This window comes from Deferribacter abyssi, assembly GCF_049472655.1.
GTDB classification, from domain to species: domain Bacteria; phylum Chrysiogenota; class Deferribacteres; order Deferribacterales; family Deferribacteraceae; genus Deferribacter; species Deferribacter abyssi.
The window spans coordinates 115343-173013 of the sequence record NZ_JAQNCS010000003.1 but is presented as its reverse complement, the minus strand read 5'-3'; the positions used below and the strand labels follow the sequence as shown (position 1 = coordinate 173013).

Below are 57671 nucleotides of genomic sequence, written 5' to 3'. Positions count from 1 at the left end.
TATTACTGTATTTTTTGGCAAAAAAGAGAGGCTGTGAGCAAGAATTTTAATGTATTGGTTTTCTGTTAACAGGTTTATTTCTCCTTTCTGATATTCTATGTACATTTTAGTGTTTTTTATAATATGTAGGTGGTGAAATTTTATAAAATCTATTTTTTCTTTTGCTAAGTATTTAACGGTTTCATACATCATATTTTCGTTTTCTCCTGGTAAGCCTAATATTATGTGTGCGCAAACAGGTATTTCATATTTTCTTGTTAGTTTTAAAGCATTATCAAACTCTTCAAATGTGCTTGCACGGTTTATTTTCTGCAGTGTAGAATTATGGATAGTTTGAAGTCCATACTCTATTACAATATCAATTTTTTTGTTTATGTTTTTTAAATATTCAAGTTTTTCTTCATCAATGCAGTCTGGTCTTGTACCCACATATAATGCCACAATTCTACTGTCAATAAGAGCTGATTCTAGTTTTTTTTTGATTATATTAATTGGTGCATGAGTATTGGAATATGACTGGAAGTAAACTATAAATTTACTGATTTTTCGTCTTTCTAGTTTTATCATTTTATCTAAAATTTGCTTTTTTATTTCATTTGTACTGATTTTTGAAAACGAACTGACATTACAGTATGTACATCCTCCAAAACCTTTTGTACCATCTCTATTTGGACAAGTAAAACCTGCATCTACAGGTATTTTCCAAACTTTTCCCCCATATTTTTTTTTTAGAAACTCATTGAATGTGTAATATCTCATATTTATCCTAATGCATTATCCAAAATTAACATAACAACAAAGCCTAAAATTATTCCAAAGGTGGCAAGTCGTTCATGCCCTCCTCTGTGAGTTTCAGGTATAATTTCATCACTGATTATGAAAAACATAGCACCTGCAGCAAATGATAAAAAGAAAGGATAGAGTGGTAGCATAATAGATACAATGCTAGCTCCTAATAATCCTCCTATGGGTTCAACAATACCAGATAAAAAAGTAATGCCGGTAGCATACCAAATACTTTTCCCTTCAGAAATTAATGCAGCAGCTACAGCCAACCCTTCTGGGATATTTTGTAAACCAATAGCTATTGCAAGAGATACACCATTTTGAACTTGGTCTCCACCAAAAGAAACTCCCACAGCTAACCCTTCAGGAAAGTTATGTAATGTAATAGCGAACACAAAAAGCCAAACTTTTCTAAGTCTAGAAGGTGGACCTTCATAACCTTTTTCCACATGGTAATGTGGGATAAATTTTTCCATATAATTTAAAAAGATAGCTCCAGCAAGAAATCCAATAACTGTGATAGTTATTCCTCCTACATCCATAGCAGGTATAAGTAAGCTGAAGATAGTGGCTGCAAGCATAATTCCTGCTGATGTACCAAGCATAAAATCCAAAACTGCTCTCGTGGGATTTCTTATAATAAAAAGAGGGATAGCCCCAAGTGTTGTTGCTAATCCTGCTAAAGAACTGGCTAAAACTCCGTAAAAAATTGTATTCATCAACAGACCCCTATTAATTTTACTACTTGTATTTTGGACAAATATAAATTAGATATATAAAGTTTGCAAACAAAAATATAGGGGTGTGCTATGGGAATTAATAAAGAGCTTCTTGATATACTTGCTTGTCCTAAATGTAAAGGAGATATTAGGTTGTCTAAAGATGAGAAGTGGATAGTTTGTGATAATTGTAAACTGCTTTATGAAATAAAAGAAGATATACCTGTTATGCTTATAGATGAAGCAAAAGAGGTAGTAAATACTGATGAGTACTGATTTGAAGTATTTTAACTCTTTAATTGACAGATTTAAAAAACTTAAAATACTTGTTATTGGCGATTTAATGCTTGATATTTTTATTTATGGGACGGTAGAAAGAATTTCTCCTGAAGCACCTGTTCCAGTTGTGGATGTAAAAGAAGAGGTGTTGATGCCTGGTGGAGCTGCCAACGTGGCTGTAAACTTAAAAGCTCTTGGTGTAGATGTTTTTTTATGCGGTATCGTAGGAAAGGATAATAATGGTAACATATTAGAACAGCTTTTGGTTGAAAGAGGGGTTAATAACCACTTTTTGATAGATGATGGTAGAATGACATCCACTAAAACTCGTATTGTAGCACATAGTCAGCAGATGGTAAGGTTTGATAAGGAAGAAAAACATAAGCTACGAAAGAAAGATACTAAGAGAATTATAGATTATTTGAAAGATGTAAAAGATGATCTCGATGCCATTATAGTATCAGATTATGGTAAGGGTGTTATAACTAAATACTTAATTGAGCAACTTGTAGAGAATTTTTCTGATAAAATAATTACAGTTGATCCTAAAATTGAAAATTTTTACTACTATAGAAAAGTTACTTCACTTACGCCTAATAATAAAGAAGCATCACAAGCTACAAATATTAAAATAGAGGATGAGGACTCTCTAATCAAATGTGGACAATATATTTTAAGCAAACTTGAAGCGGAATCGCTTCTGATTACGCGCGGGGCAGAAGGGATGACTGTGTTTCTGAATGATGAGTTTAGACACATACCAGCTGTCGCAAAAGAAGTTTATGATGTTACGGGAGCAGGTGATACTGTGATTTCTGTATTTACATCAGCTCTTGCTGCTGGTGGTAACTTTGTTGATGCTGCTATCCTCTCAAATGCTGCTGCTGGTATTGTAGTTGGAAAAGTGGGAACCGCTACAACAACAACCGATGAGTTAAAAGAAAATCTGCCTATGTTGTTAAAAAAGATGGTGGGGGTATAGATGGAAGTGCTTAGCTCTGCTCAAATGATGGAAGCTGACAGATATACAATTGAGGAGATAGGAGTTCCATCTATTGTTTTAATGGAAAATGCAGCAAGAGGAATTTTTGAAGAGTTTTTAAAGTTAGATGTAAAAAAGGATAAAATTGCTGTTGTGGTGGGAAAAGGGAACAATGGAGGAGATGGGCTTGCTGTTGCAAGATATCTTATCAATAATGGTTTTTCTGTCGATGTTATTTTGATTTATCCATCTGAAAATTTTAAAGGGGATGCTAAAATCAATTATGATATTTTAAAAAAATATCCTGTTAGGTTCATACAATATAATGAAAATGTTGAGTTTGATTGCTATGATGTGATCTTTGATGCCATTTTTGGCACAGGACTTAGCAGAGCAGTAAAAGGGGTTGCTGAGCAGGTTATAGAAAAAATTAATTTTTCAAAAGGATATAAAATCGCGATAGATATACCAAGCGGCTTATCAGGTAGCAGTTATGAAGTTTTTGGTAAATGTATAAAAGCTGATTTGACCGTAACTCTTGCAAGGCCTAAAATAGTTCATGTTTTTTATCCTTCCAAGAAAATGTGTGGAAAGGTTGTTGTTAAAGACATCTCTATACCTGATTTTGCAATTTCAAAGTTAAATTCAGAATTATTTTTATTAGATAATGATAATTTACCTTTTATTTATAGAAGAGAACCTGATTCTCATAAAGGTAGTTTTGGGCATAATGTGATTATTGGTGGTTCAAAAGGGAAAATGGGGGCTCCGGTGATGGCAGCATATGCATCTTTGATGGTAGGGGCTGGTCTTACAACCTGTGTGATTTTTGAAGATTATTACTATTATTTATCAAGATATCCTGAAATTATGGCATATATTGTGTCTGGGAAAGATTTTTATACACGGGAAGAAGTTAATTCAGTTTTAGATTTTGTACGGGATAAAGATGTTTTGACAATTGGTTGTGGAATGGGTAGAAATCATCAGATTAAAGGATTTTTGTTTGAATTAATTGAAAAAACTAAACATTCAGTTGTTGTTGATGCTGACGGACTTTTTCATTTAGATGAAATATTACTAGAAAAACTTAGATATAGAGCTGTACTAACACCTCATATAGGTGAGTTTGCAAGACTTATTGGAACTTCAAAAGATGAAGTTTTAAAGAATAGAATAAGTCTCGCAAAAGAGTTTGCAGTGAAATACGGAGTAGTATTAGTTTTAAAGAGTGCTGATACGATTATTGCTACGCCAGATGGGTTACTCTTTGTGGTTTCTAATGGGGTTCCAGCTCTTGCAAAAGGTGGTAGTGGGGATTGCCTTGCAGGTATTATTGGTGGGCTTATAGCTCAGAAATACTCATTGATAGATGCGGCTAAAATTGGTTGTTTTGTAATGAATGTGACTGCTTCACTTTTGATGAAAGGAAAGAATGAAAAATGTGTAAAAACAACTGAGATAATTGAAAATCTTTACAGAGGGTTTAATAAAATTGAAGCAAATCAGTAATAGTATATTAGATACTGAGAAAATAGCAGAACAATTTGGAGCAAATTTAAAAGGTAATGAGATAATACTGCTAGAGGGAGAGCTTGGAGCAGGAAAAACGTTTTTTGTAAAATCTGTTGCAAAATATGTAGGGTGTTTAGATCAAATTACAAGTCCTACTTTTACTCTGATGCAGACGTATCCAGGTGGAAAGTTTACTATATATCATTTTGATTTATACCGAATTAAAAGTTTTATTGAGCTTGAAAATTTTGGATTTTTTGAATACTTAGAAGAGGATGGTATAAAGTTTGTTGAATGGGCCGAAAAAGTTGATTTAGAAAAAATGCTTGATAATTACATTAAGATAAAGATTAAAAAAATGGCAGAGTTTAGTAGAGTTTTTGAATTTTTTTATAAAAAAGGAGAATAGATGGAGCCGGTATTTTGTCCATATTGTGGAGCACAAGAGCTTGAAGAATTAAATCCTACAGAAATAATGGTAGATAATGATTTGTGGATAATTTTTCATTATGAGTGTCAATCTTGCGGTGAAGTGTTTGACAAGATATATTTAAAAGATGAAGAAATTATGGAGATAACGGAAGGTGAAGAGGGTGGATATGAAAAAGGTGGATGGAATTGATATTTTGAAAGAGTTAAAAGCTAAAGATTTGAATGCTGTAAATATTGCGAAGGATGGTTTGGAGGATTTGACTCTGTTTTTATCTGAAATGGAAAAAATCTACAAAAGACTTACTAGTGATGAGATAGATGAAGAGGAAAAGAAATTTTTACAGTATAAGCTAAAAATTATTGAGTCATATATTGATAAATTAAACAAGCTTATTAGTAGCTTTATTTCTATAGAAAAGAAAGGTGTAACATTAAATTAGTTTTTGCTTAAAAATGATATTAAAAGGAGCGAAAATGAAAGAAACAAGCTTACCTACTCGAATTGATCCTAAACAGTTTGAAGAAAGGCTTTATAATGAGTGGCTTGAAAAAAAGTATTTTCATGCTGATGAAAATTCAAATAAACCACCTTATTCAATTGTTATTCCGCCTCCCAATGTAACAGGATCTTTACATATGGGGCACGCTTTGAATAATACATTACAAGATATTTTAATAAGATTTCATAGGATGAAAGGGTATGAAGTTCTTTGGTTGCCAGGGACTGATCATGCAGGGATTGCTACTCAAAATGTTGTGGAAAAAATGCTTGCTAAAGAGGGGATTTCAAGACACGATTTAGGAAGGGAAAAGTTTATTGAAAGAGTTTGGAAATGGAAGGAGGAATCAGGCGGACAGATAATTAATCAGTTAAAAAGACTTGGTGCAAGCTGCGATTGGGATAGAGAACGATTTACAATGGATGATGGTTTATCAAATGCTGTTCGTACTGTTTTCGTGACATTATATAAGGAAGGGCTTATATATAGAGCAAACTATATAATTAATTGGTGTCCAAGGTGTCATACTGCTCTCAGTGATCTTGAAGTGGAATATGAGGATAAGGAAGGGGCGCTTTATTATATTTACTATCCGGTGGAGCATAGTGATGAGAAACTTCTTATAGCTACAACAAGACCTGAGACTATGTTGGGAGATACTGCTGTAGCTGTTAATCCTAATGATGATAGATATAAGCATCTAATTGGCAAATATGTGATACTTCCCATTGTGGGGAGAAGATTGCCCATAATTGCGGATGAATATGTTGATATGGAATTTGGGACAGGGGCACTTAAAGTTACTCCTGCTCACGATCCAAATGACTTTGAATTAGGGAAAAAATACGGGCTTGAAGAGATAAACGTAATGGATGATTCAGGTATCATCAATGAAAACGGGGGTAAGTTTAAGGGGCTTGATAGGTTTGAGGCGAGAAAGAGAATAGTTGAAGAGTTGAAAGAACTTAATCTTATTGAGAAAATAGAAAAACATGAGCATTCTGTTGGACATTGTTATAGATGTAAAACAGTGATTGAGCCTAGAATTTCAATGCAGTGGTTTGTGAAAATTAAACCACTTGCAGAAAAGGCTATCGAAGCTGTAGAAAAAGGGGAAATTAAAATTTTCCCAGAAATGTGGACAAAAACATATTTTGAATGGATGTATAATATTAGAGATTGGTGTATTTCAAGACAAATCTGGTGGGGGCACAGAATTCCTGCATGGTATTGTGATGAATGTGGGCATATAAATGTGGATTATAAAGATCCAGTATCTTGTGAAAAGTGTGGCTGTAAGCAGTTACACCAAGAAACAGATGTTCTTGATACATGGTTTTCTTCTGCACTCTGGCCATTTTCAACTATGGGGTGGCCTGAAAAAACGAAAACCCTCGAAAAATTTTACCCCACAAGTTGTCTTGTAACTGGATTTGATATCCTATTTTTCTGGGTTGCCAGAATGATTATGATGGGACTCAAATTTATGAATGATGTTCCTTTTAGACATGTTTATATTCATGCTCTGGTCAGAGATCAATATGGACAGAAAATGAGCAAGTCAAAGGGGAATGTAATTGATCCTCTTATAATGATTGAAAAGTATGGTGCTGATGCTTTTAGATTTACCTTAGCTGCTTTTGCTGCTCAGGGTAGGGATATCAAATTATCAGAGAACAGAATCGAAGGGTATAAAAACTTTGTGAATAAAATTTGGAATGCTTCAAGATTTATAATGATGAATTTAGATGGTAGTTTGGATAGTATAGACTTTGATGCTCTTGAAATGGAAGATAAATGGATTTTAGAAAACCTAGCTGAGACTGGTAATAAAGTAGAAAAGCACATAAAATCATACGATTTTAATGAAGCGGCAAATGAAATATATCAGTTTTTTTGGCATAGGCTATGCGACTGGTATATAGAGTTTATTAAGCACAGAATCTACAATAATGTGAATAAAAAGAATGCCCTTGCTGTGGCAAGGTTTGTTTTAGAAGAGTCTTTGAAGATTTTACATCCATTTATGCCTTTTGTTACTGAATATATTTATAAGAATTTAACTAACAATGAAACAATAACTTTTGGCCCTTATCCTAAGCATGAATTTAATTTTAAAGATGATTTTGAAAGTATAGAGAAAGTTATTGCATTTATAACCAATGTAAGGACAGTTAGAGGCGAATATAATATTGCTCCCGCAAAAATGATAGATATTTTTGTTAAATGTGGAGATGATTTTAAAAATCTAATTAATGAGAAATCTGAAATCATAAAGAAGTTGGCTAAAATTGGAAATATTTCATTTACCGGTAATGAGATAGAGAAATCAGCTGTTCAGGTGGAAAAAGATTTTACAATTTATATACCATTAGAAGGTATTGTGGATCTTGAAGAAGAAATTAAGCGATTAGAAAAAGAGAAAAAGTCATTTGAAAAGGATATTAAAGTTTATGGTAAAAAGCTTCAAAATGATGAGTATCTTAAAAAAGCTCCAGCTCATATAATAGATAAAGATAAAAAGAAGTATGAAGAAGCTAAGATAAAGCTTGAGGAAATTGAAAAGAGTATAGAAAGGTTAAAGAAGCTATGTTGAAATCAGTTTTAGTTGATAAAATCATAGAACTTGCTTTACTAGAAGATATTGGCAGTGGAGATTTGACCACAAAGTTTATTGCACCTTTTTTGAAAAAAAGTAAATATTATTTGTTAGCGAAGGAAGATTTTATTGTTTGTGGTTTACCTTTGTTAGAAAAGATATTTTATAAAGTTGATAGAAATATAATTGTGAACTATTTAAAGAGTGATGGTGACATTGTTAATTCTGGAGATGTTTTAGCTGAGATTACTGGTGAAGCATCAACAATTTTAAAACTGGAAAGGACTGTTTTAAATTTTCTACAGAGATTATCTGGGATAGCTACTAATACTTATAAATATGTTAAAGCGTTAGAAAAAACCGATATTAAAATTTTAGATACTAGGAAAACAACACCTGGAATGCGTATCCTTGAAAAGTATGCTGTGAAGACTGGTGGTGGTACAAATCATAGAATAGGTCTTTTTGATGGGGTTATGCTGAAGGATACCCATATAGATGCAGTTGGGTCTATTAGAAAGGCTGTGGAAATATTAAGAGAAGGTATACCAATTACGGTGAGAATTGAAGTTGAGACAAGAAACTTAGATGAGGTTTCAGAGGCTGTAGAGGCTGGTGCTGATATAGTTATGCTTGACAACTTTCCTTTAGATAAAGTGAAAGAGGCTTGCATGATTGTGAATGGTCGTGCTAAAATTGAAGTGTCGGGAGGTGTTACGCTAGAGAAACTGGATCTTTATAAAAAATATCCTATTGATTACATTTCAGTGGGTGCTTTGACAAACAGGTTTAGAGTGGTAGATATAAGTATGAAATTTGGGGAGCTTATATGATTACTGATTTGGAAAAAGCTAAGAGGTTAGCAAGAACAATAATTAGTGATATTGTTTTATATAATAAAGAGAAGGTAGTGGAAGGTATTAAAAATGATAATGTTTTTGAAGTTTTAGAGGAAGAAATTGAGTTGGGGAGAAAACTATTTAATGAGAAAGTAGATACTACCGTTATTAGTTCAAAAATTTTTGATAAGACATTAATAGACATATTAATTGCAAAATATGGAAAAGATGTGGATTCCAAAATTTGGTAATGAGGAGTGCGAGATATTTTTCAGGAAAAAACATATTAGTTTTTATACTTGTTGCCTACGCATTTTATTATCTTTATAAATATAGGCAAAATGATCCTCCTCCTTTATATACAGTAATTCCTAATTTTGAAGTTAAAGCACTTGATGGTTATTCTTTTCATATTAGTGACATAAAACTGAAAAAAATTATAATATTTTTCAATAAAAAGAATATTTTTTCTACTTTTTATAAAAAAAACTTGGCAGAAATTGTGTATTTAGCAGAGAAAAATAATCTGTATTTGATAGTTTTTGTCAAGACGAAGCAGGATAAAAATTCACTCTTGAAATATGTTTCTGACAAAAGTTATAAACTTATTGAAAAACATTTGTATTTGACTAATATAAAAAATGTTGAAAAGGTTTTTGGGATAAATAGTTGGCCTTTTATGGTGATTTTGGATGAGAACAATAGAATTATTTATGCTGCGAAAGTGCCTGTGATAAAAGAAATAAAAAGAGTATTGAGAGGAGAGTAATGGAGGATTTTTTTAATTTTGATGATTTGAAAGAATTGTACGATGTAGTAATAATTGGTGGTGGACCAGCTGGATTAACTGCAGGGATTTATGCTGCGAGGGATAATTTAAATACTTTAATATTAGAAAGAAACTTCCCTGGTGGGCAGGTTGCTATAACCGAAGTTATTGAGAACTATCCTGGCTTTGTTGAAGGGATTTCAGGTGGTGATTTAACAGAAAAGCTTTATCAGCATGCAAAGCATTTCGGAGTTGAAATAAAGAATGGAATATGTAGCGGTATTGAATTTTGTGATGGTTATAAGTATGTATGTTTACAATACAAAGACATTAAAATTAAAACTAAAACTATAATCATCGCTTCTGGAGCAAAACCAAAACATCTTGAAGTGCCAGGTGAAAATAAATTTCTTGGTAGAGGGATTTCTTTCTGTGCTACTTGTGATGGAGCGTTTTATAAAGATAAAGTGGTGGCAGTGATTGGAGGAGGAGATTCTGCAGTTGAAGAAGGGCATTATTTGACTAAGTTTGCAAAAAAGGTTTATATTGTGCATAGGAGAGATAAGCTTAGAGCAGCGAAAATATTACAAGATAGGGCTTTTGCAAATCCTAAGATAGAATTTGTGTGGAATAGTGTTGTTAAAAAGGTTAATGGTGAGGATAAAATCGAATCTATAACCCTCTATGATAAAAAGCTAGGTAAGACAAGTGAATTAAAAGTTGATGGTGTTTTTGTCTTTATAGGATGGAATGCAGATACAGATGCTTTTAAGGGATTGATAGAGATGGATGAATCAGGTTTCATTATTGCTGATGAGACCACAAGAACTAATGTGCCCGGTATATTTGCTGCTGGCGATGTGAGAAAAAAAGAACTTAGGCAGATTGTGACTGCTGTGTCAGATGGTGCTGTTGCTGCAAAAATGGCTGAAAGATATATTGAAGAAAATTATCCTCAGGAGGATTAAGTGAGACGTCTAATATTAGTGATTTTAACTGTTATTTTGATGACTACTTTTGCCTATGCAGATATTAAGGTGAGTAGAAAGGCCATAGCGAAAGGGATTCAAAATCGTGAGCCTGTAGAAGTTTCTGATAGTTTTGATTCCCATGTAGGGAAACTTTACTGTTTTACAGAGATAAAAACAGATAAATATCCTACAAAGGTGATTCATATATGGATTTACAAGGATAATATTATGGCAGAAGTCCCTTTGGCAGTTAACTCTAGTAGATGGCGTACATATAGTTCTAAAAAGATATTACCCAAGTGGAAAGGAGAGTGGAAAGTAGAGATTTATTCAGAAGATGGTAAAATGTTAGATTCTGTTAGCTTTACTATTAAATGAAAGAAACACTTTTTTATGTTGTTCCTACTCCTATAGGGAATTTAGGTGACATAACATTAAGAAGTATTGAGGTGTTAAATCTTGTTGACGAAATCTTAGCTGAAGATACAAGGAAGGCTTTAAATTTATTGACTCATTATGGAATTAAAAAAAAAATAGTGTCTCTTCATAAGGAGAACGAAAAAAAGAATGTTTCTAATATTATTTCTAAACTTCAAAATGGATTAAAACTTGCTTTGATAAGTGAAGCTGGTACTCCATGTATTTCAGATCCAGGTCATTTTATAATAAAGGAATTGATAAAAAATAATTTAAAGTTTGAAGTGTTGCCAGGGGCTACTGCATTCGTTCCTGCCCTTATTATGTCTGGATTTCCAAGTGACCATTTTTTCTTTTATGGGTTTTTAAAACATAAAAAAAGTGAAAAGATAAAAGAGATTGAGCGATTAACTACCATAAAATCTACTTTGATATTTTACGAAGCACCTCACAGAGTTAAAGATACTTTGAAGATTCTTTTTGATTATTTTACTCCTCCTTTTGCTGTTATAAGAGAGATTTCAAAAATTTATGAGGAAACAGTTTTTATAGATAATATTAATGAAGTTGAAGATATTACTGTTAAAGGGGAATTTGTTATAATTGTAGATAACAGCAAAGAAACTTGTTCTAAAGTTGAGTATCCTGACTATAAAAAAATTATTAAAGAACTTTATAAGGAAGGGTTTGACAAAAAGGATATTGTAAAGATTTTAAAAACGCTTGGTTTAAAAAGGAATGATGCTTACAGTTTAGTGGAATCTATTTTGAATAGATAGTGCAATTTCTTCTAAGACTTTTTTATCACCTTTTATTTTGACATTGATTTGATTGGTTGTAAATTTTTTATCAATTATTTTTACATCATTTACTTTTATAAGATATTCAAGAAAGTTTAGTTTATTGTAATCTAATAAAAAATCCATTATATAACATTTTTCTACATCTAATAATTTAGCTTTTGCTACTACTTTTGCAGCAGATTTTGTATATGCTTTTACAAGACCACCTGTTCCAAGCTTGATTCCGCCAAAATACCTGACTGTAAAGATGACCACATTGATTAGGTTTTTTCCTTTTAGTACATTTTGTATGGGTTTACCTGCTGTGTTTTTGGGTTCTCCATCGTCTGTTTGATTTTCTATTATCTGGTTGTAATTATTTAAAAATCTGTAAGCCCACACAATATGGTTTGCTTTTTTATGTTCTTTTTTTAAATAATTGTGGTAATCTTCAAATTTGTTATATGGTATAATATATGATATGAATGTTGACTTTTTAATTTCTAACTTTTCTGTAAATATGTTATCTACAGTGAACATTTTGCTCCACAATATATTCGAAATATTTACGTTAATTGACTGAAAGGCATATTAATTTTTTTTAGTTATTAGTCAATAACTTCTTGAAAACATAAGTAGTATATGATATAAAACATATATGTAAACACTTGTTTACCAATAGGAGGTTTTTTATATGTTGGTTATGTTAAATGAGAAAATAAAAGTTGGTGCTATATTTTTTAAGGGATTTCCTAAGCCTGTGTGGTTTATGTATTATGGCACTAAGGTTTTTATAAAAAGAGTTATTTATCAATGGAAAGAGAGGGAAGGGCAAGATGTGATTTATAAATATACTGTGACAGAAGGTGAAAACATTTATGAGCTTTCGTTTAGCAAAGAAAATCTCGAATGGTATCTTGTTGCCATTGATGAGGGAAAATATTGAAAAGATAGTTAAATAAAACGCGCCCTGGAGGAGTCGAACCCCCAACCTTCTGATCCGTAGTCAGATGCTCTATCCAGTTGAGCTAAGGGCGCATATTATATGTTGAAAAAATCTAATTATTCGCAAGTGTTTATAGTAGTTTTATTGTAGCTTGTCAAGTGCAAAAAAATGGAATTATTCAATAGTGAGTTATGATAAAATAATGTATTTTATGACACAAAAAATGTTATTTAAACAAAGATTTGATATTAAACATAATTGATAACAAATAAGCTGTTTAATCGTAGTGGTTCTTTATAGGCGACAACGACAGATTTGTTACCAGCAAGTATTAGTGAACTAATTATTGTATACCATAATGCTGTATATATTTATTGCACCTAAGTGTGTATATGTAAATGTTTTAAATAAGAAAACTGTTCACTATATTAAAAAAGTAATAAAATAATATTTGTTTATAATTCTATAACAACTTGGTAATAAAATAATATTATTCTATAAGAAGATGGTTTTTGTTTAATGAAAATTGTTCATTATACTTGACAAATAGGCTTTTTTAATTAATATGAGAAAAGCGGTTTTATCAAACATAATTTTAATCTCAGGAGGTTGTTATGAAAAAGGTTTTTTTGTCGTTATTTTTGGTCTTAGCCCTTGTAGCAAGTTCTTTTGCTGGTGGCACTATTAAAATTGGTGTTCAGGCACCAATAACAGGTAAATTTGCCAGTGAAGGGCAGGGTATTGATAATGCTGTAAGACTTTGGGTTGAGCAAGTGAACGCAAAAGGCGGTTTGCTAGGTAAAAAAATTGAAGTTGTTACATGTGATGACGAAGGAACAGCTGTAAAGGCTGCTATTTGTGCCAGAGAACTTGTTAATAAAGGTGTTATTGCAGTAATCGGCTCTTATACATCTACTGCTACAGAAGCAGCTCAGGCTACTTATTTTAGAGCTGGTGTGCTTCAAACGAGCGATGGTACTAGTGATACATTAGTTAAGCATGGTTACTGGACATTCTTTAGAAATTCATCTCCAAATAGTGCAGAAGGTAAGTTTACTGCAGATTTTTTTGTGAACTTTAAAAAGTATAAAAGAATTGCTATTATCTCAGATTATTCTACTTTTGCAGTAGATCTTGCAAAAGCTGTTGTTGATAACACAATTAAACTTGGTGGTAATATTGTTTATCAAGGAAAAATTAAATCTGGTGATCAAAACTTTACACCTATTTTGACAAAAATTAAGTCCTACAATCCTGATGTTATCTACTTCAGTGGTTATTATACTGATGGTGGTTTAATAAGAGCTCAAATGGTTCAGTTGGGTATTAAGGCTGATTTTGTAGGTGGTGACTCTAATGACAATAAAGAATTTATTAAGCTTGCAGGCTCTGCAGCTGCTGGTGCATATATAATTAACGTACCTCTTCCAGAGTATTTACCATATGATATTGCTAAAAAATTCTTAGCAGATTACAGAGCAAAATATCATGAGGATCCACCAAGTATCTGGACATTATTCAATGTGGATGGTTTAAGAGCAATCCTTCATGCAATTGAAGTACTTAAGACTACAGATACTAAAAAAATTGCTGACTACCTGCATGATGAGTTGAAAGATTTTCCAGGTATTACTGGTCCTATTACCTGGGATAAGAAAGGTGAAAGAATTACAAGTGCATATATGGCTTATGAAATTCAACCAAATGGTGAATATAAAATAGTTTATCCAACAAAATAATTAAGGACGAAAGATGGAAATATTCTTTCAACAGTTGATAAATGGGCTAACAATCGGGAGCATTTATGCTCTCGTAGCCCTTGGATATACAATGGTTTACGGAGTAATGAAGCTGATAAATTTTGCTCATGGAGATCTTGTTGCTTTGTCTGCATACATTGGACTTGTGGTAATGATGCAGTTAACAGGCGCATCTGTTCCTAATTATATTGTGATCCCAGTAGTATTTATTATAACTGCTATTGTTATTGCTATTATTGGGGTGATTTTAGAAAGGGTCGCATATAGACCTTTGAGAAATGCTCCAAGACTTAGTGCTGTTGTATCTGCTTTGGGTGCAGGCATGGTAATTCAGAACGGGATTATGTTAATATGGGGACCAAGACCTAAGATTTATCCTGCTGATGTTGTGCCAAGTGTTTATTGGAATATTGGTGGTGTTTCTCTTGGACTTATGCAGTTGATTATTTTAGTTTTATCATTGTTCCTGATGGTTGTATTATATCTATTTGTTAATAAAACCAAAATTGGTACTGCTATAAGAGCTAGTGCTATTGATCAGCTTGCAGCTAAGTTGATGGGAATTAATGTAAATAAAATAATTGTGATGATTTTTATTATAGGCTCATCTCTTGGTTCAGTGGGTGGCTTATTTATCGGTATGTATTACAAAGGAATATATTTTAATATGGGTTGGATTTATGGTCTAAATGCTTTTGTGGCAGCAATTATTGGTGGTATAGGTAATATCCCTGGTGCTATGCTTGGTGGAATGCTACTTGGTTTGTTTAATGCCTTTATTGCTGGTTATGTATCAACTACCTGGGCAGATGCTTTTACATATATTTTGCTTATCGTAATATTAATTTTTAGGCCAACTGGTATTCTTGGAGAACGTGTTGCGGAGAAAGTGTAATGAATGATAAAAAAACATTAGTAGGATTTTTTGTTTTTACAGCTTTTTTGCTAATTTATCCTTTTGTGGCAGATTCAAGATGGCTTGCTGTGGGAACTACTTTTATAATTTATTCCATAGTAGCTCTAAGCCAAGATATAGTTCTTGGTAGAGCTGGAATGTTTAATATGGGGCATGCACTTTTTTTTGGATTAGGAGCATATTCTACGGCAATCTTAAATACCGTCTTTAATGTTCCTGTATTGTGGACAATTCCTGTAGCTATTGTTTTACCAATGGTTGTGGGAGTTTTGCTTGCTGCTCCAATAATTCATTTAAGAGGAGATTATCTTCTTGTCACTACAATTGGCTTTAATATAGTATTTGAACAGGTACTTAAAAATAATCTTTTTGGTATAACGGGTGGGCCTAACGGAATATTTGGGATAGGAGCACCTGAAATATTTGGCTTTCAATTTTTTTCTCAACAATCTATTTATTTCTTATCTTTTTTTGTTTTAATGCTTACTTTTTTTATTATTAGAAATCTTGAAACTTGTAAAATTGGTAGAGCTCTTCATTATTTAAATGAGGATTCGTTAGCGGCAGAATGTGTAGGTATAAACACACGTTTTTATAGATTGTATTCTTTTGGATTGGGTGCTGCTCTTGCTGGTCTAGCTGGTGTATTGTTTGCTGTGCAGTATGCTGCGGTTAGTCCAGAAGCGTTTAGCTTTATACAATCTGTTTTGTTTTTTACAATTGTGATAGTTGGTGGGCCTTCATCTATTCCTGGTATTTTACTTGGAACATTTGTGATGTTTGTTTTACCAGAGATTTTTAGACAGTTTGCGACTGCAAGGTACTTTGTTTTTGGTATTGCAATGATTCTTACAATGATTTTGAGGCCAAGAGGAATTTGGCCGGCTAAATTTGGTAGAATTCCAAAATATATGATAAAGGATTAGGTTATGGCATTGTTAGAGTTATCAAATGTAACTAAGAAGTTTGGTGGACTTGTTGCAGTTGATGATCTTACTTTTAAAGTGGAAAAGGGGCAGATTTTTGGACTTATTGGTCCAAATGGTGCTGGTAAAACAACTGTTTTTAATTGTATTACAGGAGTATATAAGCCAGAAAAGGGAACAATAAAGTTTAATGGAAAAAATATAACAGGTCTAAAACCATATACAATTGCAAATATGGGGATAGTGAGAACTTTTCAAACAATAAGGTTGTTTGGGGAAATGAGTGTAGCAGAGAATATTATTTCTGGTAGACATAATAAAAGCAAACAAAAATGGTATCATGGGATTTTTCATACACCTTTTTCTGCTAATGATGAACGAAAAAATTGGGAAAAAGTGTGGGAATACATGGATTTTTTTGGTTTGACTGAATTTGCTACAGTTTCTGCAACTAGCTTACCATATGGTTTGCAGAGAAAAGTAGAGATGGCAAGAGCTCTTGCAACTGAACCTGCCTTGTTAATTCTTGATGAACCGGCTGCAGGCTTAAACGATAAGGAAACATTAGAGCTTGTTGATACTATTTCTAAAATAAGAGATAAGGGTGTTACGATTTTATTAATAGAGCATGATATGGATTTAGTGATGAGTGTTACAGATCAGATAGTAGTTATAAATTTTGGAAAAAAGATATCAGAAGGTTCTCCAGAGCAGGTTCAAAATGACCCTAAAGTTATTGAAGCATATTTAGGAAGTGATGAGGATGAATATGAGTAGTAAAGAATTAATGCTTGAAATTAATGATTTGAAAGTATGTTATGGAAACATAGAAGCTGTTAAAGGGATTTCATTAAAAGTTTACAAAGGAGAAATTGTTACAATTATTGGTGCTAATGGAGCGGGTAAAACAACTACCCTTAGAACCATTAGTGGGTTGTTGAAAGCAAAGTCTGGTAGTATCAAATATAAAGGGGTAGAACTCACTAGTCTTGAAGCACATGAAATTGTTAAGTTAGGAATTTCTCAATCACCGGAAGGAAGAAGAGTATTTTCCACATTAACAGTAGAAGAAAATCTTATTCTTGGTGCTTATACAAAAGAAAGTGTAGACAAAGAAAAGTTGAAGTGGATATATGATTTGTTTCCAAGATTAGAAGAAAGAAAACAGCAGCTTGCAGGTACTCTTTCTGGCGGAGAACAGCAGATGCTCGCTATTGGTAGGGCATTGATGTCAAAACCAGAGCTGTTGCTTTTAGATGAACCGAGTCTTGGACTTGCGCCACTTTTAGTGAAATCAATATTTAAAACTATAAAAGAAGTAAGTGAAAGTGGAGTTACAGTTTTATTAGTGGAGCAAAATGCTAAGGCTGCATTAAAACTTGCAAATAGAGGTTATGTTTTAGAAGTTGGAAAAATTGTTTTTAGTGGCACATCCCAAGAGTTGTTGAGTTCAGAAAAAATACAAGAGGCTTATTTAGGTAAGAAGAAACACACAATTATATGATTAATAGAATCTTAGCTAATATCGTAGTTTTTTTATGATAGAGATTGCTTCGTATTTCTTAATATGCGATAATATTACTATGTTATCCAGTAGGTGCGGATAAGACGAAGCAATCTCTTGTTTATCATGAAGTTTTGTACTAAAAAGTTGTTTATTGCGCAACAACCTTATTCTGGAGTCACCCTATTTTTTGTTGCTAGTCTAAGTATATATATCAAATAGTTACATGTTATTATTTATGGGAAAGCATTTTCTTCATTCCCGCAAAACATCCGGTTTTGCTCTGAGGCAAGTTCCTCTAAAACCGCCATTCATGGCGGTTTTATGGGAACTTGAACCCAGAAAATGTTTTCCCATAAACAACTTCAAACAAGGTTTTACAAAAAATGGGGTGATTCCATAACCCCATTTTATTGACAATCAGTAATCCAAAGTTTATTGTACAAAAGTTTTAAATTTGAAGAATGGATTGATATAGATGGCATTTTTGTATAGAACAAATAGAGTAGATGAGTTATTAAAGAAAAATATATAACTTTGAGTAGTAATCCATGACAACTACTTTTTATATTCTTGAATCAGTTAATAACAAAAAATTTCCTTACCGTCTTACAATTAGACAGGGGGATAAGATATTATTAGCACTGAGAGTACAAGATAAATGGCCTGGACAAAAAGGTAATATTTTTTGTCTTCGTGAAGATAATGTAAAAATGGAACCACCAATTGAAGAAATAGAAAGGGTCCCTGTAATATCTCTAAAGAGAATAGGTAAGAGACTTGTTGTTGTTCTAGATAGAGCAAAAAACAAGCGATGTGATTTTTTATTTCTTAAAAAAAAATATAAAACTAAAGATGGAGAATACGAACAAATTTTTTGGAGAACGCAACGGGCATTGAAGGAGAAAAAACCAAGAGTTAAATTAACAACCTATCATTCAGAAAAACTGAATATTTTAATTGATGTTAATGAAAAGTATCCATGGAAATTTTCAGATAGCAGTACTGAAAGAGTAAAGCTACCAGTAGGTGATTATGCTTTATTGAAAAATAATGAGATTTTGGCTGTAGTAGAAAGAAAAACATTTGATAATATGATTTCCGAGTTTAGCAGATTGCCCGTGTTTCATCAGCAAGTTGCAGAACTTTCAGCATATGAGTATTCTGCTCTTGTTATTGAAGCGAACTACTCAGATTTTCTTAAAGCTGATAAACTAAAGTTCTATTCACCATCTTTTGCGGTAAAAGCTATTGCTGAGATATTTGCACTTCATCCACATCTTCCTATAATTTTTGCTGGTAATCGAAAACTTGCCAACGAATGGGCGTATAGGTTTTTTGAAGCTGTAGATTCTCATGAAAATGATATTCCTCATGAAAAAATAGCTGAAGTAATGCAAGAATATGGAAATGCGCCAGTAATCAAAGGAGGAGTTTATTATGAAATTAAAAAGAAAATTATGGATGATTTACCAGATGAGTTTACGTTAGATATGATAAAAGAACTATTTCCAGATATTTCAAATGAGCTTATAAAGAAAGCTGTTGATGGTTTAAAAAAAGAAAAACTAATTGTTAGAAAAAATGGAAGTAAAAAAGTTTGGAAAAAAGTGTAAATGTGTTTTATTTTCTATGTTTTTACTTTTGCATGGGTGTAATATTTTATTAGTCAATCAATTTTAATCTTACAGATTAAAATGATAGCTACCACTTAAAAAGTTATTATTAGTTGAGTTTTTATTTAGAGGTTATTGTTTTGGGTTATATAGAGTAAGCCTATCTGTTTGTATGTATATTTTTATAGTATAATAAAATTTTAAGTTATATTGAAAAAGAAATAACGTTTTGTTATATAATTAATATTAATGGTTGTTGATAAGGTTTTATTATGATTGATTATGTAAAAGTTAAATTTATTCTTGAGGCTACCTGTGATATTGTTTTACCAAGATATAAGGGTTCTACCTTTCGTGGAGCTTTCGGATGGCAATTTAAAAAAATCACTTGTGTTTTAAAGTCAAGAGAATCTTGTGATGGGTGTTTACTGAGATCATCCTGTTTTTATTTTAATATTTTCGAAACATACGTTTCCGATAAGCCACTTTTAAAAAGTGGTATTTCTATTCCACACCCATATATATTGGTTCCACCACTTGAAGAAAAGAGAGTATATGAGCCTGGTTCCCAGTTTGAATTTGAATTAATAGTTATTGGTAGATTTGTTGATGCCTTGCCATATTTTGTGTTTACGTTTGAAGAGTTGGGTAAGAAAGGGTTAGGTAAAGCAAAAGGTAAATTTATAATCAAAGACATTTTGCAAAATGGGGTTACCATTTATCAAGATAACAAATTGAATTTTAAAAAAGAGACATTCAATCTGGATTATTCAACTGAAAAAACACCAAAAAGTATTGAGATTAAAACATTGACGCCAGTTAGGTTATTTAAAAAAGGAAAACCAGTTTTTCAACCAACATTTAAGGATTTCTTTATGGCAGCTTTGAGAAGATGTGAATTGTTAATGTACTATTATGGTAGCACTAAACTGGATGAAATATTAGATGTAAAACAATTGATAGCTGAATGTGGCAATATTGAAATTTTAAAGCCAGAATTTAATTGGTACCACTGGGAACGCTATTCTAACAGACAGAAAAGAAAAATTAGTTTAAGCGGTATAATGGGAAGTTTTTTTATAACTAATTTACACAGTGATTTATATAAGATTTTGTGGTTTGGTGAGGTTTTTCATATTGGCAAAAACACTGCTTTTGGCTTGGGAAAGTATGAGATTTTGTAGAAATTTTCAAGTTTTGTTGAAAGCTATGAATAGTGTGTTAAAATTTTAATTGGGGATTTACACTTTCAGGAGGTTTTAATGTCGATTAAAAATATTATTTCACTTGCAGCATTATTTCATGATATCGGTAAATTTTATCAAAGATGTGGAATTAAAGAGATTAACGATTATAATTATGAATATTGTCCTAAATATAATAATCATCTTTCTCATTTACACGTTGCATTCACTGCACAGTTTTTTGATGATTTTGAAAATATTATTCAACAAAACATAAGGGTTCTTGATGATGATTTAAATGTTTTAAATATTGCAGCAAGACATCATGATCCTTCAAACGAGTATGAATGGATTATTGCTGCGGCTGATAGACTTGCTAGTGGCCTAGAACGTAACGAGTTTGATAAGTATAATTCATTAACAGAAGATGAGGTAAAGCAGCAATATAATTATAAAAAATCAAGATTATTAAGTATTTTTTCTAAAGTAAAATTAACTAATAAGAATATTCCTGAGCTATTTTATTCCCTTGAAAAGTTGAATCCAGGAATTATACCTCACAATTTGGAAAATAAAAGTATAAAAGAGGCAGAAAAAGAATATCAACTACTTTTTCAAGAATTTATCGATGATTTTAATAAACTTACCAAGGTTAAATATAACAACTTTAATAACTTTTATAATGCTATATCTACAATTTTAGAAAAATATTTGTGGTGTATACCTTCATCATCTTATCATATACAGGCAAATGTTTCTCTGTTTGACCATTTGAAAACGACTGCTGCAATAGCAACTGCTTTATATAGCTTTCATAAGACTTATGATAGATTAAATTCGAAAGATATAAGTGAATATGATTCAGATGAAGAAAAGTTTATTTTGATACAGGGAGATTTTTCTGGGATACAAGATTTTATTTTTAGTAAATTTGGTGAGTCAAATAAATTTGCGGCTAAGATACTAAGGGCAAAATCATTTTTTGTCTCCATATGTACAGAAATGGCGGCAAATTTAATTTTGCAAAAGTTTAATCTTAATTATGCTTCTATAATTATGAATGCTGGTGGAAAATTTACAATATTGGCTCCCAACTTGCAGGGAAGCCCTGCTTTAATAACCGATGTTAAAAAAGATATTAATGACTTTTTTATTGATCTAACTTTTGGTGAAACAAAGTTTAACATGGCTTTTACTAAATTAAGTGGTAACGACTTTCTTAAAGGAAATATTTCCTATAAGTTTCAAGAGTTAGCTAATAATCTTGCAATAGATAAATTATCCTATATTCCTCCAAAGATGATTTTTGCTGATTACATAGAAAAAGTTAACAAAACTGGAGGAGTTTGTCGAGTTGATGGGCGCACTCCAAGGAAGGAGGGTTCGGAGTACTCTGAGGCTTCAGAAATGTTTAAGAAAATGGGAACTTTTTTACCAAAAGTAGAATATCTTCTTGTTTCAACTAATCCGGAAAAAAGATTAGAATATTCATTGTTTAGCAATATTTCTTTTTCGTTAAGAGAAAAACCTGCTTCAGCTGATTTAGTTTTTAAAATTAATAAATTTGAGAATTTTTCTGGTTATGGAGAAAGAATGATCGCTTATTATGTTCCAATTATGGAAGAGGTTGATTTACATAGTGAAAAATATTTAAATATGCCAGAGTACCGATTTGATAAAACGCCTATGGAGGTAGGAGAGCCTAAAACTTTTACTCATATAGCTTATGACTCTTTAAGAGAAGTTGATATAGGTAAATTTGAGGGAAAGCCTTTCATAGGTGTGTTAAAAGCAGATATAGATAATCTTGGACAAATCTTTGCAGAAGGTTTTGGAAATAAAGTTTCATTTGCTGATATAGTTTCTTTATCAAGAATGCTTGATTACTTTTTTGTTGGATGGCTACCGAATATTATAAGAAAGAAATTCCCTTCCGTTTATACTGTTTTTGCAGGTGGTGATGATTTATTCCTTATAGGTCCATATAATCATATAGTGGCTTTAGCAAAAGAAATATCAGTGCATTTAAAGGATTATGTTGCAAAGAATCCTGATATTCACATATCGGCAGGAATAAATATTTGCAAACCTCAAATTCCCGTTTATCAAATGGCAGAAAAAGCAGAAGCTTTGCTCGAAAAGTCAAAAGAAAATATTGGTAAAAATAGTGTTACAATTTTTGATATTACGGTAAAATGGGATGAATTTTTACAATTATTAAAATTCAAGGAACAACTCGAAAAATATATAGAAATTGAGGATCGTTTTTCCACAGCATACATTTATAAGATTTTGAAATTTATAGAAATGGCTTCAAAGATCAAAAAAGCAAAAAAAATCACTTTAAGTGATGTTCACAACGCGCTTTGGATTTCTTTATTAAGTTACCATACCTATAGAACATTCGATAACAGTGATAACAAAGAAGAAATATTAAAAATTTTCTATGAAAATATAGTTAAGTATTATGAAAAGTTGGTAATACCAATAAGTTTGCTAATATATGAAAGAAGAAAATAGGAGGGAAAGATGGCTAAAAGTACTTTGTTTTTTGAAAATACTGAAAAGAAGCATTTAAAACCGGACTTACTTTCAGACTATGCAAAAAAGTGTTTAAATGAATTTGTTAAAACTAATCAAAAAAATCTTTCACAGACTCAACTGAGAAAGTTTTACAATGATATTTTATCAATTAAACATAAAATAGATGTTAAGGCAGATAAGGAAGAAGCATTTAAAAAAGAATTGCCTTATATCAAAATGTTGAAGGCAAAAGTGGCCTATGCAAAGCACAGAAAACATGCTACTGACGAATTTGAACACTTTATAAACACACACATAAATGAAATAAAAGACATAGATGATTTTTATGCTTTTTGTGATTTGTTTCAAGCAATAATTGCTTATTCCCCAAGTAAATTAAAGAAATAAAACTAAACATAAAGAGGTGATACTATGAAATTACGTGAGATTAAAGAATTAAAAGGAAAAATCATCATTAAAACCGGTTTGCATATTGGTGCAGGTAATGATGAAATAAATATAGGTGGTATTGATAACCCTGTGGTTAAAGACCCTATAACCGGTTATCCGTACATTCCCGGAAGTTCATTGAAAGGAAAAGTCAGAACATTACTTGAGTGGTATAAGGGCTATGTTAACCAAGATGGTAGCCCTTATTCAACTAAGGATTCCAATAATCCAATTGCTCGTATATTTGGTAATGGAAAAAATGAGTCAGAATATAAAGGTGGTCCTACACGAGTGTCTTTTTCAGACTGTAGATTACTAAATGCTAAAGAGTTAATAGAGAAAGATGCTTTAACAGAATCGAAAGTAGAGGTAAGTATAGATAGAACAAAGGGGACTGCTTCTAAAGCCGGACCAAGACATATGGAAAGAGTCCCTGCTGGGGCGGTATTTGAGTTTTACCTTACATATAAAGTGTTTGACGAACATGATGAAAAAAACTTTGAACTCTTATTACAGGGGCTAAAACTGCTTGAAATGGATGCATTAGGCGGAAGTGGCTCAAGAGGCTATGGAAAGATTAAATTTGAATTTGACGATGAGGAGATTGCTAAAAAGTTTCAGGAAATCAAATTTTGATATAAGGAATGATTTATGGAAACTATAAGGTTAACAATTAAACCGCAGTCAGCCTTTAAAACACCTTTACAAAGTGATACTATTTTTGGTCAATTTTGCTGGTATTATAAATATATTTATGGAGAAAAAAAACTATTAGAAATTTTAGACAATTTTCATAACCAGCCTACTATAATTTTTAGTGACGGTTTTTTAAGTGGCTATTTACCAAAACCTATTGTAAAGCCTATGCTGTCAAAAGTTTTTAACGAAATAGTTAAAGATTTTTCTAATAATTTAGAAATAAAATATAAATTAATGAAACAATTTAAGAAATTAGAATTTATTGATGAAGAAACTTTTTTATTGTTTTTAGAAGATAGGATTACTTCATCATCTATTTTAAAATATTACATTGAAATTTTAAATAATAAAGATGATAAGGATATAACAGACTATAATTTTTCAATAAAAAAACATACAGTATTAAAAAATAGTGTTAACAGAATTAGTAATACTACTACAGAGGGATTGTATCAGTCCACAGAGCTTTATTTTGGAGATGATATTAATTTTGATATTTATATTAAATATTTAGATGATAGAATAAAGCTGTTTGAGATTGAAGAAGTTTTTGAGGTAATAGGAAAAGTTGGTTTTGGGGCTGATAAAAGCATTGGAAAGGGGCGATTTAAAATAGATTCTGTAAGTACAGATTTTGAGTTAATGAAGTTTTTAAAACCATATGATGGAGCAAATGGCTTTATTAATATTTCATCAGGCTTGTATATGGATGAAAAAATCATATTAAACTACGGTGCCACTTTTACTAAATTTGGAAGGCATGGCGGAGATAAAGCTGTATGTGGGATGCCATTTAAAAGCCCACTAATTTTGTACAGACCGGGCTCTACTTTTTTTAAGAAAGAAGATTCTGACTTTTATGGTGCATCTACATCTGAAATTTTTTATGATAAAAATGATATTCATAACGGATTTATGATACCTATATTTTGTAAGTTGGAGCATAAAGATGAAAGTTAAAACAAATTGTTACAAAATTTATATAAAAGTTTTATCACCTATTCATATTGGTTCAGGAGATTCTTATATACCTTACGAATACGTTATTAAAGATGGCTATTTATTTTTTTTGGATAGAGAAAAACTGACGGAAATAATTATACAAAAAGGGAAATATGAAGATTTTCTAAATGTAATTGACTCGAATAATATTTTAAAAATCAGGAAATTTATTTATGACAATTTTGATAATAAAGCAGTTTTGTATAAGGTGAAGGTATCAACTTTAGTAGAAAATGAATACAAAGAGCGTCTTGGACAATTTGCAAATATAGAAAGAGGTGGAATGAGGAGGGTAATTAATGCACTTGAAATAAAAAGATTTGTTCGGGAAAAGTTTGCTAACCAGGTTATTATTCCAGGAAGTTCCGTAAAAGGAGCAATTAGAACTGCTGTTTTAAGCTATATAGCGTCAAGGTCCCAACAAGTTAATGCTAATAATAGTAGTGAGTTAGAACAAAAATTATTGAAGTTCTGGAAAATACCTGACGATCCCTTTAAAAACGTTAAAGTATCAGATTTTAAAATGGTGAATGGGGAAGTTTTTATCGATGTGGTTAGAAATACGAAAAGTTTTAATACTGATAGTAGAGGTGTTCCTGTTAAAATGGAGCTTGTTTTGCCAGGAGCAATTTTTGAAGGAGATATAAAATTTATTGAAGGCAAAGATAATCTTATATTGGAAAATATAACTGACATGAACTTTATTTTTGATTCGTTGGAGTATCACTATACAAAGGTATTGGATTTTGAGCAAAAGAAATTTGAATATGCTTTGCTTGGAGTAGATTTTTTAAATCATTCCGGTGTGGAGCTGATGAAAATGGGTAACCATTCTGGCGCAATGGCAGTTACGATAGATGGTTATAGAAAAATCTATAATAGGCAAACTAAAAAAATTATGAAAAGCCAAACAACTACATGGAGAGTAGAATCACTAAATATGCCAATGGGATGGGTAGTTATTAGTAACGATATTCAAAAACTTGAAACTATCTCAACACCAGAAATAAAAGAAATAAATCGCAAAGAGAAAAATAAAACTCGATTAGAGAAAACAAAAAAAGATTTAGAAGAAATAAAAAAACAACTTTTGAAGAAGTATAAAAAAAGTTATTAATTCAGCTTGTTGTTTGACAGTTGAATATGTTTTTTGTGTGATAAGGTGATTAAAAAATGTGCAAACAGGTCAGAGTTAATGGGTTTAGAAAGAGTTATTTTTATATCTATTTTTTGTTTATCAATAAGTTATCTCATTTTTTAAAGTTCTACCTTTGAAAGGGAGCTGATTTGAAAAATTGTTATTTATCAATATGTTAGCTGTGGTTTATTTATTGTGAACACGAAGTTTTTTATCGTTATTTATCAATAAGTTGCAATATGAGGGTATCCCCTTTTAAAAAGTAGTCAAAAATAAAACAGAGAACTTTAAAAATGGGTTGCTATCTGTTTAATAACATGTTATAAAAAAATTAGGCTGTCAGAATTTGTTACCCTGTTCGAAGGGATTGCGACTTACCTAGCGTTTTCTGGGTCTTCATATTTTTGACCCGTTAGTCAGAATTTGTTACCCTGTTCGAAGGGATTGCGACTTCTTTTAATTTCATTTACCAACTCATGGAACAGCAATTCGGTCAGAATTTGTTACCCTGTTCGAAGGGATTGCGACGAAACGGCCACACGACCGCTTCTTTTTAATAAATCTCCAAGTCAGAATTTGTTACCCTGTTCGAAGGGATTGCGACTAAATCTTCTGAGGTGGGCTTTAAAACCCACCCTATAGTCAGAATTTGTTACCCTGTTCGAAGGGATTGCGACTGACTGGCACTTCGTGCCAGCGAATCACGTATCACGGTTAACGTATCACGTGGAATACCTATTGAAACTCTTATACAAGTTTGATAACATAATGTTATGAGAATTGAAGAAATGGATGTTTTTAAACTTTCTCATAATTTAACTAAGAGAGTATATGAAATTACAAAAAAATTTCCTAAAGAGGAAATTCGTGGTTTAGTTTCACAACTGCGAAAAAGTAGCTCATCTATAGTCGCAAATTTAGTAGAAGGTAACTAGAGATTTAGCAAAAAAGAATTTAAACATTTTATAAGTATTTCCAGGGGTTCGTGTGCAGAGTTACGATATTTTATTTTTTTGAGTTACGAGTTGGATTATATAAATAAGGACGAATATCAAGCATTGTTAAAGACGTGTGATCGGGTAATTTCTATGTTAACCAAATTGTACAATTCTTTTTAACCCGTAACCCGTGAGACGTAAACCGCTGGCAAAGCCAGACGCCCTGTTCGAAGGGATTATGACGGCCTTGCATTGTCAGGTGTTTTTATTTGAAATCAATGTTTATTAATGCTAAAATTACTATAAGATTATTTCGGGGGAACGAAATATGGGTAAAACTTTTATTTCATTTCTTGGAACGGGAAATTATATCAATTGTAATTATTATTTCCAAACTTTGGATAATAAAGTTGATAATGTAAAGTTTGTTCAGGAAGCTTTGTTAAAAATTTTTTGTAGCGATTTCAATGAAAATGATAAAGTTGTTATTTTTATGACAAACGAAGCTGAGCAAAAATATTGGGATGAGTTAAAAAATAAAATTTGTTGGATAGATGCGGAAATAAAAAACGTTATTATCCCTTTTGGTAAATCTGAAAAAGAAATCTGGGATATTTTTGATAAGTTATATGACTCTGTTGATTATAAAGATGAAGTAATTCTTGATGTAACACATAGTTTCAGGTCTTTGCCTATGCTTGCTTTAGTGTTTTTAAATTACAGTAAATCAATGAAAAATATTAAAATAAAGGGAATATATTATGGAGCGTTTGATACTCTTGGCCCAAGAAATAAGGTAGAAAAGATGGATATTAAAGATAGAAATGCTCCTATATTTGACCTAACACCATTTCATAGTTTGCAGCAATGGAGTATTGCATCAGATAATTTCATAACTTTTGGTAATCCCCAAAAATTGATTGAACTTATGAAATATAGTATTTATAGCGACGAAAATTTTCTATCTAAGACTTCAAAAAACATTATTAGAAAACAATTTCTACCAGCTTTGAATAATATATGGGAATTTATTTCGACAGTAAGGGGTAAAAATATAATTTCTGGGGAAAAGTTTATAACTTTGAAAAAACACATTAATAACTTACGCAACAAACTAAAAGGAACAACCCCTGCTGAAAAACTTTTAATGAAAGTACAAGAGAAGTTTGATGGATTTGAGGAGGATTCTTTAAAAAATGGTATAATTGCTGTTGAATTTTGTTTAAAACATGGGATGGTGCAACAGGGTATTACTATAGCAAGAGAAATTTTTTTAAGTTATGTCATGAAAGAGCTTGAATTAGAGACTTTAGCAAATAAACCTTATGAGATTTTTAATACACATGTTAATTCAGAAAAAATTACTAAAAATAAAGCCTTAAAAAAATTAAGAGAGTTAATTTCTTCAATAGCAAGTTTGATGGCGGAAAATAGGCTATCTGAGTTAAAAACTAACATAAAAACTGAAATTGTAGAAAAAATCAAAGAAAGCAAACTTGTAAACTTATACTGTCGTGATTTTAAAAAGTTAACCGATATGAGAAATAGTATAAATCATGCTGGTATAACTGATGATATAAAATCAAGACAAATTGGCTCAACATTGCATGATTTCTACAAAAACGTTTTATGTAAATTAAAAGATGAGGTGAACTGATGGCTACGTATATTATTACCGTGGGTACATCTATTTTAACTAATATGGCTAAGATGAAAAATTTGGACTATCAATCAGTTAGTTTGGAAAATGTAAAAGATTATTTGAAATCTATGCCATGGGATAAGCTTAGTGCAGAATTGAATACCTTGAAAAGGTTAAATATACAAAAAAATGATAACTTTTTCATTTTGTATTCTGATGACGAAGAAGGTAAAAAGTCATCTAAATTTTTGAAATATGTGCTTGAAGCAAATGGATTTTACTTTGTTTTTGAAAAAAAGATTGAGTATTTGACGAAAGACTTTACACAGTTTTCGAAAAAAGGGGTAAAAAATCTCATAAATACGATTGTTTCGATTATTGAGGAAAACATAGATGTGAAAATTGTAGCTACTGGTGGCTATAAGGCAGAAACCGCGTATGCAACGCTCATAGGCATGCTTTTTAGAATTCCTGTTTTTTATATTCACGAAGATTTTAAGAGTATTATAGAAATGCCACCTATGCCTATCAATTTCGATATTGAAATCATCAAAAAAAATCTGACGAAAATTTATAAAGTGTTTAAAGTCGATAAAAAAACAGCAGTAAAACTGATTGGTGAGATGCCTGAAATGATGAATGTTTTATTTGAAAAGGATGGTAATCGTTATGTGTTTTCTCCAATAGGCAGTCTGATAATGAGGTTTTATGCAAATAAAAATATTTTTACTGAGGTAAGTTCTGATTTCCCTATTTCTGTTTACAAGGCACATAGCACACTTTTTGGTGATAATATTAGAAAGTTGAGTGATATAAAGGAAGCAGATGTTCGCAAAATTTTGAAAAAAGCATTAACGATTGCTGCAGGAAATGTTATTCGTATTATTTTCGATGAGTTTTCTCCACATTTCTATGATGAAACATGTTTACTTTTCAAAGAATTGGTTGGCGGTAATATGTTAAAATATGAATTGAGATGTAAATTAGGTAAACAAATCGTCAAGTTTGAGGTAGTAGAAGAAGCTATTGATTTTGTTAAAGAGATGCTTGGAGAAAAGCTTTATTTATAGAGGGTGGCTATGACTTCATCAAAAGATTTTGTTTTTGATGAATTTGAAAAACCTTATCAATTGTCATTTGAAAAGTTGTTGGAAATGGCAAAAACTTTTGAAGATAAAGGAGATGTTGCAAAAGCGATAACGTGCTACAATATAGCTCTTGGCAAAACAGATGATAAAAATACTAAAATCAATATTTATGAAAAACTGCTGGAATATTACTTGAATGATGTTAATCCCAAAAGAGCAATCAAAATTCTAACAAATCTTCTTTCATTAAATCCTAAAAATGGAAACTATTATAAGCAGTTAATTGGTATCTTGTTAGAGCATGATAAAGTTGATAGAGCAAAAAAATTAGCTGATATAGCCTATAATGTTACTCAAGATAAGTATTTTAGAGAAATTTTTGAAGATAAGGCTCAATTATACAAAGTAGAAGAAATGGAATATGATGATATTACAATAAATCTTTTATATAATTTGTTTAATGGTAGAGAAGGTGTTTATGCAAGACAATGGAAAAATCAGAAAGGTGATTGTGGCTATATCCCTGTTTATGAGCCTTTAAGTGAAAAGGTTATAAAAAATCATCTTCAGGGCAATATATCTGTGGGAATTTATCAGTTGAGGATAGATAGCACTGTTACATGGATGGTTTTTGATGTAGATGTTGCAAAGTATGCATTAAAAAATGTGTTAACTGATGAGAAAAAATGGGCGGAAATGCAATCGCTTTTGAACAAACAAGCAAGGTTAGTGCAAGAAGAGTGTAATAAGTTTAATATTTATACTTATTTAGAGGATAGTGGTTACAAAGGGCGCCATTGTTGGATATTTTTTGATAAGCCTGTGCCATCAAGAATTGCGAAAAAATTTGGTGATTTATTGGTAGAAAACATTGATAGAGTATCACCAGATATTGTTGTTGAAGTATTTCCGAAGCAAAATTTTGTAAGAAAAGATGGTCTCGGCAATTTAGTTAAAATGCCTCTTGGTATTCATTTAAAGAGCGGCAAAAGAAGTTTTTTTTATAATGAAAAAGGAAAGATTAAGGACCTTAATGAGTATTTGAAAAATGTTAAAAGGGTTTCTCAAAAAGACTTAATAAACTACCTTTCTTATTACAAAGTGAAAGAGAATTTTGATATTGTAGAAAAACATCAAATCAAGCCAGCTGAAAAAGTGGAATTACCTGTTTATGTTCAAAAATATATTCCTGAAAATGATGAAGAATTACAATACATTCTTTATAAATGTCCTGTGTTAAAAAGTATTTATAAAAAGGCATTGAATCAAAATGAGTTATCTGCCGATGAGATTGTTGTTTTAACCCATACGCTTGGTTATCTTGAAGAAGGTCCAAATGCAGTAAATTATATTTTTTCAAAATGTTATAATATATCTTCAGATAAGTTTTTAAAATCAAAGTTAAATGGTAATCCCATTTCATGTGCTAAAATAAGATCAAGATTACCTGAAACTACTTCAAAAGTTGATTGCAATTGTTTGTTTGATGAAAATCTTGGAGCGTATCCTTCTCCTGTTTTACATCTTAAGAAAAAGTTTTTAGATAAATCAAAATTTATTAAAGCAAATCTTGATATGGTTAATATTCAACACATAATTGAAGAGTATTTAAAGATTAAAAAAGAATTTTTTGAGATAAAAAGATTATTGACTCATTATGAAGAAATATTTGCAAAACTGTTTGAAGAAGCTGGAGTAAATGAAATTAATACCCCCTCAGGAACGTTAGTAAAAGTAGAAGAAAATGGAAAAACTACTTTTAGTATAAAACTATGATTGTTTACCTCACAGAGCAAGGCTCTCAAATAACGATTGCTGGTGAACGTCTCATTGTTGCCAAAGATGGCCAAAAACTTATGGATTTGCTTACAAAAGATTTGGATCAAATAGTGATAATGGGAAATATCTCTATTTCCACTCAAGCACTAAAGTTTATGCTTAAAAAAAGAATAGATACTGTATTTACCACTTTGGATGGAAGATACCTGGGACGTCTTGTGTCAGAATTTGGCAAGAATATCGAATTAAGAAAGGAGCAGTTTAAAGTTGCCTTTGATGAGACATTGAAATTTATGTTAGCCAAAAATATTGTTTATCAGAAAATTTATAATATGCGTCAAGTTATTAGAAAATTGAATTATTACCATAAACAGGATGAAGTAGTTAAAAGATTACATCTTTTAACTGTGCATCTGAAAAAAGTAGCTTTTGCTAAAAATAAAGATGAATTGCTTGGTATTGAAGGGATTGCCTCAAATATTTATTTTGAGTGTTTTGATTATTTGATTACAAACAAATCGCTAAAATTTGTAAAAAGAACAAGAAGGCCTCCTGAAAATGAGTTTAATGCGTTATTGAGTTTTGCTTATACACTTTTAATGAATGTGGTTAGAGGATTTATTAATATTGTGGGATTGGATCCTTATTTAGGAGTTTATCATTCTGATGATTATGGGAAACCGTCTCTTGTTTTAGACTTAATGGAGGAGTATAGGTCGGTTGCTGTTGATTATATGATTATAAGTGCTGTAAACAAAATGATTTTCAATATTGATGATTTTGTTAAAAATGAGGATGAGGAATTGCCTGTAAAATTGACAATTTTTGGTAAGAAAAAATTGATTTCCTTGTTTGAAAAACGCTTAAAAACAGAATTTTTTAATGAAAATACTGGCAGAAAAGAATCTTTAAGAAAGATAATGAGATATCAAACATATTTATTTTCAAAAGCTTTAATAGATAAAACTGAGTATAAAGGATTTAAATTACAGTGAAGAAATTTTATCTAATTTCTTATGATATATCAGATGACCTTAAAAGAAGTCGTGTAGAGAAATTTTTAAAAAATTATGGAATGAGAGTTCAAAAGAGTGTTTTTGAATGCATTATTACAGATGCTGATCTAATAAAAATTAAGAATTTTGTAGAAAAAACAATCGATTTTAACACCGATTCTGTAAGGTATTATTTTTTATGTAAAGGTTGTAGAGATTCAGTTGAAGTATCTGGACTTGGTACTATAAATGATGATACTGATTTGCTGATTTTTTAGTTTATGTTATAATTAAAAAAGGTGTTTGACAATCTAATATTTTTTTGTGATAAGGTGATTAAAAAATGTGCATCTAAGGCAGTTTTGATTTCTGAGAAGTGATTTGTTTTACTGTTTGTTATTATCTATCAATAAATTACCTTATTTTTTAAAGTTCTATTTTTGAAAGATAGTTATTTTGGAAAAATATTATTTATTAATATGTTAGTTATAGTTTATTTATTGTGAACACTAATTTTTTTGTCGTTATTTATCAATAAATTGCAAGGTATGGGTATCCCCTTTCAAAAAGTACTCAAAAATAAAACAGAGAACTTTAAAAATGGGTTGCTATCTCCTTAATAACCTGTTATAAAATAGTTGAACAGTTAGAATTTGTTACCCTGTTCGAAGGGATTGCGACATATATGGATTAAAATTGTCTTCTAATTTTTTAGTTTTTGTTAGAATTTGTTACCCTGTTCGAAGGGATTGCGACGGACTGGCACTTTCGTGCCAGCGTAAGTCGTGATTCGTGAATCGTGAAACGTAAATTGTTAATTGTTGTAAAGGTGGAATTCCAATTATATCCTTTTGCAATATCAGAAAAACGTAATACGAGAAATAAACAACTCTGGCAAAGCCAGTACACTTATACAAAGTGGTATGACATAAATAACTTATTCTTAGGAGTTGTTAAAATGAATTAAATAATTTTAGGTTATGGTAGCTTTTTAGGTACTAAATTTTTGTAATAGTTATGTATAGTTGCTAGTAGTACTCTCAACCTAAACCTTAGCCTAATTTTTATGCGCTGTTTTTCACATTTGAGATAAGCTGATAATTTCTGATTACTCTGTTATAATAGAACTTTGGAACCTTTTTCTTTTTTCTGAGTCTGTAATTTAGATTTGATGGCCCTAGGTTATAGGCTATAATTGCATATTTTATGTTACCATTATATTTTTTTAAAAGATAAGCAAAATAACTTACTCCAATTTTTATGTTAGTAATTGGGTCAAAAAGTTCTTTTTTATGAGAAATGTCAATGTCATCTTTGAATTTTGAGATATAGTAAGCAGTATTTGGTAAAATTTGCATTAGTCCTATAGCTCCTTTCCTCGAAATACTTCTATGATTAAAGGAGCTTTCTGTAAGAATAAGTGAAAGTACAAGGTAAGGATCGATTTTATTTTTTCTAGATTCATCCACTATAGTATAAGCAATATCCATTGTGGAATATCTTACGTTTCCATTAGTAAAATATATTAAAACGTTATTTATATCTATTATCTGGTTGTATTTACTAATTAAATACCTTGCTTTTTCTTTTTCTTCTATCAAAGCTGCCATTTTGCTTTCTGCTTTATTAATATTAAATTCTTGTTTATTAATTGTATCAAAGAGATATATTGTGAATGTATTAATATATAAACTAAATATTAATAATGTGAAGAAGATAACTTTTAAAAAGTCTTTCATAAAATATAAATTGTTCTTAATTACCATTGTTAACCTTGAAAAATCATTAAAAATTTTATATTACTGTCTTTCAAAATATACAATTATAGAAATTTGTAAATGATTTTTTAAGAGGTGAAAGATGGATGATTTACATTTGTTGATAACCCAGCTTGATTCTATAGTCTGGGGACCTTTTATGCTTGTTTTACTTATTGGTACTGGTGTGTTACTTACTGTAAGATTAAAATTTGTTCAGGTGTTAATGCTCCCAAAAGCTTTGAAACTGGTTTTTAAAACAGTAAATACTGAAAAAGCCAATGGAGATATTACACCTTTTCAAGCTTTAACCACAGCTCTTTCCGCTACTATTGGGACTGGTAATATTGCTGGTGTGGCTACAGCTATTGCTACTGGTGGTCCTGGTGCTATTTTTTGGATGTGGCTATCGGCTTTTTTTGGAATGGCTACTAAATATGCTGAGGCTGTTCTTGCTATAACTTTCAGACGAAAACTAGAAGATGGTTCAACCATTGGTGGTCCTATGTTTTATTTAAAAGAGGGATTGCAAGTAAAATGGCTTGGAGCATTACTAGGATTTTCTTTTGCAGTTTTTGGGATTGTTGCTTCCTTTGGTATAGGAAGTATGGTGCAGTCTCATTCTGTTGCTTTAGCAATTAATGATGCCTTTAGTTTACCAAAAGGTGTTACTGGTTTTGTTTTGATGATTTTGACTGCACTTGTAATAATCGGTGGTATTAAGAGAATTGGGAAGGTAACTGAGAAAATCGTACCATTTATGGCAGTTTTTTATTTTATTTTTGCTATAATTGTAATTTTTATGAAAATTGATCAGTTCTTTTATGTGTTGCGTCTTATTTTTGAATCAGCTTTTTCACCTGTGGCTGCAGTTGGAGGATTTGCTGGTGCAGCAGTTAGAGATGCAATTAGATATGGAGTCGCAAGAGGTGTTTTTTCAAACGAAGCAGGTCTTGGTAGTGCTCCTATAGCTCATGCTGCTGCTAAAACAGATAATGCTGTAAGGCAGGGGCTTGTAGCGATGACAGGTGTTTTCTTTGATACTATCATAATTTGTTCTTTGACTGCTTTTGTTATTCTTTTAACTGGTGTCTGGGATAGTGGTAAGACTAGCACTGAGCTGACTGCTGCAGCATTTGTTACTGTTTTTGGAGGAAGTGGTAAAACTTTTTTAGCTTTAGCTTTGGTTTTCTTTGCATACTCTACAATCCTAGGGTGGTCGTATTATGGTGAACAATGTGCTAAATTCTTATTTGGTTATAAATTTAGTTATTTTTATAAAGTGATATACTGTTTAAGTGTATTTTATGGTGCACTAAGGAAAACAGATTTTGTTTGGGATATGGCAGATCTATTTAATGGTATGATGGCGATCCCAAACCTTATAGGGTTGTTGATGCTTTCAGGTGTTCTTGTTAAAGTTACAAAAGATAAAATGAGTGATGTTTAAGTTTGACAATATTATAATTGGTAAGTTCTTAAGAAGATATAAACGGTTTATTATTGATTTTGAAAAAGATGGAATAGTTGAAACGGCTTTTAATCCAAACACAGGTTCAATGAAAGGGCTTTTAAACGAAGGTTGTTTGATAGCCCTTTCTATTTCTAACAATCAAAAAAGAAAATACAAATACACTGTTGAAGGTTTTCAATTAAATGATTACTGGGTTTACACCAATACAATAAATGTGAATAAAATAGTGGAGTATCATATAAAGAATGGGTGTATTAATGAGTTTTATCCTTATGATTTTTTAAAAAGAGAATATGTCATAGGGAATAGTAGAATTGATTTTTATTTAGAAAATTGTGGGAAAAAAATCTTGATTGAAGTTAAGAATGTTACTTTGTTAAATGATAATGGACATGCTGCATTTCCTGATGCAAAGACAGAAAGAGGAAGAAAACATTTACGTTTATTAGTAGAAATGTCAAGGCGAGGTTATGATTGTTATATTTTTTATGTAGTTGCTGTAAACTCAAATGTTTTTGAATGTGCTTGGCAAATAGATAGTATGTACTGTAAGGAGTATGAAAAGGCTCTAGATTATGGTGTGAGACCTATTTTTTATAGAAATTATTTTAATGTTGATAAAAAAGAAGTGACTTTACAGCATATGGAGAGTTAAATATCAATTAAAGAAGTAAGTTCGTATTCCATTTTTACTGTAGATGTTTTTAGTTTTTTATCTATTTGATAAAATTTTTCAATCAAATTAAATAGCTCTTTTTTTGACCATTTTTCTGATGCAGATTTGATTTGGGCTATTTTAAATGTTTGGCCCGTTACCAAATCTGGTGAAATGAGGTAATATAAAATTTCAAGTCCTCGTTTTGTAAGCATGTAAAAAGCCATTTGAAGATTTTCATGGTTTTCTATCATTAGATTCAATTTCGCAAGAGCTTTTTTCCAGTTTTTACTGTAAAATGATTCAATAAAAGCGAAGACATTATTTACATTTGAAGAACTGATAATGTTTAATATTTCTTCAAAAGATTTAGGTTTTTTATTGTAAAAATAAAGAGAAATTTTTTCGAGTTCTTGATTAAAAATTTCCATATTTCTTTGACATAATTCGTAAATTTCTTTTGCTTCATTAAACGAAATGGGTAAGTCTCTTTCTTTAAATTTAAAGATTATTTCTGAGATATTGTCTTTGTAATTGAGTTTTTTTTCTTTTATAATTTCAAAACTATTTTTAAAAGTTTTTAATAATTCATTGTTTTCTTCTGCTAAAAAAATTATATGTGCTTCACATGGTGATTTGAATAATTCTGAGTTACTTAGTATATCTTTTATCTTGTGAGCATTTTTAATAATCAAGTGTTTGTTTTCACCAAAAAGTGGATATGTGAAAAGATAATCAGATATTTCTTCAAGATTAAAATTTTCATCATTATATTTTCTTATATCTATATTATCATTTTTTATAATAAGTTCCTTTAGCTTATTTTCATTAAATTGGTGACTACCTATTATAAGTATTTTCTTTTTTAAAGTCATTTATAAAATCCAAAAGAATGTTGTTTAAACTTTTGATGAGAGCATCATGTTTTGAAGAATATGTTTGAGTAATATTTGTAAAAATTGTATAATTATTTGAGTCATTGTAAGTTTTTCTAAAAATTTCTTTTTCAGATTTTTTTACTTTTATTGTTACAGAAATATGTAGCTCTGATGAAGTGGCTCTGAAGTTTTGTTGTAAAATTTTACTCTCATAGAAAATTTTATTAATTTCAATATTTAATTTAAGATTGTTGTTTGGATTTTTGGTGAGAAGATTATGTTTATTAAAAAAATCGTAACAGGTAGAATTTATAATAGATGTATAGCTTGACTCAGATGTTAAGTTCTTGATGGAGTTTAAATAAAATTTCTCTTTCATATCAATTTGCTCAAATCCTGCTATCCTATATCCACAGGATAGCAGGATAAAAATTGCAAAAAAACTGCAGTATTTTATTAATGTTTTCACTTTACAACCAAACTCACAAGTTTGTTAGGGACATAAATTTCTTTTATAAGATTTTTCCCTTCGAGATACCTTTTCACTTTTTCATTTTCTTTTGCAAGTTTTAAAATATCTTCTTTTTCTATATTTCTTGGGACGCTGAGTTGTGCTCTTACTTTTCCATTAATTTGAACTACAATAACAATTTCATCTTTTACTGTATATCTATCATTATACTGAGGCCAATCTAATTTAGATACATATCCAGCAAATCCACAAAGATGCCATAACTCTTCTGCTGTATGAGGAATGAATGGAGTGATAAGTTTTATAAGAGTTATCAGTGCTTTTTTAAAAGCTGTTTTTTCTGAGTCATTTGATAGTTTTCCTTCTAATAGATAAAGATTGTTTGTAAATTCCATTATTGCGGCTACAGCAGTATTTAATTGAAATTTTTCAATATCGTTAGTTACTTTTTTGATGGTGGAGTGAGTGTAATATAGTATTTCTTTTTCAATGTTTCCATTTTCGTTAATATTAGAATTAATATTACTTTTTAATAACTCTAAATGTTTTATTACAAGACGCCAAACCCTATTTATAAATCTAAAAGCTCCTTCAACTCCTTGCTCGCTCCATTCAAGGTCTTTTTCAGGTGGTGCAGCAAAAAGGGAAAACAAACGAGCTGTATCGGCACCATATTCCTCGATGAGGGCTTCTGGATCCACTACGTTTTTTTTGGATTTACTCATTTTTTCTATTCTACCGACTTTTGCTTCTTTACCACATTTAGCACACTTTCCATTTTCCACTTCTTCAGGGAAAAGCCAACCATGTTCTTCGCATTTATATGTTTCTTTACAAACCATACCTTGGGTTAATAGCCTTTCAAAAGGTTCATCAAAGTTTATATATCCTAAATCCCTTAATACTTTAGTGAAGAATCTTGAATACAACAGATGTAAAATAGCATGTTCTATACCACCTATATACTGATCAACTGGCATCCAATATTCTACTTCTTCTTTATTGAAAGGTGCAGTGTTACATTTTGGAGAACAGTATCTTAAAAAATACCAACTTGACTCTACAAAAGTATCCATAGTGTCAGTTTCTCTTTTAGCATTTGCTCCACATTTTGGACATTTCACATTAATGAATTCTTTTATTTGTGATAAAGGATTGCCTGCACCTGTAAATTCTACATCGGTAGGTAATTTTACGGGTAGATCTTCTTCTGGTACTGGAACAATACCGCATTTCTCACAATATATTATAGGAATAGGTGCACCCCAATAGCGCTGTCTTGATATTCCCCAGTCTTTCAGTCTAAAATTTACAGTTTTTTTACCGACACCTAACTTTTCAAGGTATTTTACAATTTCATCTTTTCCTTTTTCATTATCAAGGCCGTCGAAATTACCAGAGTTTACCATTTTACCCGGCCCAGTGTAAGCTTCTGTCATTTTATCAGGATTTAATTCTTTACCTTCAGGTTGAATAACAACAATAATATCAAGACCATATTTTTTTGCAAATTCAAAATCTCTTTGATCATGAGCAGGCACAGCCATTACAGCGCCAGTACCGTAATCCATCAGAACGAAGTTGGCAATAAAAATAGGGAGTTTTCTGCCATTAACTGGATTGATAGCATATTTCCCAGTGAAAAAACCTTTTTTCTCTTTATCTTCAGCTGTTCTTGAGATTTTGTCTTCTTTAAGTATGTCATTGATAAATTTTAATCCTTCATTTTCTTGTTTAGTGCCTTTTAGTAGTTTTTTGGCTGCAGGGTGTTCAGGAGCGATAGACATAAAAGTGGCACCATATAGAGTGTCTGGCCTTGTGGTGAAAACTGTGATAATTTCGTTCATATCTTCTATTTTGAAATCTATCTCAGCTCCTGTTGACTTCCCAATCCAGTTTCTTTGCATTGTAAGTACGCGCTCAGGCCATCCTTTGAGTTTATATGTATACTCTAGCAACTCTTCGGCGTAATCAGTAATTTTAAAAAACCACCCTTCAAGTTCTTTTATTTCTACTTCACTAGAGCATCTCCAGCAACAACCGTCTTCCACTTGCTCATTTGCTAATACGGTGTGACATTCAGGACACCAATTGACTAAAGAAGTTTTTTTGTAAGCGAGCCCTTTTTTGTACATTTCAAGAAATATTTTTTGTTCCCATTTGTAATATTCTGGATCACATGTAGCTATTTCTCTATCCCAATCATAACTAAGTCCAAGCATTTTAAGCTGTTTTTTCATGTAATCAATGTTAGAGTATGTCCATTTTGCAGGATGAATATTGTTTTTAATTGCAGCATTTTCAGCTGGTAGCCCGAAAGCATCCCATCCCATAGGGTGAATAACGTTAAAACCTTGCATCATTTTATAACGTGCGATTACATCACCAATGGCATAATTCCTCACATGTCCCATGTGAATTTTGCCAGATGGGTATGGAAACATCTCAAGGCAATAATATTTTTTCTTTGATGCATCAGTTTTTGATTTAAAAATTTTTTCTTTTTCCCAAATACTTTGCCATTTTCGCTCTATATCAGCAGGATTATATTTCATGTAAGATTCCTCCCTATTTTGTGCTTTTTTGTTTTATAGATTTATAAAATTAGGTAAAATAAATCAATGATTAATTTTGTTTTTAGCAAAAAGTGTGTAATTTTTTGTTATAAAAATTCTTTATGATGATAGTTTATATACTACAGTTTATATTATTAAAATGTAAAGTGACAAAGTAATGTCTTCTAAATATTAAATAAGCTATTGACAATTAGATAAATTAGAGTTATTCTAAATTTAAGTTAAAGATAAAATGTTTTAAAAGTTATAAAAATGTGTTATATTTACAAAAGAAAATGAAAAAGGAGGTAAAAAATGACAAAAAAAAGTTTAGAAGGGACTAAAACTCTTGAAAATTTAATGAAATCGTTTGCAGGTGAATCTCAGGCAAGAAATAGGTATACTTTCTATGCTTCCATAGCTAGAAAAGAGGGATATCGTCAAATTGAGGCGTTTTTTATAGAAACAGCTGACAATGAAAGAGAACATGGCAAAAGATTTTATAAGCATATTATTGAAAATTTAAATCTTACAAAACCACTTATGGTGGATATTTCTGCATCATACCCAGCACAACTTGGTAATACCTATCAAAACTTATTAGCTGCTGCTGAAGGTGAACACGAAGAATTCGTAGTGTTGTATCCTGAGTTTGCTGAAATAGCTGATGAAGAAGGATTTCCTGAAATTGCTCATCAATTTAGAACAATAGCGGAAGTGGAAGAAAAACATGAAAAGAGGTTTTTAAAATTGGCTGAAAACATAGAAAAAGGTAGAGTATTTAAGCGAGATACTAAAGTTTATTGGAAATGTAGGAACTGTGGTTATATTTTTGAAGGTTTTGAAGCACCTGTTTCGTGTCCAGCATGTGCACATTCACAAGAACATTTCGAACTTTATGTAGAAAATTATTAAATAATTGCTACATGTTTTATTGAGAAAAAACAAATAAGCAAGCTGTCACTTTTTAGTACAGCTTGCTTCTACATATTTAAATGATAAAAATTCTCAAAAATATACTTTTAAGTTTTTAATAATTTATTTGACAGTTGTTTTTATTGTGGGTGTTTAATTAATTAAAATTTGTTGTTAAAAACTAAAATTAATGATAAATTATAATTCATGTTAAAGAAGTTAGCATTTTTCTATTTCTTTTTAACTGCTTTTACGACTTTTTTTTATTCTGATTTTTTTATATTTAAAGATAATGTTTATATTCATGGGATGGTGGGAATATTTGGTTTCGCTTTAAACGCTTATTTATCTATTATTGTAAGTGCAAAAAATTTTAAGACAGTTTATACCAAGTTGCAAAAAATATTTTTTTATTTGTCAGTTAGTTTGGTAATATTAATTTTTTTTAAATCTTATATTTTAATTACTATTGTAAGTTTTGTATATTTTATTTTTACTCTACCAATGTTGTTACGATACGATCCAGATTATGCAGGAGTTGAGAGGCTATTTGTAAAGAGTTCTATTTATATCTTACTTTTAAATTGGATTTATTTTATGTATTCTTTAAATTATGATACTTTTTTAGGTATGAAAACAAAACTTTCATACAATTATTTGTCTTTTTCCTTTCCTTTATCATTAATACTTTTTTCCGAATTTGTTAACTTTTTAAGAATGAATAAAAGAGAGATTGTTGTTTCTGTGGTTGTTTTGGTGGGAGGAGTTCTGAGTATGTTTATTGGAATGCTTTTGAATATTTCAATTATTGAATTATTAAGTGCAGGGTCGTTGTTACTTATAATTTTGTATTATTTTATTAAATCTGCAAAAGTTAAAGATAAGTTTCTTTTTTTTAATTATATGGGGTTGTTGTTAACTGGTATTTTTGGGTTTTGGTATTTATACACTGTGATTTCAGGGGTAAGTGATAAGGTGATACTTTTACTCCATGCACATTTTGCCCATTATACCTGGGCTACTTTTGGATTATTTTATCTTATAGTTAAGAATGTAAAAAAAAGGATTCATTGTATGACAAGTTTATTGTTGTCTTTGATATTTTTATCAGTTTATTTAATCAGAAACTATCCATTTCTTTTGTATGTTTCATTTTGTTTTTTTATATTATCTGGTATAATTGTATTATTAGATTCTTTAAAGAATGGTGTAACTTATGGATTTAAAACTTCTTGAAATTGCATCCTTGCTGGTAAGTAAGAAAGATTTAGATGAATTAATGGAAGAAGTTTTGTTTAGGCTTAGAGAAATTGTAAATGCTGATGCAGGAAGTATATATCTTTATCACGAAGAGTCTGATACTTTAGTTTTTAAATATACTCAAAATGATACTGTAGATATCATTTTTAAAGAATTTAGTTTACCGGTGGATGAGAACAGCATTGCTGGCTACTGTGCTTATAAAAAAGAAATGTTTTTTATTGATGATGTATACTCTTTAGAGGATAAGTTTCCATTTAAGTTTAATAAGGATTTTGATAAATTATCAAATTATCGCACAAAATCTATAATTATGGTTCCTATTTTTGATGCTAAAGATAATCTTATTTCTGTTTTGCAACTAATAAATAAAAAAAACACACCTTTTGGTAAGCCTATCACAAGTTTTGATAAAGATGTTACAGTATTTAATGAAGAAGATGTTAAAATAGTTCATTCTTTAAGTGGTATTATTGGGGTAGCACTTGAAAACAGTTTACTTTATAAAAATATAGAAGAAATGTTTGAAGGTTTTATCAAAGCTAGTGTTCAGGCTGTGGAATCAAGAGATCCTATTACAAAAGGGCATACGGAGAGGGTTTATAGAATAACTTATAAAATAATTGAGGAAATGGACAAAGATGATGAAGCCTTTCCAGGTTTTAAAATGAATAAAGATGATTGGAAGGTGTTAAAATATTCAACATTGCTACACGATTTTGGTAAAATTGGTGTTAGAGAAAATGTGTTGATGAAATCGAAGAAATTATATGATGATCAATTTAAGGCATTGAAAATGAAATTAAAACTTTATCATTGTATAGAGAATATCGATGATAATAAGTTCTTTGAAATAAATGAATTGGTGGAAAGAGCTAATGAGCCAACAGTTCTTGAGAGTGAGTTAGCAAACAGGTTGGATAAATTTAAGGATATAAGATTTAAGGATAATTTTGGGGTAGAGTATAGATTGCTTGATGATCAAGAATATAAACAATTGTCAGTGAGAAAAGGAACTTTAACCGAAGATGAAAGAAAAGAAATTGAATCACATGTGCTTCATACTTACGAGTATTTGATAAAAATTCCTTGGACAAAAAGCCTTAAAGATGTCCCAAAAATTGCCTGTATGCACCATGAAAAGCTTGATGGTAGTGGTTACTCTTTTGGTTTGAAAGAAGATGAAATACATATTTTTGGTAAAGTAATGGCTGTTGCAGATATTTTTGATGCTTTGACAGCAAAAGATAGGCCTTATAAAAAAGCTGTACCTATTGAGTTGGCATTAAAGATCATTAGTGAAGAAGCTGAGAAGGGGAAGCTTGATAAAAAAATTGTTCGATTTTTTATAGAGAAAAAAATATACAATATGTTATAATGTTCTTAAGTTTTTATATTTTGGAGGGGAAGTAAAGTGAAAACTGTACTAGTGGTTGATGATGATCCATCGATTAGATTGTTATTAAGAGATGAATTGTGTGATTTGAAACTTAATGTGGTTACTGCAGTTGATGGTGAAGAGGCATTAATTTCTTTTGAAGAAAATGATATTGATTTGATTATTTTGGATTTGAAAATGCCAAAAGTTGAAGGGGATGAGGTCTTAAAGATTGTTGGGCAAAAGAGTAATGTGCCTGTAATTGTATACTCTGCTAATATTGAGTCTTACGATGGACTCGATAAACTTCATAAAAATGTGTATTATGTAGAGAAAAGTTCAAATTTAGATGATTTATTATGTTTAGTTAAAAATACAATAAATGTTTAATGAGAAAAAAGTAAACACAATATTAAAAAGAATTAAATCTTGTTATAATTTAATTTATTTTAAAACTATAGATTCTACTAATAATTTTGCATTAAACTCTGATTTAAATCCAGGATATATAATCGTTGCTGATAAACAAACTAAAGGGAAAGGTCGGCAGGGTAGAGTATGGAATTCGGATGAAGAAGATAATTTGTATTTTACTTTGGTATTAGAAAATAATGATTTTGTGAATTTGTTTAAAATAAACATTATTTCTGCATATGCCTTGTGTGATGTAATGAGAAGTGACTATTCAATTAATTCAAAAGTTAAGTGGCCTAATGATGTAGTTGTTGGTGGTAAAAAAGTATCGGGTATTTTGATTGAAGCAAAAATGGAAGGTAATTTTTTGAAAAAAGTAGTTTTAGGTGTTGGAGTTAATCTTAATAATAAAGATTTTTCTGTTGATTTGAAACATAAAGCAGTATCAATCTTTCAACTAAAGAAAGAGAAAATTGACAAAGAACACTTTTTAGTAAGGTTTTTTGAAGAGTTTGTAAAGTGGGAAAAAAAGATTGATTTAATAAAAGAATTTTGGGCTGAGTATTCTGCTTATCTTAATAAAGAAATAATGTTTCATTATAATAATAATGTTGAAAAGTTTGTTGAAAAGGGTATAAATGATGACGGATCTTTAGTGGTAAAGGATATGAAAGGCAAAGAAAAGATAATTTATCATGGAGAAATAGGTTATGATACTTGCAATTGATATAGGAAATACAAATATAGTTTTAGGTGTTTTTTATAATAATAAATTAATTGCAAATTTCAGACTTGCAACAGACTATTTAAAAACTACGGATGAATATGCCTCTATTATTATGCTGTTGATGGAAAAAAATAATATAAATGTTAAAGATTTCCGTGGTGTTATAATTTCTAGTGTGGTTCCATCATTAATATATACGTTTAGTAAATTATGTAGGAAATATTTGAATAGTGATCCAATGATTGTAGGTCCTGGTGTGAAGACAGGAGTAAAGATAAATATAGAAAATCCTAAAGAAGTTGGTGCTGATAGAATAGTAAATGCTGCAGCTGTAATCAGTATGTATGGTTATCCTTCAATAATTGTTGATTTTGGAACTGCTACCACATTTGATGTGATTGATAAAAATGGAAGTTATGTTGGAGGGTTGATTTGTCCTGGAATTAAATTGTCTATAAAGGCATTGCATACAGGTACTGCTAAGCTACCAGAAGTAGAAATTGAGAAAACTGATAGAATAGTTGGTAGTAATACCATTAGGTCAATTCAATCAGGAATATATTATGGTTATTTGTCTATGGTTGATGGTATTATAGAAAGAATAATTGATGAGTTGAAATGTGATACAGAGAAACTGTCTGTTATAACAACAGGTGGGCTTGGAAGTATTTTTGTTGAAGAATCTAAATATTTGCAAGTATATGAACCAAATTTGACTTTAGAAGGTTTGAGGATAATATATGAAAAAAACAATTAATTTTTTATTGCTATTTATTGTTGTTTCTTGTGCTTCAAATGTGGATCAATTAAGACTTTCTGAGTCTCATTATAAATTAGGACTTGCTTATTTAACTAGTGAAAATGATTATAGAGCTTTAAAGGAGTTTGAAGAAGCTTTGAAGTATAACCCAAAAGATGATAGGGTTTATTATGCAATTTCAACTTTCTATTTAAAAAAGAGTTTATTTGATAAGGCTGAAGAGTATATTATTAAAGCATTAAAAATTGTTCCAAACAATTCTGAGTATATCAATGCTTATGCTTCTATTTTAGCTGCAAAAGGAAAAACGGAAGAAGCAATAAGTCAGTGGATGAAGATAATAAATGACCCAACATATCCTAATATTCCAATGGTTTATTACAATATTGGTTACGCTTATTTTACATTGGGACAGTTAAAAGAGGCTACAACATTTTTTGAAAAATCAATTGAAATGAACAGGTTTTTTGTTGCATCATACCTTATGTTGTATGATATCTATATGAAAACTAGCCAAATTGATAAAGCTGAAGAGATTTTAGAAAAAAGTGTTGAGTATAATCCAACCAATAATATACTAAAGCTAAGATTAGGTGAACATTACTATAATCAAAAGAAATATAATAAAGCAGTAGAGATTTTTGAGGATATTATTATTAAAACTCCTAACAGTGTCGAAGCTAAAAAAGCATCCAAGTATTTGAATTCATTGGGAATTTATAAATGAGTGAATTCGCAAAACTTCTTAAAGATAAAAGAGTTGAGAAGGGGATATCTTTAAAGGATGTATCTAAAGAAATAAAAGTAAGTTTGTCCTACTTGGAATTTATTGAGAATGGAGAATATACGAAATTACCTTCGTATGTACATGCATACGGCTTTGCAAAAGCGTATTGTGAATTTTTGGGATTAAATTTTAATGAGATGAAAAGTATTTTTGATCAGGAATGCAAGAAAGAGGATTTTGATAAAAGATTTGTGAGAATAGAGAGTGATGAGATTATTCAAAAAGAAGTAAATTTAAAAAATATACATAGGGCAATAGTATTATTTGTAGTAATTTTAATTTTAATTTTAGGTATTGTTTATTATTTCCTGAGTACAAACAAGAAAAAAATAAGTGAAAATAAGAAAGTAATTGTTCCAGAAACTGTTTCTGAAAATAATACAAAATATAAAAATGAGGTTTCTTCTAATGTAACAGAAAATACTTCAATGGAGATAAATCCCACTGAAATTCTTGAGAAAATTAATGATAATAAATCATTTGCTAATGAAACAAAACATAAGGTTACACTTATTTTCAATGATATATGCTGGGTGAACATAAAAATTGATAATTCATCAGTTTTGGATTTTATTGCGGAAAAAGGTACAAAAAAAGTGATTGAGTTTAAGGAATATTTTTTAATTGATATTGGTAATGCTGCAGCTTTAACTATTAAGTATGACAATATAACATTTTCAAGATTTGGTGGATTCAGACAGCCTGTTAAAAATTTATATTTCACTGTGAATGAAGATAATTACTTAATGTATGAAAAGATAAAATAATGCTTGCTTTTTTATTTAATACGTATATCTTGTAAAAAAAGACAAAAAAGGTATGAATTATGTTAAAAGTAGGAATTTTTGCGAACGATTCTTTATTACTTTCAGAGTTAGTTGAGACACTAAACCATAGAGGGTTATCAATATTAACTAACATATATACAGAACAAGGTTTTTTAGATTCAATGGATAATAGTGATTTTGTAGATATTAAGAGTATACCAGAAAAATTTAATGATGATGTTTTAATAGTTTTAAGTGATATCTCTAAATATATTGAAAGATTAAAAGGGTTTGAAAGAAAAGTTGTTGATTTTTCTCGGACTGTTAGAGGGGTAAGGTATGTTTCGTATATTTCTGAGCCTATACTTTATTGCTTAGAACAGATTGATATAGATGAAAGTGATGTTTTTGCTATTATAAATGTTCCTGCTGCTGTTTTTGGTAAAGCTGCAGTTGATGATTTGTTGAATCAAACAAGAGATATTTTTTCATTTACTAGAAGCGAATGTAAGGTATTTGATAAGATGCTGCCTTTTAATTACTTCTTTATTAGAGAGAATGATCATATATTTAAAAATTATTTGTTATTTTTAAAGGAGAATTTAGAAATAGATTTTGAGTTGAGGATGCTTCCTGTTTCAACAGGGTTTGTAATTGATATTTATGGCGAGTGTGAGATTGATGATGATAAAATATTTAGTGAACGGTTTGTAGGTAGCTTACAGGATGCTCTTGAAAGTGAAAAAGTCTCTTATTTTAAAAATAATAAAAAGATAACGTTGGTTGGTGACTATTTGAAAGTAATAATAAACCAGATTTTAGATGAAATTAAATAAGAGGAGTTTGATATGATTTATTTGGATAATGTGGCGGGTACGAAACCTGATAAAAGAGTTGTTGAAAAAATGTTACCTTTTATTAGTGAGAAATATGGGAATCCTAGTGCGCATTTTTACCCGCTTGGTAGGGAGTCTTTTGAGGCAATTGAAAATGCAAGGGGTTATGTAGCAGCATTGATTAATGCTAAACCTGACAATATTGTTTTTACTTCTTGTGGAACTGAATCAAATAATTTGGCCATTAAAGGAGTTGTTAGTAATTCTGAGTATAAAGATAAGAAACATATTATTATTAGTGAAATAGAGCACTATTCTGTGCAAAATACTGTATTAAAGTTAACAAACTATGGGTATGAGGTGACAAAACTAAAAGTTGACAATACAGGTCTTGTAAATCCGCAAGATTTGAAGAAAAATATTAGAAAAGATACTCTTTTAGTTTCTATAATGCATGCAAATCCGGAGATTGGTACAATTCAAGAAATTGAAGAGTTAGGAAAAGTGTGTAAAGAGTCAGGGGTTTTGTTTCATGTTGATGCAGTAGCTAGTTGTGGACATGTGGAAGTGGATGTGGAGAAATTTCAATGTGATCTTCTAAGTATTGCATCTCAAAATTTTTATGGTCCAAGAGGTGCTGCTGCATTGTATATTAGAGATGGAGTAAAAATTACTCCTTTATTTGATGGTGGATTTCAGGAGAGAGGTTATAGAAGTGGTTCTGAAAATGTAGCTGCAATTGTGGGGATGGGTGAAGCTGCTAGAATTGCAAGAGAAGAAATGGCTGGATACAGCGAAAAGATGATTAAACTGAGAAAAAAATTATGGGATGGTTTAGCAGAAATGTTTGATTTTCTTCATTTTACTGGGCATCCTGAGAAAAGATTACCTGGGCATGTAAGTTTTTGGATTGAATATATTGAAGGAGAATCTTTGCTGATGTGGTATTCATTGAAAGGTGTTTGTGCAGCAAGCGGTTCGGCGTGTTCATCGAATATTTTGGCGGAAGATGAAGATGAGCTTGAGGCATCTCATGTTTTAACTGCGGTGGGAGTACCCAATGATATTTGTGCAGGATCATTGACATTTTCTATGTCAAAGTATATTGAAGAGAAAGATGTGGACTATGTCTTGGAGATTACTCCAGGTATAGTTAATAGATTGTGTGAAATGTCACCTTATTATAATAAGAAGTAATATTTTAGGAGGATATGATGGCAAAAGGACCATATAGTGACAAAGTTATGGATCATTTTATGAATCCAAGAAATATGGGAGAGATCGAAGATGCTAATGCTATAGGCGAAGTGGGTAATCCTGCTTGTGGTGATGTTATGAAACTTTATATGAAAATTAATGATGAGGGTGTTATTGAGGATGTAAAATTTAAAACTTTTGGATGTGGTGCTGCAATTGCATCAAGCTCAATGGCAACAGAATTAATAAAAGGTAGAAAAGTAGAGGAAGTTTTAGAGCTTACGAATGAGGCTATTGTTGAGGCTTTGGATGGTTTACCACCTGCAAAAATTCATTGCTCTGTGATGGCTGAAGAGGCTATTGAAGCAGCTTTGAAGGATTATTATACAAGAATGGGAAAAGATCCAAAAATAGTGGATGAAATGAAAGAAAAAATAAAATCAAAGTTAGTTAGTTAGGAGGTTTTTGATGACATTGAAAGAGCGTGTTCAAGAAGTTTTAGACCAAGTAAGACCAGGATTGCAGGCTGATGGTGGTGATGTAGAATTACTTGATGTAACAGAAGATGGTGTTGTTAAAGTTCAATTAACTGGTGCATGTGGGACATGTCCTTTTAGCACAATGACTTTAAAACATGGTATTGAAATGAGGCTCAAGGAGATGATTCCAGAAGTTAAAGAAGTCGTGGCTCTTTAATTTTTTAGAGGTGGCTTATGAAAAAGTGGAGATGTAAAGTGTGTGGGTATATTGTAGAAGGGGATACTCCACCTGATAAATGTCCTGTTTGTAATGCTCCAGCATCAGAATTTGAGGAAGTTAAATAATTCTATGTTAGTTTATAAGGGAGAGGTTTTGTCCCTCTTCCTGTTGTTTTTATCGAGTACAATCGGTAAAAAACTACATTGTTTATATGATTTTTATTTAAATTAAAAAATCGGTTGTTTTAGGCAAGAAAAAGTGATTTCTTTTTATGATGCTTGAGATATTTCAACCAGTCTCCAGAAGGGATAATTTTTAATTCTTTTAGCTTTGCTGAAAAATCTTTTTTAGCAGTATAAACCCAAAATGTAATATTGTTTTTAGTAAACTGTACCCTTTCGTAAGGAGAATATGGTGATTTTATTTCTTCATATTCGTCTAGCTGTTCTATAAGGTTTTTTGGTACTTCAAATATATCACCAATTACTAACCCTTCATTACCTGGGACAAAAAGTGGATACTTATCTTTAGTAATGTATAATTTTCCTTGTAAGGATATAGTTGTAATATATTTTGCAGTTTTTAAGATAACTGTTGAAATTGGGCACCCTAATCTTAGGGTGCCGTAGAAAAAAAACATTTCATTCATATTTATTATTTTGCTGTTATTGATGGATTAATTTCAATTTTTGCCTTATTTTTTAATTCCTCGATATAGCTGTTTAGAGCCTCATTTTGTTTTATACTTTTGATATAGTTTTTAATTTCATTTTTTTCTTCATTAGTTATCTTATTGTAGTTAGGTGTTTTTACATCAATGACCGATATAATATAAACGTTATCACCGATTTCATAAGGTTTTGATAATAATTTCCCTTTATTAGTAAAAATATCTTGTGCTAAATCGGTGTTAATACCTAAATCAGGGATTGGTTCAGTCCTTTTGAAATAAGGGGTTGTTGTTATAGAATATTTTTCATTGTTAGCTATTTCATTAATAGTTTTATATTTTTTTAAGAAGTTTTCTGATTCCTGCTTAGCTAACTCAACTGCTTTATCATCTATAAAATCATTTGTAACTTCTTCTTTTAGCGTTTTAAACTCAGGGATATATGAGTCTTTTCTATCTTCAAGTTCAAAAATATATTTTATCCCTTGAATATCTACTATATTTGTAATTTCAGCGGTTTCTAATTTAAATAATTTGTTTTTCAGATCAATATTGTTTCCAATTGGTGGGATATTATCAAATATTGAAAAATAGTCAGTTTCAAACACTTTTATGTTTTTATTTTTTAAAGTATAAGCTGTAATATTAGATGCTTTTAAAATGTCTCTATATGTGCTAAACACATATTCGTTGAAGGCCGCATTTTTCTTTAAGGTTTTTAATTTTTCAATAATTTGATTTTTTGCTTCGTCCAGTGTTAATTTTTTCTCAGGTTTATAATCGTAAACTTTTATAATATGAAATCCTACAGGTGTTTTAACAATATCTGAAACTTCACCTTTTTTCAATTTAAATACTGCATTTTCAAACTCTTTTATCATTTGACCTTTTGTAAAATAGCCTAAATCACCACCGTTTTTAGCAGATAAATCTTCTGAGTATTTTTTTGCTAAATCTTCAAACTTTTCACCTTTTTTTAATTTATTGAGAATATCATTAATTTTTTTCTTGGCATTTTCCACTTCTGTCTTATTTTGCCAGTCTTTCACCTTTATTAATATGTGTTTTGCAGCTATTTTTTCTTTTTGTTGAAACTCGTTAGAGTGTTGTAGATAATATTTTTCAATTTCTTCTTCTTTTATTTTGAAGTTATAATTAAACTGTTTTGGATCAAATTTTATATATTTTACTTTTATTTTTTCAGGGACTCTGTAATTTTCTTTGTTTTTCTCATAATAATTTTTAAGTTCCTCATCAGTGTATCGTACTTTATTTTTGAATTTTTTCGATGAAATTTTTATATAACTTATTTTGGCTTCTGTGTTTCTATAGTTGTACTCATTTTTTATCTCGTTCTCAGTTACATAAACGCTGTTTTCTATAAGTGATTTCATTTTATTAACAATTAGGTCAGCTCTTATTGAACGTTCAAATTGAGATGGTGTCATTCTATTTAATTTGAGAACCTCCATATACCGTTTTGGATCAAATTTACCATTAGTTTGAAAAGAAGGAGTTTTTTGTAATTCATGAAATACCTCTACATCAGAAACAAAAACGCCTTTTTTATTAGCTTCATCTATCAAAAGATATTTTTCTATTATACCATCTACAACCTGTTTAGTGATATCTAAATTAGCTGGAACATTTCCTCCTAATAAAGCCTTAAGTGTATTTGAAAAGTTTTCGTATTCTTTTTGGTATTCTGCGAAACTTATTTCATAATCATTTACTTTGATGGCAAAGTTTGCTTGCTTTGTTTTACCTCCCATCCCCCAAACTAAGAAAATAGTACCAATGAAAGCAGCGATTACTAACCAAAGGAAAATGCTTAATAATCTCTTTTTTTCTCTAAAGACTCTGAGCATATATGACTCCTCAATAAATTTTGATTTAAGCTGGCTCGACAGGGACACTCCGGCACATGGGAAACTACGCTACCGTTGCTCCCTTCCGGGCCTGGCGGGGTTCACGTAGCACCCATTGCAGAGGCCCCATCGAGCCATCCTGTTGAAACGGAGAGGGAGGGATTCGAACCCTCGGTACCGCTTTTAACGGTACACACGATTTCCAATCGTGCTCCTTCGGCCAGACTCGGACACCTCTCCAAACCTTAGCAGAATGTCTCTATAACTTAAAATATTCGTTGTGTCAATAATTCCATATTCAAATTATGAACTTTTGGTGTATATTAGTGTCATAATGAATGAAGGAGGAAAGTGTGTCTGATAAAAGTATTGTTAAAACGGTTTTAGAGGGCGATATTGATTCATTTGAATTATTGATAATAAAATATCAGAAGCAGCTTTTTAATGCGGTTTTGGCACTTGTTAAAAATACTGAAATTGCAGATGATATAGTGCAAGAAGCTTTTATGAAAGCATTTGAAAAACTTGAGACATTGCGTGATAAATCACAATTTTATCCATGGCTAAAGAGAATAGCCATTAATTTGGCTCTGGGGCATTTGAACAGAAGTAAAAGAAATGTGGATGTTTATTATGATAATGATGAAGAAAATGAAAAGGCAGATTATTTTGAAAATATTGCGGCTGATAATAACCCTGAAGAGCTTTTATTGAAAGAAGAATTGAAAAGGTATGTAAGAAAATTTGTAGAATCGCTTCCTGATAAGTTACGTTTAGTGGTTATTTTAAGAGAAGTGGAGGATATGAGTTATGAGGAAATTGCAGAAGTTTTAAATATTCCTGTGGGAACTGTAAGGTCAAGACTGTTTAATGCTAGGCAAATTATTAAAACAAGGTTAATAAATCAGGGGTTGGCAGATGGATTGTACAAAATATCGTAAAATAATTTCGATGTATGTTGATAATGAGCTAAGTGATAATGAATTAAATGATTTAATTAATCACATCAAATTGTGTGATAATTGTAAAACATACTATGAAAATATTTTAGTTTTAAAAGAGAGTATTAAAGCATCTTTTACAACGAATATAGATAATTATGACAAAAGCACAGAAATTATGTCTAGAATTAAGAAAAATACTGGGAAAGTATCGTATAGTAAAAGGAAAAATTATTTTATGTGGGTTAGTGTTATTGCTGCGCTTTTTATTTTAGTTGTATCTTTTTACTTATATAATAATCTTAGTAGCGAAAAAATTGTGGAGCAATATAAATTAGAAAAATATGTGGCTGAACATTTAGAAAAAAATAGGGTTATTGATCTAGATTCACATATGTCCAAAGTAAATTATGAAAAATAATATAAAGCTCATAGATTATCGATTATTTATTATAACTTTGTTTTTTATTATTCTTGTAAAAAATGGTTATACAGATACAAATTTAGAAGCTGTCTCTATAAAAATTGCACTTGATGAACATCATTATATAACCTTGGATTTTGAAAGAGAAACATATAAAGAAAGATATTTAAAAAATACAGTGGTTAATTTAGTTAATGATTATTTTGATGTAAGCTCAATTTCAAATGAATATTATTCTGAAAAAATGTCATTAAAGAAAAAAGGCGATTTACAATTTCGTGTTTATGAATATACGTCTGTTTTTAACGATAGGTTTAATCATGTCATTTGGACATACAAAGATAATAGAATTTTTAAACATGAAGTTTATGACTTGTCAAATAAACTTCTCTATTCTTATACGGTAAATTTGTTAAAAACTGATAAACTCATTAAAAAGCCAACAAAAGATTGTATTGGATGTTATTTTTACAAAGGGTTTAAACTAGTTTATAATGGCAAAAACCCAGAAGGTGAAAATCAGCTTTTTTTCAGTGATGGATTAAATAGTTTTTCAGTGTTTTGGAAAAAAGGGGTGAAAGAAGTTCAAACAATAAGGAAAATTGTTTTAGGAAATTATATGTTTAGATCATATTATAGAGGGTATATTTTTACTGTAGTTGGAACAATACCTTATTTTGAAATGGAAAATGTAGTGAAATATTTAATAAAAAAGGAGGTTATTAAATGAGAAAGAAAATTTTGTTTATTAGTGTGTTATTGATGTTTGCGGTAAATATTTTTGCCTATTTTGGTGCACCTGAATCCTTTGTTGATGTTGTGAAGAAGACAAGAGATGGGGTTGTTAATATTAGTACTACTAAAATTGTGAAAAGAAAAAGTTCACCATTTTTCTTTAACGATGATTTATTCAAAAGGTTTTTTGGTGATGATTTTAAACATTTTGATGTTCCAAAAGAATATAAGTCTAAGTCCCTTGGATCTGGGTTTGTAATAGATAAGAAAGGTTATATTGTAACTAACAATCATGTTATAGATGGTGCAGATGAAATTATTGTTAAACTTGCTGATAAGAAAGAATTTAAAGCAAAGGTGGTAGGGAAGGATCCTTTGACGGATCTAGCTTTATTGAAAATTGATCCAGAAGATGAAGAATTGCACCCTTTAACCCTTGGAGATTCGGATAAAACTGAAGTTGGGGAATGGGTAGTTGCTATTGGTAATCCTTTCGGACTTGAGTGGACTGTTACTGCAGGAATTATTAGTGCAAAAGGGCGTGTTCTTGGAGAAGGTCCTTATGATAATTTTATGCAAACTGATGCATCAATTAATCCAGGTAACAGTGGTGGGCCACTTGTAAACACAAAAGGCGAGGTGGTAGGTATTAATACGGCAATTATTCCTTCAGGACAGGGGTTAGGTTTTGCTATTCCAGTTAATATGCTCAAAGAGTTGTTGCCAAAATTGAAAGCTGGTAAAGTTAAAAGGGGATGGTTAGGAGTCACAGTACAACCTTTAGATGATAAGCTTGCAAAATCTTTTGGGCTTAAAAAACCAGAAGGAGCCTTGATTGCAGATGTAATTAAAGGTGATCCTGCAGATAAAGCTGGAATAAAAGCTGGAGATATTGTTATTGCGATTGATGATAAACCTATTAAAGATAGTAGAGATTTAGTGATTGAGATAGGTAAACGAAATCCAGGTGAAAATGTTACTTTAACGGTAATTAGGGATGGTAAAGTAAGAAAAATTAAAGTTAAACTTGGTGAGAGAAAAGATACTATTATCTCAAAGGGTGAGATTAAGAGAGAAGGAAAGCTGGTTGTTGGAGATTTAGATCAACAAAAATTAAGAGAAATAGGGATTGAAGGTGGTGTGAAAGTAACTGCGGTTGATCCAGCTTCTAATGCATATGAGGCTGGACTTAGAAAAGGTGATATAATTGTGTGGATTAATAGGCATAAAATTAAGAATTCAGATGAATTTTATAAAGTTTATGATAAAATAAATAAAGGTGATATCGTTGCTTTAAAAGTTGTAACAAGACAAGGAAGTAAGTTTATAGCTTTTAATAAAGATGAATAGTTACTAAAGTGTTGTTTAAAATGGTTTTAAAGGGGAAAGAAGAAGCCCCTTTAAAACCATTTAATTGATCATACGTGGTGAATTATGAAGGTTTCATCTAAAAATATATTGATTATTGCTTTAGCCATTATTTTAAGTATTAGCTGCTATTTTTTATTAAAAGCCCTTTATTTAATAAACGTAGATTTTCCATATTCTCAAGAAATCTTAGCAGCACTAATTGGAACTCTTATAACGATATTTATTACAGCTATTTTGTTGAATAAGCAAACTGAAGTAGAACTATTAAAAGAAGAAAATTTAAAGATTTTAGAGCTAAAAGTATCAATTTATAACGAATTATTTAAATATCTCGAAGAAATTTTTTTAAAGCAAGATTTAAATAAAAAAGATATAATAAAGTTGAAATTGATAAATCAAAAACTATCAATGGTTGCATCACATGATGTCTTGAGAGTTTTTGGTAAATTTATTGATGAGTTCAATGAGGCATCATTAGATAAAAAAATATTAGAGCATGATGTGGATGATATTTTAAATATAGTATCAGAGTTGTCTAATTCTATTAGATATGACTTGCTGGAAGGAAAACGTATTGAAAAACAATCTGAAAAAGCTGCTATTTTAAAACAAATTTTGAGAAATACTGAAATGTTAGAAAAAAATAAAATCTAAAATGTTGGTGGGTGGTTTACCCAAATTACCTCTGTTGTATTGTCCGTAGGATTTTTCCAACTATGAGGCATATTGGACTTGTAAATTGCAGAATCACCTTCTTTGAGATGAAAAATTTCATCTCCCACGGTGATTTCCAGTTCACCTTTTAAAACAATTACAAACTCTTCACCGTTATGAGAATGCTGCTCTTTTCCACTATATGCACCTGGTTCAAGATACATATAAAGAGCTTCTAATTCAGTGTCTGAAAACTGTGGTCTTAAGAGTTCGTAAGTTACCTTAGATTTGGGGTTTACAAGTTTATTTCGTTCATCTTTTCTTACAACAACTTTCTGTTGTCTGTTTGGTTGGTCAAAAAAGTGCATTATGTTTACTTCAAGAGCATCAGCTATTTTTTTTAAAGATGATACAGTTGGTGATACCAAATCTCTTTCAACTTGAGATAAAAATCCAAGAGAGCAACCTGATAATTTGCTAAGCTGTCTTAATGTTAATTGTTTTTTTTGTCGTAACTCTTGTACTTTCTTACCTATTGTCATATGTTCAGTTTATAAAACAAAATGAAAATTAGTCAAGCTGTTTTTATTATTATTTAATAAAATTTAATAAAACTTAAAAAATATGGTTTTGATGTAAAATGATTTATAGATGATTAAATTATGAAATATTAATAAAATGAGGTTTTAAAAATAAAGTTTTGTTAGATATTTGTTAAAAAATAATTGACAATCATTATAATTTAAAATAAGTTATGGTTCACAATTTTAAACATTTAAAA

At 30.5% G+C, this 57671-nt stretch carries 61 protein-coding genes, 2 tRNA genes, 1 other RNA gene, 1 pseudogene and 1 CRISPR repeat array (1 of these 66 cut by a window edge); of the genes and pseudogenes, 52 read left to right on the top strand and 13 right to left on the bottom strand.

Annotation, left to right across the window (positions count from 1 at the left end; all coding sequences use genetic code 11):
- Positions 1-759, bottom strand: the 5' portion of a protein-coding gene (mnmL, locus tag OWK30_RS02885; protein ID WP_423323420.1) for a tRNA modification radical SAM protein MnmL/YtqA. 138 nt of this gene lie to the left of the window's left edge; 759 of the gene's 897 nt are visible here — the first part of the coding sequence; it begins with the start codon at positions 757-759; its stop codon lies beyond the left edge, outside the window.
- 2 nt (positions 760-761) lie between these two features.
- A complete protein-coding gene (locus OWK30_RS02880) occupies positions 762-1505 on the bottom strand; it encodes a ZIP family metal transporter (protein ID WP_423323418.1) in 744 nt (247 codons plus the stop codon).
- 90 nt (positions 1506-1595) lie between these two features.
- Between OWK30_RS02880 and OWK30_RS02875 the strand changes: the two genes are divergently transcribed.
- Genes OWK30_RS02875 through rsmI form a run of 13 tightly spaced genes read left to right on the top strand, consistent with a single transcriptional unit; the run spans position 1596 to position 11587 of the window.
- The gene (locus OWK30_RS02875; RefSeq protein ID WP_423323416.1) at positions 1596-1781 is read left to right on the top strand and encodes a Trm112 family protein; all 186 of its coding nucleotides are present in this window, start codon (positions 1596-1598) and stop codon (positions 1779-1781) included.
- Positions 1771-2766, top strand: a complete 996-nt coding sequence (gene rfaE1 / locus OWK30_RS02870) for a D-glycero-beta-D-manno-heptose-7-phosphate kinase (protein WP_423323415.1) — start codon at positions 1771-1773, stop codon at positions 2764-2766. Before OWK30_RS02875 ends, rfaE1 begins: the two co-directional genes overlap by 11 nt.
- Complete coding sequence (locus tag OWK30_RS02865; RefSeq protein ID WP_423323413.1) at positions 2767-4278, top strand: NAD(P)H-hydrate dehydratase; 1512 nt, start codon at positions 2767-2769, stop codon at positions 4276-4278.
- On the top strand, positions 4262-4690 hold the full coding sequence (tsaE, locus tag OWK30_RS02860; RefSeq protein WP_423323411.1) for a tRNA (adenosine(37)-N6)-threonylcarbamoyltransferase complex ATPase subunit type 1 TsaE: 429 nt from the start codon (positions 4262-4264) through the stop codon (positions 4688-4690). The genes OWK30_RS02865 and tsaE overlap by 17 nt, the downstream gene beginning before the upstream one ends.
- Positions 4691-4903, top strand: a complete 213-nt coding sequence (locus tag OWK30_RS02855; RefSeq protein ID WP_423323409.1) for a hypothetical protein — start codon at positions 4691-4693, stop codon at positions 4901-4903.
- Positions 4881-5153, top strand: coding sequence for a hypothetical protein (locus OWK30_RS02850; RefSeq protein ID WP_423323407.1), 273 nt, complete (start codon positions 4881-4883; stop codon positions 5151-5153). The genes OWK30_RS02855 and OWK30_RS02850 overlap by 23 nt, the downstream gene beginning before the upstream one ends.
- A gap of 34 nt (positions 5154-5187) precedes the next feature.
- Positions 5188-7809: a valine--tRNA ligase gene (locus OWK30_RS02845; RefSeq protein WP_423323405.1), complete on the top strand. Its 2622-nt coding sequence runs from the start codon at positions 5188-5190 to the stop codon at positions 7807-7809.
- On the top strand, positions 7803-8645 hold the full coding sequence (gene nadC / locus OWK30_RS02840) for a carboxylating nicotinate-nucleotide diphosphorylase (protein WP_423323402.1): 843 nt from the start codon (positions 7803-7805) through the stop codon (positions 8643-8645). Before OWK30_RS02845 ends, nadC begins: the two co-directional genes overlap by 7 nt.
- Complete coding sequence (locus tag OWK30_RS02835; protein ID WP_423323400.1) at positions 8642-8902, top strand: hypothetical protein; 261 nt, start codon at positions 8642-8644, stop codon at positions 8900-8902. The genes nadC and OWK30_RS02835 overlap by 4 nt, the downstream gene beginning before the upstream one ends.
- Positions 8896-9420: a TlpA family protein disulfide reductase gene (locus OWK30_RS02830; RefSeq protein WP_423323398.1), complete on the top strand. Its 525-nt coding sequence runs from the start codon at positions 8896-8898 to the stop codon at positions 9418-9420. The genes OWK30_RS02835 and OWK30_RS02830 overlap by 7 nt, the downstream gene beginning before the upstream one ends.
- The gene (trxB, locus tag OWK30_RS02825) at positions 9420-10388 is read left to right on the top strand and encodes a thioredoxin-disulfide reductase (RefSeq protein ID WP_423323396.1); all 969 of its coding nucleotides are present in this window, start codon (positions 9420-9422) and stop codon (positions 10386-10388) included. Before OWK30_RS02830 ends, trxB begins: the two co-directional genes overlap by 1 nt.
- Entirely contained in the window at positions 10389-10769 is a 381-nt protein-coding gene (locus tag OWK30_RS02820; protein ID WP_423323394.1) for a DUF2914 domain-containing protein, read from the top strand. It begins immediately after the preceding gene.
- Positions 10766-11587 (top strand): 16S rRNA (cytidine(1402)-2'-O)-methyltransferase, encoded by an 822-nt coding sequence (rsmI, locus tag OWK30_RS02815; RefSeq protein ID WP_423323392.1) that lies wholly within the window; start codon positions 10766-10768, stop codon positions 11585-11587. Before OWK30_RS02820 ends, rsmI begins: the two co-directional genes overlap by 4 nt.
- Here the strand turns inward: rsmI and OWK30_RS02810 are convergent.
- Complete coding sequence (locus tag OWK30_RS02810; RefSeq protein ID WP_423323390.1) at positions 11561-12130, bottom strand: IMPACT family protein; 570 nt, start codon at positions 12128-12130, stop codon at positions 11561-11563. The genes rsmI and OWK30_RS02810 overlap by 27 nt on opposite strands.
- Before the next feature lie 154 nt (positions 12131-12284).
- On the opposite strand from OWK30_RS02810, the gene OWK30_RS02805 reads away from it, so the two are divergent.
- Positions 12285-12536, top strand: a complete 252-nt coding sequence (locus OWK30_RS02805; RefSeq protein ID WP_423323388.1) for a hypothetical protein — start codon at positions 12285-12287, stop codon at positions 12534-12536.
- An 18-nt stretch (positions 12537-12554) separates the two neighbouring features.
- Here the strand turns inward: OWK30_RS02805 and OWK30_RS02800 are convergent.
- Positions 12555-12628: transfer RNA gene (locus OWK30_RS02800), tRNA-Arg, on the bottom strand.
- 522 nt (positions 12629-13150) lie between these two features.
- On the opposite strand from OWK30_RS02800, the gene OWK30_RS02795 reads away from it, so the two are divergent.
- The 18 genes and pseudogenes from OWK30_RS02795 (at position 13151) to cas2 (ending at position 32974) form a co-directional block, all read left to right on the top strand.
- Positions 13151-14275 (top strand): branched-chain amino acid ABC transporter substrate-binding protein, encoded by a 1125-nt coding sequence (locus OWK30_RS02795; RefSeq protein ID WP_423323386.1) that lies wholly within the window; start codon positions 13151-13153, stop codon positions 14273-14275.
- Positions 14276-14288: 13 nt separating this feature from the next.
- Complete coding sequence (locus OWK30_RS02790) at positions 14289-15191, top strand: branched-chain amino acid ABC transporter permease (protein WP_423323383.1); 903 nt, start codon at positions 14289-14291, stop codon at positions 15189-15191.
- Complete coding sequence (locus tag OWK30_RS02785) at positions 15191-16138, top strand: branched-chain amino acid ABC transporter permease (protein WP_423323381.1); 948 nt, start codon at positions 15191-15193, stop codon at positions 16136-16138. Before OWK30_RS02790 ends, OWK30_RS02785 begins: the two co-directional genes overlap by 1 nt.
- A gap of 3 nt (positions 16139-16141) precedes the next feature.
- The gene (locus OWK30_RS02780; protein ID WP_423323379.1) at positions 16142-16915 is read left to right on the top strand and encodes an ABC transporter ATP-binding protein; all 774 of its coding nucleotides are present in this window, start codon (positions 16142-16144) and stop codon (positions 16913-16915) included.
- The gene (locus tag OWK30_RS02775; RefSeq protein ID WP_423323377.1) at positions 16908-17642 is read left to right on the top strand and encodes an ABC transporter ATP-binding protein; all 735 of its coding nucleotides are present in this window, start codon (positions 16908-16910) and stop codon (positions 17640-17642) included. Before OWK30_RS02780 ends, OWK30_RS02775 begins: the two co-directional genes overlap by 8 nt.
- A 551-nt stretch (positions 17643-18193) precedes the next feature.
- The gene (locus tag OWK30_RS02770; RefSeq protein ID WP_423323375.1) at positions 18194-19258 is read left to right on the top strand and encodes an ERCC4 domain-containing protein; all 1065 of its coding nucleotides are present in this window, start codon (positions 18194-18196) and stop codon (positions 19256-19258) included.
- 272 nt (positions 19259-19530) lie between these two features.
- Complete coding sequence (gene cas6, locus OWK30_RS02765; protein ID WP_423323373.1) at positions 19531-20442, top strand: CRISPR system precrRNA processing endoribonuclease RAMP protein Cas6; 912 nt, start codon at positions 19531-19533, stop codon at positions 20440-20442.
- A gap of 78 nt (positions 20443-20520) precedes the next feature.
- Positions 20521-22962: a type III-A CRISPR-associated protein Cas10/Csm1 gene (gene cas10, locus OWK30_RS02760; RefSeq protein ID WP_423323371.1), complete on the top strand. Its 2442-nt coding sequence runs from the start codon at positions 20521-20523 to the stop codon at positions 22960-22962.
- Positions 22963-22971: 9 nt separating this feature from the next.
- Positions 22972-23373 (top strand): type III-A CRISPR-associated protein Csm2, encoded by a 402-nt coding sequence (gene csm2 / locus OWK30_RS02755; RefSeq protein ID WP_423323369.1) that lies wholly within the window; start codon positions 22972-22974, stop codon positions 23371-23373.
- A gap of 24 nt (positions 23374-23397) precedes the next feature.
- A complete protein-coding gene (csm3, locus tag OWK30_RS02750) occupies positions 23398-24051 on the top strand; it encodes a type III-A CRISPR-associated RAMP protein Csm3 (protein WP_423323367.1) in 654 nt (217 codons plus the stop codon).
- A gap of 15 nt (positions 24052-24066) precedes the next feature.
- The gene (csm4, locus tag OWK30_RS02745; RefSeq protein WP_423323365.1) at positions 24067-25074 is read left to right on the top strand and encodes a type III-A CRISPR-associated RAMP protein Csm4; all 1008 of its coding nucleotides are present in this window, start codon (positions 24067-24069) and stop codon (positions 25072-25074) included.
- The gene (csm5, locus tag OWK30_RS02740) at positions 25064-26233 is read left to right on the top strand and encodes a type III-A CRISPR-associated RAMP protein Csm5 (RefSeq protein WP_423323363.1); all 1170 of its coding nucleotides are present in this window, start codon (positions 25064-25066) and stop codon (positions 26231-26233) included. Before csm4 ends, csm5 begins: the two co-directional genes overlap by 11 nt.
- Before the next feature lie 359 nt (positions 26234-26592).
- Positions 26593-26931: direct repeats of the CRISPR family, unit length 36 nt; unit sequence GTCAGAATTTGTTACCCTGTTCGAAGGGATTGCGAC.
- 96 nt (positions 26932-27027) lie between these two features.
- A pseudogene (locus OWK30_RS02735) lies at positions 27028-27372 on the top strand (four helix bundle protein).
- 148 nt (positions 27373-27520) lie between these two features.
- A complete protein-coding gene (gene csx2, locus OWK30_RS02730) occupies positions 27521-28849 on the top strand; it encodes a TIGR02221 family CRISPR-associated protein (protein ID WP_423323361.1) in 1329 nt (442 codons plus the stop codon).
- Positions 28849-29904 carry a putative CRISPR-associated protein gene (locus OWK30_RS02725; protein ID WP_423323359.1) on the top strand — a complete coding sequence of 352 codons (1056 nt, stop codon included), beginning with the start codon at positions 28849-28851 and terminating at the stop codon, positions 29902-29904. Before csx2 ends, OWK30_RS02725 begins: the two co-directional genes overlap by 1 nt.
- 9 nt (positions 29905-29913) lie before the next feature.
- Positions 29914-31698, top strand: a complete 1785-nt coding sequence (locus OWK30_RS02720; RefSeq protein WP_423323357.1) for a CRISPR-associated primase-polymerase type A1 — start codon at positions 29914-29916, stop codon at positions 31696-31698.
- On the top strand, positions 31695-32696 hold the full coding sequence (gene cas1, locus OWK30_RS02715; RefSeq protein WP_423323355.1) for a CRISPR-associated endonuclease Cas1: 1002 nt from the start codon (positions 31695-31697) through the stop codon (positions 32694-32696). Before OWK30_RS02720 ends, cas1 begins: the two co-directional genes overlap by 4 nt.
- The gene (gene cas2 / locus OWK30_RS02710) at positions 32693-32974 is read left to right on the top strand and encodes a CRISPR-associated endonuclease Cas2 (protein WP_423323353.1); all 282 of its coding nucleotides are present in this window, start codon (positions 32693-32695) and stop codon (positions 32972-32974) included. The genes cas1 and cas2 overlap by 4 nt, the downstream gene beginning before the upstream one ends.
- Positions 32975-33760: 786 nt before the next feature.
- On the opposite strand, the gene OWK30_RS02705 is transcribed toward cas2, so the two are convergent.
- Positions 33761-34462: a lytic transglycosylase domain-containing protein gene (locus tag OWK30_RS02705; RefSeq protein ID WP_423323351.1), complete on the bottom strand. Its 702-nt coding sequence runs from the start codon at positions 34460-34462 to the stop codon at positions 33761-33763.
- 94 nt (positions 34463-34556) lie between these two features.
- On the opposite strand from OWK30_RS02705, the gene OWK30_RS02700 reads away from it, so the two are divergent.
- Positions 34557-35903 (top strand): alanine/glycine:cation symporter family protein, encoded by a 1347-nt coding sequence (locus tag OWK30_RS02700; RefSeq protein ID WP_423323349.1) that lies wholly within the window; start codon positions 34557-34559, stop codon positions 35901-35903.
- Entirely contained in the window at positions 35896-36582 is a 687-nt protein-coding gene (gene sfsA, locus OWK30_RS02695) for a DNA/RNA nuclease SfsA (protein ID WP_423323347.1), read from the top strand. The genes OWK30_RS02700 and sfsA overlap by 8 nt, the downstream gene beginning before the upstream one ends.
- Here sfsA and holA read toward each other — a convergent pair.
- The 3 genes from holA to leuS form a co-directional block, all read right to left on the bottom strand.
- Complete coding sequence (gene holA, locus OWK30_RS02690) at positions 36579-37457, bottom strand: DNA polymerase III subunit delta (protein ID WP_423323345.1); 879 nt, start codon at positions 37455-37457, stop codon at positions 36579-36581. The two genes, sfsA and holA, sit on opposite strands and share 4 nt — an antisense overlap.
- The gene (locus OWK30_RS02685; RefSeq protein ID WP_423323343.1) at positions 37423-37839 is read right to left on the bottom strand and encodes a hypothetical protein; all 417 of its coding nucleotides are present in this window, start codon (positions 37837-37839) and stop codon (positions 37423-37425) included. Before OWK30_RS02685 ends, holA begins: the two co-directional genes overlap by 35 nt.
- Before the next feature lie 86 nt (positions 37840-37925).
- Positions 37926-40487 carry a leucine--tRNA ligase gene (gene leuS / locus OWK30_RS02680; protein ID WP_423323341.1) on the bottom strand — a complete coding sequence of 854 codons (2562 nt, stop codon included), beginning with the start codon at positions 40485-40487 and terminating at the stop codon, positions 37926-37928.
- A 315-nt stretch (positions 40488-40802) separates the two neighbouring features.
- Here leuS and rbr point away from each other — a divergent pair, with 315 nt between their 5' ends.
- The 13 genes from rbr (at position 40803) to OWK30_RS02615 (ending at position 50352) form a co-directional block, all read left to right on the top strand.
- Positions 40803-41402, top strand: a complete 600-nt coding sequence (gene rbr / locus OWK30_RS02675; RefSeq protein ID WP_423323339.1) for a rubrerythrin — start codon at positions 40803-40805, stop codon at positions 41400-41402.
- 207 nt (positions 41403-41609) lie between these two features.
- The gene (locus OWK30_RS02670; protein WP_423323337.1) at positions 41610-42638 is read left to right on the top strand and encodes a hypothetical protein; all 1029 of its coding nucleotides are present in this window, start codon (positions 41610-41612) and stop codon (positions 42636-42638) included.
- Positions 42619-44040 (top strand): HD domain-containing phosphohydrolase, encoded by a 1422-nt coding sequence (locus OWK30_RS02665; protein WP_423323335.1) that lies wholly within the window; start codon positions 42619-42621, stop codon positions 44038-44040. The genes OWK30_RS02670 and OWK30_RS02665 overlap by 20 nt, the downstream gene beginning before the upstream one ends.
- A 36-nt stretch (positions 44041-44076) precedes the next feature.
- Positions 44077-44430, top strand: a complete 354-nt coding sequence (locus OWK30_RS02660; protein WP_423323333.1) for a response regulator — start codon at positions 44077-44079, stop codon at positions 44428-44430.
- The gene (locus OWK30_RS02655; protein ID WP_423323331.1) at positions 44423-45181 is read left to right on the top strand and encodes a biotin--[acetyl-CoA-carboxylase] ligase; all 759 of its coding nucleotides are present in this window, start codon (positions 44423-44425) and stop codon (positions 45179-45181) included. Before OWK30_RS02660 ends, OWK30_RS02655 begins: the two co-directional genes overlap by 8 nt.
- Entirely contained in the window at positions 45165-45938 is a 774-nt protein-coding gene (locus OWK30_RS02650) for a type III pantothenate kinase (protein ID WP_423323329.1), read from the top strand. Before OWK30_RS02655 ends, OWK30_RS02650 begins: the two co-directional genes overlap by 17 nt.
- A complete protein-coding gene (locus tag OWK30_RS02645) occupies positions 45922-46668 on the top strand; it encodes a tetratricopeptide repeat protein (protein ID WP_423323327.1) in 747 nt (248 codons plus the stop codon). Before OWK30_RS02650 ends, OWK30_RS02645 begins: the two co-directional genes overlap by 17 nt.
- Positions 46665-47495 (top strand): helix-turn-helix domain-containing protein, encoded by an 831-nt coding sequence (locus tag OWK30_RS02640; protein WP_423323325.1) that lies wholly within the window; start codon positions 46665-46667, stop codon positions 47493-47495. Before OWK30_RS02645 ends, OWK30_RS02640 begins: the two co-directional genes overlap by 4 nt.
- A 59-nt stretch (positions 47496-47554) precedes the next feature.
- The gene (locus tag OWK30_RS02635; RefSeq protein WP_423323323.1) at positions 47555-48331 is read left to right on the top strand and encodes a hypothetical protein; all 777 of its coding nucleotides are present in this window, start codon (positions 47555-47557) and stop codon (positions 48329-48331) included.
- 12 nt (positions 48332-48343) lie between these two features.
- The gene (locus OWK30_RS02630) at positions 48344-49528 is read left to right on the top strand and encodes a cysteine desulfurase family protein (RefSeq protein ID WP_423323321.1); all 1185 of its coding nucleotides are present in this window, start codon (positions 48344-48346) and stop codon (positions 49526-49528) included.
- 17 nt (positions 49529-49545) lie between these two features.
- Positions 49546-49986, top strand: coding sequence for a Fe-S cluster assembly scaffold protein NifU (gene nifU, locus OWK30_RS02625; RefSeq protein ID WP_423323319.1), 441 nt, complete (start codon positions 49546-49548; stop codon positions 49984-49986).
- Between the two features lie 16 nt (positions 49987-50002).
- Positions 50003-50224, top strand: a complete 222-nt coding sequence (locus tag OWK30_RS02620) for a NifU family protein (protein WP_423323453.1) — start codon at positions 50003-50005, stop codon at positions 50222-50224.
- Positions 50225-50241: 17 nt separating this feature from the next.
- On the top strand, positions 50242-50352 hold the full coding sequence (locus OWK30_RS02615) for a rubredoxin-like domain-containing protein (protein ID WP_423323317.1): 111 nt from the start codon (positions 50242-50244) through the stop codon (positions 50350-50352).
- A gap of 119 nt (positions 50353-50471) precedes the next feature.
- Here the strand turns inward: OWK30_RS02615 and OWK30_RS02610 are convergent, their stop codons facing one another.
- The 4 genes from OWK30_RS02610 to OWK30_RS02595 all read right to left on the bottom strand — a co-directional run bounded on the left by OWK30_RS02610 (position 50472) and on the right by OWK30_RS02595 (position 53005).
- A complete protein-coding gene (locus tag OWK30_RS02610) occupies positions 50472-50876 on the bottom strand; it encodes a gamma-glutamylcyclotransferase family protein (protein WP_423323315.1) in 405 nt (134 codons plus the stop codon).
- A 5-nt stretch (positions 50877-50881) separates the two neighbouring features.
- The gene (locus OWK30_RS02605; RefSeq protein WP_423323313.1) at positions 50882-52765 is read right to left on the bottom strand and encodes a SurA N-terminal domain-containing protein; all 1884 of its coding nucleotides are present in this window, start codon (positions 52763-52765) and stop codon (positions 50882-50884) included.
- 33 nt (positions 52766-52798) lie between these two features.
- Positions 52799-52897: signal recognition particle sRNA small type (ffs, locus tag OWK30_RS02600), an RNA gene on the bottom strand.
- Positions 52898-52913: 16 nt separating this feature from the next.
- A tRNA-Ser gene (locus OWK30_RS02595) sits at positions 52914-53005 on the bottom strand.
- 113 nt (positions 53006-53118) lie between these two features.
- Here OWK30_RS02595 and OWK30_RS02590 point away from each other — a divergent pair.
- The 5 genes from OWK30_RS02590 (at position 53119) to OWK30_RS02570 (ending at position 56890) form a co-directional block, all read left to right on the top strand.
- Complete coding sequence (locus tag OWK30_RS02590) at positions 53119-53706, top strand: RNA polymerase sigma factor (RefSeq protein WP_423323311.1); 588 nt, start codon at positions 53119-53121, stop codon at positions 53704-53706.
- Positions 53684-54127 (top strand): zf-HC2 domain-containing protein, encoded by a 444-nt coding sequence (locus tag OWK30_RS02585; RefSeq protein WP_423323309.1) that lies wholly within the window; start codon positions 53684-53686, stop codon positions 54125-54127. Before OWK30_RS02590 ends, OWK30_RS02585 begins: the two co-directional genes overlap by 23 nt.
- A complete protein-coding gene (locus OWK30_RS02580) occupies positions 54117-54860 on the top strand; it encodes a hypothetical protein (RefSeq protein WP_423323307.1) in 744 nt (247 codons plus the stop codon). Before OWK30_RS02585 ends, OWK30_RS02580 begins: the two co-directional genes overlap by 11 nt.
- Positions 54857-56215 carry a DegQ family serine endoprotease gene (locus tag OWK30_RS02575; protein ID WP_423323306.1) on the top strand — a complete coding sequence of 453 codons (1359 nt, stop codon included), beginning with the start codon at positions 54857-54859 and terminating at the stop codon, positions 56213-56215. Before OWK30_RS02580 ends, OWK30_RS02575 begins: the two co-directional genes overlap by 4 nt.
- A gap of 84 nt (positions 56216-56299) precedes the next feature.
- Positions 56300-56890: a hypothetical protein gene (locus OWK30_RS02570; RefSeq protein ID WP_423323304.1), complete on the top strand. Its 591-nt coding sequence runs from the start codon at positions 56300-56302 to the stop codon at positions 56888-56890.
- Here the strand turns inward: OWK30_RS02570 and OWK30_RS02565 are convergent.
- Positions 56887-57432, bottom strand: coding sequence for a helix-turn-helix domain-containing protein (locus OWK30_RS02565; RefSeq protein ID WP_423323302.1), 546 nt, complete (start codon positions 57430-57432; stop codon positions 56887-56889). The genes OWK30_RS02570 and OWK30_RS02565 overlap by 4 nt on opposite strands.
- Positions 57433-57671 lie beyond the last annotated feature (239 nt).

What these genes read in the sequence shown, in the direction of transcription:
- OWK30_RS02880 (WP_423323418.1), bottom strand. Translation starts at nt 1,505, where the DNA reads ATGAATACAATTTTTTACGGAGTTTTAGCCAGTTCTTTAGCAGGATTA.
- OWK30_RS02875 (WP_423323416.1), top strand. Translation starts at nt 1,596, where the DNA reads ATGGGAATTAATAAAGAGCTTCTTGATATACTTGCTTGTCCTAAATGT.
- rfaE1 (WP_423323415.1), top strand. Translation starts at nt 1,771, where the DNA reads ATGAGTACTGATTTGAAGTATTTTAACTCTTTAATTGACAGATTTAAA.
- OWK30_RS02865 (WP_423323413.1), top strand. Translation starts at nt 2,767, where the DNA reads ATGGAAGTGCTTAGCTCTGCTCAAATGATGGAAGCTGACAGATATACA.
- OWK30_RS02855 (WP_423323409.1), top strand. Translation starts at nt 4,691, where the DNA reads ATGGAGCCGGTATTTTGTCCATATTGTGGAGCACAAGAGCTTGAAGAA.
- OWK30_RS02850 (WP_423323407.1), top strand. Translation starts at nt 4,881, where the DNA reads ATGAAAAAGGTGGATGGAATTGATATTTTGAAAGAGTTAAAAGCTAAA.
- OWK30_RS02845 (WP_423323405.1), top strand. Translation starts at nt 5,188, where the DNA reads ATGAAAGAAACAAGCTTACCTACTCGAATTGATCCTAAACAGTTTGAA.
- nadC (WP_423323402.1), top strand. Translation starts at nt 7,803, where the DNA reads ATGTTGAAATCAGTTTTAGTTGATAAAATCATAGAACTTGCTTTACTA.
- OWK30_RS02835 (WP_423323400.1), top strand. Translation starts at nt 8,642, where the DNA reads ATGATTACTGATTTGGAAAAAGCTAAGAGGTTAGCAAGAACAATAATT.
- trxB (WP_423323396.1), top strand. Translation starts at nt 9,420, where the DNA reads ATGGAGGATTTTTTTAATTTTGATGATTTGAAAGAATTGTACGATGTA.
- rsmI (WP_423323392.1), top strand. Translation starts at nt 10,766, where the DNA reads ATGAAAGAAACACTTTTTTATGTTGTTCCTACTCCTATAGGGAATTTA.
- OWK30_RS02810 (WP_423323390.1), bottom strand. Translation starts at nt 12,130, where the DNA reads ATGTTCACTGTAGATAACATATTTACAGAAAAGTTAGAAATTAAAAAG.
- OWK30_RS02805 (WP_423323388.1), top strand. Translation starts at nt 12,285, where the DNA reads ATGTTGGTTATGTTAAATGAGAAAATAAAAGTTGGTGCTATATTTTTT.
- OWK30_RS02795 (WP_423323386.1), top strand. Translation starts at nt 13,151, where the DNA reads ATGAAAAAGGTTTTTTTGTCGTTATTTTTGGTCTTAGCCCTTGTAGCA.
- OWK30_RS02790 (WP_423323383.1), top strand. Translation starts at nt 14,289, where the DNA reads ATGGAAATATTCTTTCAACAGTTGATAAATGGGCTAACAATCGGGAGC.
- OWK30_RS02785 (WP_423323381.1), top strand. Translation starts at nt 15,191, where the DNA reads ATGAATGATAAAAAAACATTAGTAGGATTTTTTGTTTTTACAGCTTTT.
- OWK30_RS02780 (WP_423323379.1), top strand. Translation starts at nt 16,142, where the DNA reads ATGGCATTGTTAGAGTTATCAAATGTAACTAAGAAGTTTGGTGGACTT.
- OWK30_RS02775 (WP_423323377.1), top strand. Translation starts at nt 16,908, where the DNA reads ATGAGTAGTAAAGAATTAATGCTTGAAATTAATGATTTGAAAGTATGT.
- OWK30_RS02770 (WP_423323375.1), top strand. Translation starts at nt 18,194, where the DNA reads ATGACAACTACTTTTTATATTCTTGAATCAGTTAATAACAAAAAATTT.
- cas6 (WP_423323373.1), top strand. Translation starts at nt 19,531, where the DNA reads ATGATTGATTATGTAAAAGTTAAATTTATTCTTGAGGCTACCTGTGAT.
- cas10 (WP_423323371.1), top strand. Translation starts at nt 20,521, where the DNA reads ATGTCGATTAAAAATATTATTTCACTTGCAGCATTATTTCATGATATC.
- csm2 (WP_423323369.1), top strand. Translation starts at nt 22,972, where the DNA reads ATGGCTAAAAGTACTTTGTTTTTTGAAAATACTGAAAAGAAGCATTTA.
- csm3 (WP_423323367.1), top strand. Translation starts at nt 23,398, where the DNA reads ATGAAATTACGTGAGATTAAAGAATTAAAAGGAAAAATCATCATTAAA.
- csm4 (WP_423323365.1), top strand. Translation starts at nt 24,067, where the DNA reads ATGGAAACTATAAGGTTAACAATTAAACCGCAGTCAGCCTTTAAAACA.
- csm5 (WP_423323363.1), top strand. Translation starts at nt 25,064, where the DNA reads ATGAAAGTTAAAACAAATTGTTACAAAATTTATATAAAAGTTTTATCA.
- csx2 (WP_423323361.1), top strand. Translation starts at nt 27,521, where the DNA reads ATGGGTAAAACTTTTATTTCATTTCTTGGAACGGGAAATTATATCAAT.
- OWK30_RS02725 (WP_423323359.1), top strand. Translation starts at nt 28,849, where the DNA reads ATGGCTACGTATATTATTACCGTGGGTACATCTATTTTAACTAATATG.
- OWK30_RS02720 (WP_423323357.1), top strand. Translation starts at nt 29,914, where the DNA reads ATGACTTCATCAAAAGATTTTGTTTTTGATGAATTTGAAAAACCTTAT.
- cas1 (WP_423323355.1), top strand. Translation starts at nt 31,695, where the DNA reads ATGATTGTTTACCTCACAGAGCAAGGCTCTCAAATAACGATTGCTGGT.
- OWK30_RS02705 (WP_423323351.1), bottom strand. Translation starts at nt 34,462, where the DNA reads ATGGTAATTAAGAACAATTTATATTTTATGAAAGACTTTTTAAAAGTT.
- OWK30_RS02700 (WP_423323349.1), top strand. Translation starts at nt 34,557, where the DNA reads ATGGATGATTTACATTTGTTGATAACCCAGCTTGATTCTATAGTCTGG.
- sfsA (WP_423323347.1), top strand. Translation starts at nt 35,896, where the DNA reads ATGTTTAAGTTTGACAATATTATAATTGGTAAGTTCTTAAGAAGATAT.
- holA (WP_423323345.1), bottom strand. Translation starts at nt 37,457, where the DNA reads ATGACTTTAAAAAAGAAAATACTTATAATAGGTAGTCACCAATTTAAT.
- OWK30_RS02685 (WP_423323343.1), bottom strand. Translation starts at nt 37,839, where the DNA reads ATGAAAGAGAAATTTTATTTAAACTCCATCAAGAACTTAACATCTGAG.
- leuS (WP_423323341.1), bottom strand. Translation starts at nt 40,487, where the DNA reads ATGAAATATAATCCTGCTGATATAGAGCGAAAATGGCAAAGTATTTGG.
- rbr (WP_423323339.1), top strand. Translation starts at nt 40,803, where the DNA reads ATGACAAAAAAAAGTTTAGAAGGGACTAAAACTCTTGAAAATTTAATG.
- OWK30_RS02670 (WP_423323337.1), top strand. Translation starts at nt 41,610, where the DNA reads ATGTTAAAGAAGTTAGCATTTTTCTATTTCTTTTTAACTGCTTTTACG.
- OWK30_RS02665 (WP_423323335.1), top strand. Translation starts at nt 42,619, where the DNA reads ATGGATTTAAAACTTCTTGAAATTGCATCCTTGCTGGTAAGTAAGAAA.
- OWK30_RS02655 (WP_423323331.1), top strand. Translation starts at nt 44,423, where the DNA reads ATGTTTAATGAGAAAAAAGTAAACACAATATTAAAAAGAATTAAATCT.
- OWK30_RS02650 (WP_423323329.1), top strand. Translation starts at nt 45,165, where the DNA reads ATGATACTTGCAATTGATATAGGAAATACAAATATAGTTTTAGGTGTT.
- OWK30_RS02645 (WP_423323327.1), top strand. Translation starts at nt 45,922, where the DNA reads ATGAAAAAAACAATTAATTTTTTATTGCTATTTATTGTTGTTTCTTGT.
- OWK30_RS02640 (WP_423323325.1), top strand. Translation starts at nt 46,665, where the DNA reads ATGAGTGAATTCGCAAAACTTCTTAAAGATAAAAGAGTTGAGAAGGGG.
- OWK30_RS02635 (WP_423323323.1), top strand. Translation starts at nt 47,555, where the DNA reads ATGTTAAAAGTAGGAATTTTTGCGAACGATTCTTTATTACTTTCAGAG.
- OWK30_RS02630 (WP_423323321.1), top strand. Translation starts at nt 48,344, where the DNA reads ATGATTTATTTGGATAATGTGGCGGGTACGAAACCTGATAAAAGAGTT.
- nifU (WP_423323319.1), top strand. Translation starts at nt 49,546, where the DNA reads ATGGCAAAAGGACCATATAGTGACAAAGTTATGGATCATTTTATGAAT.
- OWK30_RS02615 (WP_423323317.1), top strand. Translation starts at nt 50,242, where the DNA reads ATGAAAAAGTGGAGATGTAAAGTGTGTGGGTATATTGTAGAAGGGGAT.
- OWK30_RS02610 (WP_423323315.1), bottom strand. Translation starts at nt 50,876, where the DNA reads ATGAATGAAATGTTTTTTTTCTACGGCACCCTAAGATTAGGGTGCCCA.
- OWK30_RS02605 (WP_423323313.1), bottom strand. Translation starts at nt 52,765, where the DNA reads ATGCTCAGAGTCTTTAGAGAAAAAAAGAGATTATTAAGCATTTTCCTT.
- OWK30_RS02585 (WP_423323309.1), top strand. Translation starts at nt 53,684, where the DNA reads ATGGATTGTACAAAATATCGTAAAATAATTTCGATGTATGTTGATAAT.
- OWK30_RS02580 (WP_423323307.1), top strand. Translation starts at nt 54,117, where the DNA reads ATGAAAAATAATATAAAGCTCATAGATTATCGATTATTTATTATAACT.
- OWK30_RS02575 (WP_423323306.1), top strand. Translation starts at nt 54,857, where the DNA reads ATGAGAAAGAAAATTTTGTTTATTAGTGTGTTATTGATGTTTGCGGTA.
- OWK30_RS02570 (WP_423323304.1), top strand. Translation starts at nt 56,300, where the DNA reads ATGAAGGTTTCATCTAAAAATATATTGATTATTGCTTTAGCCATTATT.
- OWK30_RS02565 (WP_423323302.1), bottom strand. Translation starts at nt 57,432, where the DNA reads ATGACAATAGGTAAGAAAGTACAAGAGTTACGACAAAAAAAACAATTA.